The sequence below is a fragment of the Streptomyces sp. NPDC002701 genome, assembly GCF_042889045.1.
Lineage (GTDB): Bacteria > Actinomycetota > Actinomycetes > Streptomycetales > Streptomycetaceae > Streptomyces.
This window is the reverse complement of sequence record NZ_JBIAQL010000005.1, coordinates 552694-609462: the sequence shown is the minus strand read 5'-3', so window position 1 is coordinate 609462 and position 56769 is coordinate 552694. Positions and strand designations below refer to the sequence as shown.

Below are 56769 nucleotides of genomic sequence, written 5' to 3'. Positions count from 1 at the left end.
ACTTCGCCGCGCCGCGGTTCTACGCGCGTTACGCCCCCATGGGGGCCGTGCGACGCGCCGATCGCCCGCGGGTACCTGGGCGGGGCCCGGCCGGGTCCGGGAATCAGCCCGCTATCAGGTGGTCGAACTCGCCGTCCTTGATGCCCAGGAGCATCGCCTCGATCTCCGCGCGCGTGTAGACGAGGGCCGGGCCGTCGGGGAAGCGCGAGTTGCGCACGGCCACCTCACCGCCCGGCAGCCGGGCGAACTCCACGCAGGAGCCCTGCGAGTTGCTGTGTCTGCTCTTCTGCCAGGCCGCCTCGTGCAGCTCCGTGGCAGCCATGCCGTTGTACACGTCGTGGTCCACAGGTCGCTCCCCGGTGGTGCATTGGCGTCTGTTGCCGCTGTTGCCCTTGATGCAGTGGTCAACTGCCCCGGATCATAGCTGTCTTCACATGCAGATGCATGGGCAGATGCACGTGCACGGGGGGTGGTCTAGTGGTTACAACTTTGACGGTTGCGAAGCCCGAATCGTTCCAATGCCGCGCCCCGTCCACCTAGGAGGACGCACACCGGGCCCTTCCTGTTCCAGAACGGCCCCGTCCCGTCCGACGAATGAACGGGCGGGGCGGGGCCGTCGGGGAGACGGGGCTCTGTGGGGCGCGGGAGACGGGGGAGGCTCCGGGGACCTCGGTACACCTGGGGGAACCGTGAGCCACGGGGTCCCTGCCGGGGTTGCCGCGGCGGCGCGGGCCACCGCGGGTGTACGGCGGCGGGGCCGTCTCGCGGGCGTCCTCGACCGCGCGGGCCGGGCCGCGCCGCTGCCGGGCGGACGCCTCGGCGTCCCTGCGACTGCGAATCCTTCCCGGGCCGCGGGATCGTCGCCGCCGGCGAGGCGGGCACCGGCGCGGGGCCGGTCCCGGGGGTGAAGCCGCCGGGACGCGGGCCGCCGCCCGCGACCACCGCGGCCATCACCTTCGGCCCGACCGAGTCCCACGGCTCATCACCCCTCGGGGGTGGAGGCTGAGCGCGTAGCCCTACCGGGGGGCTGGGGACGAGTGCTTCGTCCTCGGGGCCGTGGGGGCTGGGCGCGCAGTTCCCCGCGCCCCTAAGGCGGGGTCAGGGCTGGGCACGTCGGAACTCGCGGGCCCCGGGGGTGGCCGGGGCGGGCGCGCGAGCACTTCGTCCTCAGGGCCGTGGGGGTTGAGCGCGCAGTTCCCCGCGCCCCTAGGGCGGGGTGAGGGCTGAGCACGTCGGAACTCGCGGGCCCCAGGGGTGGCCGGGGCGGGCGCGCGAGCACTTCGTCCTCAGGGCCGTGGGGGTTGAGCGCGCAGTTCCCCGCGCCCCTAAGGCGGGGTGAGGGCTGGACACGTCGGATCTTGCGCCCCCTGAGGGTAGCCGGGGGCGCAGCGCGTGCATGGGTGGCGCTGGTGTGCCCCTTTAGGGGCGCGGGGAACTGCGCGATCAGCCCGAGGCGGCCCGCACGGGCGGACGCGCGTCGCCCCGGGGTCGAGGTCACCGCCTCGGTACGCCGCCAGGGCGTACCGGAAGGCACGACTGGTAGCTTGCTGCGATCGTCCCGGTGGCACCCACGCCACCAGCGGTACCCGACCCTTGGGGGCTCCAGTGACTCCGGCGACCTTCTCCCGCAGGCAGGCCCGGCTCGCGACCACGGCGGCGGCGCTGACGGCCGCGCTCGCCCTGGCGACGGGCTGCAGCGGGGACGGCGGCGGGGACGGCGGCGGGGACGGCGACAAGGACCCGTCCCCCGAAGCGAGCGCATCCGCGACCGGGTCCGCGGACACCGGCGGCGGCTCCGGCGACAGCACGGCCACCGCCGGCGACCTGGAGGGCAACTGGCTGGCCACCAAGGACGGCAAGGCGGTCGCCCTGGTGATCACCGGCAAGGAGGCCGGGCTGTTCTCGACGAGCGGCTCCGTGTGCAGCGGCACCGCCGGCGAGACCTCCGGCACCCGGACGATCGCGCTGAAGTGCACCGACGGCAACACGGACCGGGCCGAGGGCAAGGTGGACTCCGTCGACTCCACGACCCTGAAGGTCACCTGGGAAGGCTTCGGCGAGGAGACGTACACCAAGTCCGAGGGCGCGGGCCTGCCGTCCGGCCTGCCTACGGCGAGTCTGGGTTCCTGACGCCACCGGCGTCCGGGCTCTTCGCGGCCGCCGCCGTCCCGTCGAGCGTCATGGGCGGCACGGCGGTGTCGAGGGCCTCGGACAACTCGGTGAGGGCGTCGAGGACGAGGCGCGCGGCAGCACGTACGAACGCGTCGTTGTCGCCGTCGTTGTCCTTGTCGCCATCGCCATCGCCGTCGAGGGCCGCGGGCTCGGCGTCGTCCCTGGAGGCGGCGGTCTCCCACGCCTCCACGGCGGCCCGTACGGCGTCCCAGGCAGGGACCCGTCGCTCCCGGACGGCCCTGGCGCCCTGCTGGATGGACTCGCGCAGGGCCTCGGCGAGGCCGGCCGCCGCCGGGACCGGAGCCGTGCCGCGCTCCGGGAGGTGGGCCTCCAGGAGCATGACGACCCGGCCCAGTTGGGCGAGCGCGTCCTCGGCGTCGTCGGCGGCGGTCCGGGAGAGCCCGCGGTGGCGGACCGGTTCGGCGGTGGCGCGGGCCACGGCGGTGTGCCAGGCGGCCCGCGCGGTGCGCGCGGTGAGCAGGGCCTCGCGGACGTCCGGGGCACTCCTGAGCGCCGGGTCGGCGTAGGAGCCGAACACCACGGCGGCGTAACGGCCCTGGGCGGTCAGCCAGTCCGCGAGGCGGGTGCGCAGACGCGGGGTCTCCCACGCCGGATAGAGGGCGTACGCGAGCATCGCCAGCAGCCCGCCGAGCAGCGTGAGCAGGACGCGTTCGGGCACGGTCTGCGTCCACTGCTCACCGCCCATGCCGAGCAGGAAGACGACGTACGCGGCGATGCAGCCCTGGGCGGCGAACTGTCCCGTACGCATCAGTAGGTACATGAGCGCGGCACTCACCACGGCAAGGGTGCCGGAGAGGTACGTGCCGGGGTCGGCCAGCCGCACCACGCCCGTGGCCACGGCCACGCCGACGACTGTCCCGCCGAGACGGGCCACCGACCGGCTGTACGTCTGGGAGAAGTCCGGCCGCATGACCATGACCGAGGTCAGCGGCACCCAGTAGCCGTGGCCGAGAGGCAGCCAGGCGCCGAGGACGTATCCGGTGGCGGCGACCGCGGAGACGCGCGTGGCGTGGCGGGTCATGGGGGAGCCCCTGCGGAGTTCCTTGCGCATGGCTCTGAGCGCGGTCGGGAACAGGGCGAGGAACGTGGGACGGGCGCGGGCGGCCGGCAGCTGCTCGCGCGCCTCCGCGCGCCCCCTCCCACCTGCCGCCTTGCGGTCCGCCGTGCTGCCGCCCGCCGTTTCCAGCACGTCCTGGAGGAGGGTGTCGAGGCGGGTCGCCGCGCGGTAGGGGCGTCCGGTGAGGATGCTGCCGGTGTCCGGGGTACGGAAGGTGGACAGGGCCGCGGCCGGAACCGTCACGGGCTCGCCGCGGCGGATCGCGTGCGCGGCGGCGTCGAGGACGGCGCCGGCCGCGGCGAGCAGTTCACGGACCCGGTCACGGGCGGGGCCCTCCGCCGGGACGCCCGTCGCCGGGTCGGCGAGGGAGGCGAGGACCGGCCGGATGCGCTCGGCGACCCCGCGGGCGCCGTGCAGTTCGGCGGGACGGCGGCGGGCCTGGCGGGGCGTGACGGCGGCCGCGTCGCGGGCCTCCATCAGGGGCAGCGGGTCGAAGGACGCGAGAGGGTCGTGGCGCAGCCGCCGCGCGTAGTCGGCCTCGGCGGCGAGGGCGTCGGCGAGCGCGTCGCGATGGGCACCCCACCGTCGTACGGGGAACAGGACGATCAGCGCGGCCTGGACGACCCCGCCGACGACCATCATGGCGGCGTGGCCCGCGGCCTGGGCGACGGAGGTCGGCAGGGTGACCGTCACCAGCATGATCGCCACGTTCGAGGACGCGATCAGTCCGATGGTCGGGCCCGCGGCCCAGCTCAGCCCCGCCGCGAACGTCCACAGCACCAGCAGCGCGAGGAAGAGCGGCTCCTGGGAGACCGTCAGGTAGCCGAGGAACGTGGAGACGGCGAGGCTCGTACCGGAGGCGAGGGCCAGTTCGGGGCGGGGGCGCCAACTGCGCTGGAACGTCGCGATCGCCGCCTGGAACGCGCCGAACGCCGAACTCGCGGCGACGACGGGCCCGAAGGCCCACAGGCTCACCGCGATCACGAGCGCGAGCCCCAGCGCTCCGCGCACCGCGACGAGGGGTTCGAGCCGCTTCTTCTCCACGGCGAGGCCCGAGCGCGCGGTGTCCTTGAGCGCTCGTCGCCAACTCACTGCGCCAGGGTACGGGAGGGTACGGGAGGGCGCTGAGCAGGTGAAGCACGTGCGGCCCGCCCCGGCCCACTCCGGCTTGCAACGGGCGGCGTACGCGCGGCCTGGCCCGGCCCCGAACGGGCATGCGTTCGAGCGGCGGTGGAATCCGGGCACGCGGAACCGCATGATGATCTACAAGCACGGCCACCCCTTCGGACGGCACCGCGTCCGACATCCCGTTCGCCCGGTTCAGCCCAGCTCAGCCCGGCTCAGCCCGACCCGGTTCACCCAGAGGCCAGAGGAAACCCATGCGCACCCTGCCGATCGCCGTCACCGCTCTCGCGGCGACGCTCACCCTGACCCTGACCGCCTGCGGAGGCGACGACGGTGGCGGCGGTGACAAGAAGACCGGCGGCAAGAAGTCCGGTTCCTCGGCCCCGGCCGCCTGCGCGGCCGACAAGCTCGGCCAGGAGGTCGCGGCCAGCGAGGCACCGGCGGCGGGCGACACGGGGACCGTCTCGGTGACCCTCACCAACGGCTCCGGCGCCGACTGCATCCTGGAGGGCTTCCCCTCCGTGACGCTGAAGGCCGGCAGCAGCAGCTTGTCCGTCCCTTCGGAGGAGTCCGCGAAACCGGAGAAGCTGACCGTGCAGCAGGACGAGACGGTCGGCTTCACGATCACGTACGTACGAGGCCCCGCCGGCGACCCGGCGAAGGCCGCTGCCGTGAAGACCACGCAGTACGTACTGCCCGGCACGGACACCGAGTTGTCGTTCCCGTGGGAGTACAGCGAGGTCGCCCTCCGAAGCGGGACCGAGCCGAACGCCTCGGTGACCCCGCTCCAGCGGACGGGCGACTGAGCCCGCCTTCGCGTCGCCGACGGAGAAGGAGGACGGTCTGAGCGCTCGCCCCCCCGTGCCGCTTCACGCCACCCAGCGTCACGCCACCCCGCGTTACGCCACTCGGCGCCACCCAGCCTCACCCCACGCCGACGCGACGGTCCCCCGCGAGGACGCCGGGCCGACGGCCGCACACCTGAGCGTGCCCGCCGGCCCCGCCTCACGGACGCGTGAGGGCTACTACGCGGCGGAGGGAGCCGCGACCCGCGCCGCCGAACGCGGGCAGCGGATGCCCCTGGCGGGCTGGCAACCGCGGTCGGCGACCGCGACGGCGAAGCCACCGCCGGACGGCAGACGTACGCGGTTGCACCAGCACCAACGGCGGGGGCCGGGTGCTCGGCACCAACGGCGGGGGGACCGGATGTTCGGCGCCAACGCCCCGGGGCCCGGTGCTCGGCACCAACGACCGGGGGCCCGGGTGCTCGGCACCATCAGCCGGGGGCCGAGTGCTCGGCACCAACGGCCGTCGGACGGGCCTCCGTCCGACGGTCCCCGGCCGACGGTCTCCCGCCCGACGTCCCTCCGCCCGACGGACGCGAGCCCCCGCTCAGCCCCGCCCCGCTCAACCCCGCCCCAGCCGCGGCCGCCCCCCGACCTGGGCGCGGTCCGCCGCCGCGGCTCCCTCCTCCCAGCCGGCCACGTCGTTCACCCCGCGCATGCGGGTCGTGACGGTGTCAGGGAACATGCGCTCCGTGTGGTCCGCGACCGCGACATCGCGCGCGGCGAGGACCGGCAGCAACGCCCCGTCCGTGGCGGTCACCTGCCCCTCGGCCTCATCGGCCACCGCGGCCAGCCGGTCGCCGATGCGATGCGCGTACGCGGCGAGGAAGGACTGCCGGAAGGACTTCGTACGCTTCCTGCCGCCCGCGCGCTGGGCCGCCTCCGCCTTCGTCATCGCGGCCGTCGCCTGCACCAGGAGCGAGGTGTAGAGGAGTTCGACCGCCTCCAGGTCCGGTTCGAAGCCCACGACGGTGGAGAAGCCGAACGCCCCGTTCCACACCGCGCGGCAGCGGTTCGCCCCGGCCACCGCGTCGAGGAGGACCGCCTTGGCGGTCTCGTACGGCGGGTCGACGCCGATCCGGCAGGCACCGGGCGCGTCCTTCGCGTGCGTCCGCGCCGCCAGCAGCGCCTCGTCGATGCTGTGCCGCGCCATCAGTTCCTGCGCCTTGGCGCTCAGCGCCTCCGCCTCCTCCGGGAACCCGGTCGCCTCCGCCTTGGCGAGGAGTGCGCGGATACGGGCGAGCATGCGGGTGTCCCGCGAAGCAGCGGATCCCCCGAAGGACGAGGCCGAGCCCGAGGACGCTGACGCGGAGGGAGTCGCGGACGCCCCGGACACCCGCCCGCGCGGCGCGTGCGGCGACGTGGGCGGCTCCGGCGACTCCAACGGCTCCAGCGAAGGCAGCCGGAGCAGCAGCCGGTACAGCTCCAGGACGGCGGTCGCGTACGAGAAACGGTCCGTACGGAGTGCTCCGGGCGCGGACCCGGCACCGCCGGCGCCCGCACCATCACGCAGCACGTCGAGTTGCGCAGCCCAGCGCGCGCCGCGCGGAACGCGGTCCCGGTCGGCCTCGGCGAGGACCAGCTCCGACACGAGCCGCTCGTGCACCTCGTCCAGTTCGCGCCGCACGAGCCGTACGACGTCGGCGGGCTGCCAGCCGCGCCGCCAGGCCGCCGCGACGAACTCCTCGCCGCGGCGGGCGAGTTCGGCGTCGGAGCCGGGGTCGGCGGCGAGCAGGGAGGCGCCGGTGTCGAGGGCCGCGTCGGAGTCGGCGTAGAGGGCGGCGGCGAAGGCGCGCTCCACCGTGGTGGACGTACTACTCATCCCCCGATCGTGTCACGGGGTGCCACAGCGATGACATGTCAACCCAGGGTTGACGTCTCTGCGGTGTCAACCTACGGTTGACACATGACCACGAATCCCCGCGCCACCACATCCGTACGCCTCGACGACCTCATCGAGGCCATCAAGAAGGTCCACGAGGACGCCCTCGACCAACTCCAGGACGCGGTGATCGCCGCGGACCACCTCGGCGACGTGGCCGACCACCTGATCGGCCACTTCGTGGACCAGGCCCGGCGTTCGGGCGCGTCCTGGACGGACATCGGCAGGAGCATGGGCGTCACCCGGCAGGCGGCCCAGAAGCGGTTCGTACCGAAGGCGGAGTCGGACCTCGACCCGAGCCAGGGCTTCAGCCGCTACACGCCACGCGCCAGGAACGTGGTGGTGGCCTCCCAGGAGGAGGCCAGGACCGCGTCCAACGACCAGATCCGCACCGAGCACCTGCTCCTCGGCCTCATCGCCGAACCGGACGGCCTGGGGGCCAAGGCGATCACCGCGCAGGGCGTCACCCTGGACGCCGTGCGCACGGCCGCGAGCGCCGTCCTCCCGCCGCGGGCGGAGACCATGCCCGCACTCGTGCCCTTCGACGGCGGCGCCAAGAAGGTCCTCGAACTCACGTTCCGCGAAGCCCTGCGCCTGGGCCACAACTACATCGGTACGGAGCACATCCTGCTCGCGCTGCTGGAGCACGAGGCCGGAACGGGCGTACTGAGCGGACTCGGCGTCGACAAGACGGCGACCGAGGCGGAGGTCGCCAAGGCGCTGGCGGAGCTGACGAAGCCCCTCCAGAGGCCGGCCGAACAGGAGTGACCCGCGCGGGCTGAGCAGGGCGGTTGTCAGACCCTCCTGCGAGACTCACGTCATGACCGACCGGTGGGCTCTCGCGCCGGCCGAGGACGGCGGCGCCGAGCTCGCCCCCCTCGGCCCCGACGGGCTGCCCGCCGGCCCCCTGCTGCGGGAGCCGGACCTCGCCGAGTCCGTACGCTCCCGGCCGGACGTCACCCGCTGGGTGTGGCGGGCGACGGCGGAGGTCTACCCACGGCTGCGCGCCGAGGGCGTCCGCGTGGAGCGGTGCTACGACCTGGAAGCCGCCGAGACCCTCCTGCTCGGCCACCAGGGACGGCTCGGCGAACCCCGCTCGGCCGCCGCCGCCCTGGCGAGACTGCGCGGCGGGCCCGTACCGCCCGACCCGCCGCAGCGTTCCGCCGAGCCCGGCTCGCAGTCCTCCCTCTTCGAGCCGCGCCCCGTCCACGTACCCCTGGCCCAGCTCATCGAGGTGTACGAGGACCAGCAGCGACGACACGACGCGACCGCGCACCCCGAGCGGATGCGGCTGCTCACGGCCTCCGAGTCGGCGGGCATGCTCGTGGCCACCGAGATGAACGCGACCGGGCTGCCGTGGAGCACGGACGTGCACCGCGAGGTGCTGCACGAACTGCTCGGCGAGCGGTACGCGGGCGGCGGTGAGCCCCGCCGGCTGGCCGAGCTGACCGAGGAGGTGTCGGCCGCCTTCGGCCGCCGGGTCCGGCCCGACCTGCCCGCGGACGTCGTCAAGGCGTTCGCGCAGGCCGGGATCAAGGTGCGGTCCACACGGCGCTGGGAGATCGAGAGCATCGACCATCCGGCGGTGAAGCCGCTGCTCGAGTACAAGAAGCTGTACCGGATCTGGGTCGCCCACGGCTGGTCGTGGCTGCAGGACTGGGTGCGGGACGGGCGGTTCAGACCGGAGTACCTGCCGGGCGGCACCGTCACCGGCCGCTGGGTGACCAACGGCGGCGGCGCCCTGCAGATCCCCAAGGTCATCCGCAGGGCCGCGGTCGCCGACCCCGGCTGGCGGCTCGTCGTGGCGGACGCCGACCAGATGGAACCGCGCGTACTGGCCGCGATCTCCCGCGATCCCGGCCTGATGGAGGTGGCCGGCCGCGAGAGCGACCTCTACCAGTCCGTCTCCGACCGGGCGTTCTCCGGCGACCGCGCGCAGGCGAAGATCGCCGTCCTCGGCGCGATCTACGGCCAGACGTCGGGCGACGGCCTCAAGAACCTCGCACTGCTGCGCCGCCGCTTCCCCAGAGCGGTGGCGTACGTGGACGACGCGGCGCGGGAGGGCGAGGAGGGCCGTCTCGTCCGGACCTGGCTAGGCCGCACCTGCCCGCCGGCGGCCGGCTCGGACTCCTCGGGGGAGGAGGCCGGAATCCCGGACAGCGAGCAGGCCGGTGGGCCGGACGGTCCGGGCGGCCCGGGCGGCCCCGGTGTGGGGGCCGACTTCGGCGACGCCCAGAACTGGGTGCCGGGGTACGCGTCCAGCAACTCCCGTGCCCGCGGCCGCTTCGCCCGCAACTTCGTCGTGCAGGGCAGCGCCGCCGACTGGACCCTGCTGGTACTCGCCGGCCTCCGGCGCGCCTGCCGGGACATGGCGGCCGAGCTGGTCTTCTTCCAGCACGACGAGGTGATGGTGCACTGCCCGGAGGAGGAGGCCGACACCGTGGTCGAGGCGATCCGGGAGGCGGCGGAGCAGGCGGGCCGGCTGACGTTCGGGGAGACGCCGGTACGGTTCCGGTTCACGACGGCGGTGGTCCAGTGCTACGCGGACGCGAAGTGACGCACGCTCCCGGTGGCGCCGCGCGCCGCGAGGGACCCGCAAGACCCGCGGGACAGCGCCCGGTCGATTGACCGTGACCGGTCGGTTGACGTGACCGGTCGGTTGACCGGTCAAATGATTGGCGGCCGCCCCAGCCGGGTGAGCCGCCACACGGTCCCCCAGCGCATCGGCCGACGCTCCCCGGCCGACACCCGCAGCCCCTCCACGAACCCGCCGAACCACGCCCGCAACCCACCGACCGACCGCGTCCGTACGAGGGTCAGCGCGATCCAGACCGCCAGGTGGACGGGGATGAGCGGAAGGGGCAGCCGGCGCCTGACCAGCCAGACACGGTTGCGGGCGGTGACACGGTGGTAGATGGCGTGCCGGGCGGGTGACGTCTTCGGATGCTGGAGCAGCAGCCCGGGCTCGTACCGGATGGTCCAGCCGGCGTCGGCGGCCCGCCAGGCCAGGTCGGTCTCCTCGTGCGCGAAGAAGAACTCGGCGGGCCAGTCCCCGGTCTGCGCGAGCATCTCCATGGACAGGGCGTGGCCGCCGCCGAGGAAACAGGTCACCTCGCCGCCCCGCATGGGGTCCTTGGCACCGAGCCTGGGTACGTGCCGCCGCTGGGTCTCGCCGTTCTCGTCGGCGATACGGAAACCGACGATGCCCAGTCGCGGGTCGGCGGCGTACAGGTCCCGTACCGTCCGCAGGACATCGGGGTCGATGAGCAGCCCGTCGTCGTCCAGTTCGACGACGACGTCCACGTCCCCGAACTCCCGCAGCCGCCGCAGGGCGACGTTGCGGCCGCCCGGGCAGCCGAGGTTCTCGTCGACCTCGATGACGGTGACCTCACCGGGCAGGTCCAGCCGCTCGGCGAACTCCGGCAGCGGGCTCCCGTTCCCGACGATCACGATCCGCTCGGGTGCGACGTCCTGCTTGGCCACCGACGCGAGCAGCGCGTCGACCTCCTGGGGCCGCGTCCCCATCGTCACCACGGCCACCGCGATCCGCGGTCCCACCGACACGGCGCCCACCCCAGCTCTCGTTCTCGTCGGACAATCAGGGAGCGATGCTATCCGTTAACGGTAAGGACTCCTTGAGTACGCGTATTCGTAAGAGTGTCGCGCACCCGCCCCTCCGTTCGTTACGGCCGCGGGCCCGCCGACGGGTAGCGTGTCCATGCCCCACTCCCCCACCGCCGAGAACGACAGACCCAAGACCAAGGCGGAGGAATCGGGCGCAACAACCAGACCCAAGACCGAAACCCGAAACCCAAGACCCGAGACCCGAGACCCGATAGCAAGATCAAGACCGCGAACCTACGGAACCGGACCGAGAGGAAGGGGCCACGACATGACCGTATCCATCTCCCTCCTGCTGATGGCGGCCGTCGCGCTGACCGCCGCGGTCGTGGCTCCCCGCGTCCTGACCCGCGCCTCCTGGCCCGAGCGGGAGCCCGTGCTCGCGCTGTGGGTGTGGCAGTGCCTGGTCGCCACGGTCCTGCTCTGCTGTCTGACGTCGCTCGTGCTGAGCGCCTCCGCCGTCTTCCACACCGTCCGCGCGCACGTCTTCGCGCCGGCGCCGGCCGCCGTGACGGAGGCGTACGACCTGGCCGCCGCGCCGCCCTGGACGACGGCGCTGACGTTGCTGCTGGCCGGCGGGGCCGCCTGGACCACGGCCATGCTCGCCCGTGAGGTGGTGGAGGCCCGCAGGCGCAGCCGGCTGCGCCGAGCGCATCTGCGTGAACGCGCCCCCGAGCTGCCGGCCGGCCTCCCGGCCTCGCGCGGACCGCTCCTCGTACTCGAGGACGAGTACCCGGACGCGTGGTGGATGCCGGGCAGCCCGGCGCAACTCGTCGTCACCACGGGCGCCCTGCACCGCCTGACCACGCACCAGCTGGACGCCATCCAGGCCCACGAACTCGGCCACGCGCGGGCCCGCCACGACTGGCTCCTGCACCTCTCCCAGGCACTGGCCGGCGGCTTCCCGGGCATCCCCCTCTTCAGCCACTTCCGCGACCAGACCCACCGCCTGGTCGAGCTCTCCGCCGACGACACGGCCTCCCGGCGCTGCGGCCACCTGACCACGGCCCTGGCCCTGATCGAGCTGAACCAGCACCGAGGCGTCCTGTCCTGCGCCACCCCGAGGCCCCTCCTCCACCAACGAGTGGAACGCCTCCTGGACCCCCCACCCCGCCTCCCCCGAACCCACCGCAGAAGCACAACAACGGCAGCAGCCCTGGCCCCCTTGGTCCCCCTCCTGATCGCCTTCGCCCCGGCCCTGACGACGCTGACGCCCTGAGACCCCGCCGAAGGGCCTTCTTCCCAGGGCTGCCGCACGTCATCGACTGGGAAGCGATCCTCGCGTCCCTCGCCGCGGGCGGACTCGCCCGATGGACCTGCCAGTCGTGGATCACAAGAACGGCGAAAGAAAAGGACAACGCCGAACACACGTGACGCAGCCACCGCGAATAACAACAGTTTTGTTAAAGTAGCTTGATGGCCGCCACCCCCGAACCCGCTCCCGGCGAGGGCCCCGTCCGCCCGGTCTCCGTCTCCCTCCACGAAGGCACCATCGCCGCCCTCAAGGCTCGTACCGGCAAACGAGGCATGTCCGCCTACGTCGAAGCCCTCATCCAGCGCCAGCTCGAACGCGACCGGCTACGCGAACTCATCGAAGACGCCGAAGCCGAACACGGATCGGTCGACCAGGCCGCGGTCGAGGCCAAGCGAGCCATCCTGCGCGCCGACGCGGCCGGCTCAGCGGACGCGGCGTGAGCGGCACCCTCATCCTCGACTGTGAGGGCCTGTCCAAACTCGTACACCGCACGCCCGAGCTCACCGAGTGGCTGGCCGCCGCCGAGGCCGAGGACATCCGCGTCGCCACCAGCTCGGTCACCCTCGTCGAAGCCCGCGACCCCAAGACCGACCAAGCCCGCTTCGACTACGCCGTCTGCCGCGTCAACATCGTCCCGCCCACCGAAGCCATCGCCCGCCACGCGAGCAAACTCCTCGCCGCAGCCGGCCTGCACGGCCACAAGTACGCCCTCGACGCGATCGTGGCCGCCACCGCACTCGCTTCCCCCGCCCCCGTGACGGTCCTGACATCAAACCCCGAAGACCTCGGCATGCTGTGCGGCCCTGGCATCCGCGTGATCAAAGTCTGAACCGCACCACACCTTCGCACCCAAAGGGTCTACCCCGAGCAGGGAGGGCGCCGCGTCGCCGTATCCGTCAAAAGCAAAAGCCCCAGGTCACGGCGAGTGAGTCCTGGGGCTTCCACAGAGCCGCCTTCGGGATTCGAACCCGAGACCTACGCATTACGAGGGCCCTCAAGATCATCCCGGGTGGTGCCGGACGGTGCCGCAGAATCCCGTCTTCCCAGGTCAGAGACCTAGGCCCCGCAACCCACGTGCTGCCCAATCCACCCTGTCCCACCCAGTCCGCTCACGCACCGCTCACGCAATTCCGTCGTCCCGGGCAGTCGGGCTGAGCTGCTTCTGGAGCTCCTCGATCCGGCTGCTCGTAGCAGCGGCACGCTGCTGCTGGCGGCGGAGCTGCTCCTTCGCCTTGGTCAGCTCGGCAACGACACGTGCCTGCTCCACCTCACTCCGGGCTGCCTCCACGCCATCGCCGGTATATGCGGGTCCGAGCCGCTTGCTCTCCACAACCCCGCGCCGCGTCTGACACTCCGGGCAGTCAACCACTCGCCGGACGTAGGTGTTCTCCCGGTGCTGGATGAAGGTGGTCACGTGATCGCAGGTGAGGATCAGCTCCCAGGCGTCCAGGTCCTTCTTGCGTTCCTCGGCAGAGGGGAAGGTCTGAAAGAGTCGAGTGAGCTTCTCGATCTGCGCCGGCCCCATCGGTGGCGGCGGACAGCACTGACAGCAGTGCCTGACGCGCGACCCGGCTGTGCCCCAGCGGCCGCTCTTGCAGTCTGGGTGCAGCTCCCGGAACCGCTCTTCCATGACCTCGTAGTCGCGCTTCTCCTCTGCGGTGAGGTACATGAGCCCCGGCCAGCTCCCCAAGCCGTCAAACATGGGTTCGCCGCATCCCCGACATGGCACTCCGGCCTTGTACTCGTCCCAGGTGAGCCGTGTACCTTCACGTGCCCATGCTTCACGCCGCTCCGTGTCCCGGCGATCCTCCTCCTCGGCAGCAAGAGCCTTGCGGCGCGCTCGCGCAGCCGCACGCTTCGCCTTCTGCTCATCAGTGAGCTTGGCCATCGATTCCCCTCGGAGGACCTGACGCGTACGGAGCCTACAAAGCTAGTGCGCCTGCGCGGCCGACGGGGAAGTTACAGGACCGAAGGCTCAACCCGGGACGCGACGGTTGGCCCTTCACCCTAAAGCGTGCTCTGACTGCCCATCGGGCCCGGCCAGCGACCTCGCAGAGAACCATCCACCAGAGAACATCGGTGAAGGAGGCCCAACGGTGGACCCCACGGAACGCTCGCTTCGCAGTCGCCTCGCTGCCCACCTCAGCTGGGCAAACACGGCGGACCGTCCCGCCCGTACCGAAGCAGCACGCAAAGCGAGCGAGTCCCGCTTTCTGAGCGAGGCTCGGAAACTCCACCCCTCGGGTACGTCAAAGCAGATCGAGGACGCCGCCCAGTCGCTACGCAAGGCGCACTACGCGAAGCTCGCCCTCCTGTCCGCGCAGGCCAGGCGTGCCAGGAAGGCGACCAATGGGAAGTGAAACGGAAACGGACGTGCCGGAACGCGGCCCGAAGCGGCGCTACACCTATCCCGAGGCTGCCGAGGTCCTCCGCGTCAGGGAACGGTGGCTCCACGACAACATCAGGCGCCTGCCTCACTCGAGGAAGGGCGTCACTGTGACCTTCTCTGAGGCCGATCTGGACGCGATCGACACCATGTTCCACCACCCCGTCACACCCCTTACCCCGGCCCACGCGTATGGCACCAACCCACTGGCTGCCATCAAGCCCAGCGGGCCCCGAAGACGCAAGCCATAGCTGCGTCTTCGATGCTGACCGCCCACGACTCCATGCGTGCTTCGTCTCCCAGGAGCGACCACCCGTACGAGTCATTGCACCTAGCTAAATCCCGGGGTGAGCTGTCGCCATGCATCGTTGGTCTCCCCTGAACGAACGACAGCTCGCCCTGCTCGGCCGGCTCGCAAGCGCCAAGGATTCCCAGCCTTGGGACCCCGGTGAGTTCCGCACGGCCTACGCGCTACGCGACCGAGGGCTGGTGACGATCAAACGCAGCGGGAGCAAGGTGGATGCCCAGGTCACCGAGGAAGGCACCTTCTACATCCAGCACGGCCACCACCCGGACGATCCCGCGCACGCCAGGGACGAAGAGGCCGCCAAAGGGAAGGCGACAGGCGGCACCCGCTCCGCGTCCTACGCAGACAGGCCAGTGGCACTCGCCCGTCGGGCCAAGGCGAAGGAGCTCATCGAACGACTCGTCACGGACAGGCGGGCCACCTTCACCAAGCCCGACGACGCCACGGTGACGGAGTGGCGACGCGTGATCGACTACGCGAAACGCCACAGCCTCGTCCCTGAGGGCAGACGCATCGAGAGTCGCCGCATGTGGAATCGCGACCTGCAGATCTCTCTGGTCGAGGGGGCACACCCCAACTCACTGAGGCAGCGGCCGAATGAGGCGCCGCCCGTCCACGTACCCACTCAGTTGCGCTCTCCGCATCCGGTCGTGGCCGCGCTGAGAGACGACGAGGGCCGACTCGTCATGCCCGCCCCGCTGCGCCGCCGATCGTTGCTGCTTCTCCAGGGCCTCGCTGCCGAGGCAGTACGTCGAGGGCACAAGGTGAAAGAGCATGAAGTCCCCTCCCGCCGACACAGCCATGCCTACACGTACAACGGGCGGCACTACCCTTCCAGCTACTCCCTCCGTGAGGGCGAACTGGACTTGGTCGTGGACGACTTCACCTACACCGTCACGATCCAGCAGGAGTTTCCCCAGTCCACCGATTCAGAGCGCTCCAAGAGCCTCCTCATCGAACTCGGCTACAGCCGATCCAGCCGGCAGTTCCGCTGGGCCGATCGCAAGCGCTGGGTGCTGGAGGACATCCTGGGCGCTGTGCTCCGGGAGATCGAGACCCGCGCCGTAGAGGACGCCCAACGGAAGGTGGAGGAGGAGCGGGCGAAGGCCGAGCGCGAGGTCCGCTGGCGAGCGGCCATGGAGAAGGGGAAGGAGTTGGCCGCGCAAAAACAGTATGCCGAGGCACTCCGTGCGCAGGCCGGCCAGTGGCAGGAAGCCGCGAGCCTGACCGCGTACTGCAACGCCCTGGAGCGTCGGCTGGAAGAGGTGGCCGGGGAAGATGAGGCGGCGGTGGCCTCGACACGCGGATGGCTAGCCTGGGCACGCCGTTACGTTCGGAGCCTCGACCCACTGACCCGTCTACCCGCGATGCCCACCGCCCGCGAACCGAAGTCCGAGGAGCTGGCGGCCTACCTGAACGGCTGGAGCCCGCACGGCCCTGAAGCACACCGCGGCTGGAGAGCCCGCTGAGGAGACTGGAACCGGCCGGGTCAGTCATCGGCTGTGGGACTCCACGAGCCGTATGTCCACAGGCGAACTCCTATATGGCCATAGTGGCGCTGTCAGCTCGGTGGCCTTCTCTCCTTACGGCAGCCTGATCGCCACAGCTGGCCACGACCATTGGGACTGCCGCACGATCGGGTGACCCAGCAGCCTGGTCAGGAGCTACCCCATAGGCGCCGCACTCAGCCCGACCGGTCCACACATGCTCTCCAGCCCTTCACAGCGAGCCGTTCTGTAGAAGGTCGCGGATGGCGTCCTCGTGCCGTCTCACAACGATGCGTCCGTCCCCGTCGCTGTGGATGAGGACGGCGGTCCCTGGAGACAGGCCAGCCTCGGCAAGCACTCCCAGCGGGATGTTCACGACTCCGGCCTCAGACACGATGGCCTCGGCGGGTTCCCTAATCATGTCGCCAGTGTGTCACCGACTGGCACCGCCAGTCCGACTGACCGCGACGGACCCGCACGGCGACCATCTCCGCAAGGTCTGCGTCGTTGACGGCGACCCCCTTGGTCTTACCAAACGTCGGAGCGGTGCCACCGGCTCAGATCATTCGCCCAGATCTGACGGATCGCCTTCGACATCTCCGGCCGGTTCAGCCTCCGGAACGGCGCCGATCGGCTGGCCATTCCGGTAGTACCGCCATGCACTCTTGTACTCAATCGGACTGTCGTCGTACATGATCACGTAACCCATCAGGGCGGTGACCTGCCACTTCGTCGGTATCTCGGCGGAAATCAGGCGGAAAACCTCATCAGCGGTCATCCCATCCGCTGGCACGTGAACTCGCCGGGTCTTGAACTCCGCCGCCTTTCCGTACCTGAAGTTGTACGGGAGCCCCGTCTTGATCGCTTCCAGGAGGGTATGGAGCGTGGTTTCGCCCGCCTGCACGCCCTCAACAGGTCGGTCTAGGTCGATGGGAAACAGGACGTCGAAATGGTTCCGCTTCAGCACGGTGCTGTCCCGCTGGCGACCGGGATCCTTGTTACCGAAGCCGTTGTTGTTCCAGGGGATGTCGCCCTGGCCCTTGTGGTGCGTGATGAGCAGCTGCTCCGGCGCGAGGGCGGAGAAGTCCTCCGCTACGTACAGGCACGAGAAGGCCATCTCCTCCAGGGAGATGTTGCGGCGCCCCGAGATCTTGCGCAGGTGGTTACGGAGGCGGGCCGGCAACGACTTGTCCGCCTTGCCGACGTAGACGAACTTGTCGTTCAAGTAGAGCTGGTAGACCCCAGGCTTCTCCTTGAGCCGCGCCAGATTCTCCTCGGCGAGGGGAGCCCGGTCCAGCCCCTCCAGGGCCTTCGCCAGTTGGTCACCGAGCGCCTTGGTGATGCTCAGGGTGAAGTCCTTGTGGTACTGCGTCCCGTCGTCGGAGCCCACCACCGGCGCCATCTGTCCACTCCCTCGGTCGACATGATCCCCGAGACCCTATCGGTGACCTGTGCACGCGAACGAACCTTCCGATCGAAACGGCTTGAAGATCCACAACTCCGCGGTATGCTTTTGGAATGGCTGAACTGCAAGAAGGATCAAAGAAGGACCGCACGGGCGTCGAACTCTTCGCCGGCGCTGGTGGGCTGGCTATGGCCGTCCACCGTGCCGGCTTCCGCCCTCTGCTCTTCAATGAGTTCGCCAAGCGGGCATGTGAGACCCTCGAAGCGAACGGGGCTCAGCGACTCCCCGCCAACCAGAAGCCGACCCGAGCCCCCCGGCCCGACGAGAAGGTGCCCTTGGTCGCGGGCGACGTCCAAGAGCTCGACATGGACTACCTGGCTGGCAAGGTGGATGTGCTCGCCGGCGGTCCTCCCTGCCAGCCGTTCAGCCTCGGCGGCGTCGCCAAGGGCGACGAGGATAAGCGGAACATGTTCCCGCAGATGTTCAAGGCCGTCCGGCAGATCCAGCCGAAGGCCGTAATCTGCGAAAACGTTCGCGGCCTGCTCAGGCCCTCATTTCGCCGCTACTTCGACTACATCCAGCGCGAGCTGGAACTGCCCTTCGAGGAACGAGTCAAGGACACTAATTGGGAGCAGCATTACCAGCACCTGTTGGATCGGCGCCAGCAGGAGCCGGACGATCCCACGAAGCGGTACGACACTGTCATGATGCCGGTGAACGCCGCCGACTACGGGGTGCCGCAAATCCGCAACCGTGTGATCATCGTCGCCTTTCGTCGCGACCTTAACGTGGACATCGAGCTGTTCAAAAAGCTCGTTCAGCCGACGCACTCCGAAACCGCCCTCATCCGTTCCATGGTGGAAAACGGGGACTACTGGAAGCGGCACTCGAATGTGCCCGACCATGTACGCGAATGGGTCACGGCCCGGCTCCCAAAGAGCGTGCCGATGGACGATGGCCTGCTTCCTTGGCACACCCTGCGCGACGCGCTCGCCGGTATCGGCGACAACAAACCGCTGCCGGAGGTGCCGGACGAGTGGCTGGACCGCACCGAGCACTTCCTCGGCGGGTTCACGGAACACATCGGCTGGCCCGGTGCCCGAATCTACGACGGCCATACCCCCAATGAGCTCGACCGCCCAGCGAAGACCGTGAAGGCTGGAGTGCACGGTGTCCCCGGCGGGGAGTCGGTCATGCTCCTGGACGAGTTGGTGACCGACAGGGCCGCTCAAGGCGGCGTCCGGTACAAGCACCGGTACATGACGGTCCGCGAGACCGCTCGCGTCATGACGTTCCCTGACACGTGGGAACTCAAAGGGCCCCGAGGGGAGAAGATGCGTCAGTTGGGCAACGCAGTGCCAGTTGCCCTTGGCGAGGTCTTCGCCAAGGCGGTCGCCACCGTCCTGGATGAGGCGGAGGGGCGTCAGAAGTGACCGGGCCCACCAGCAGGGCGCAGAGCGGTTGGAAGCACGACTCGCCGCCGGACCGAGCGTGGAAAGGGCGGCCCGGTAGAACCCGGGCCACCATCGCGGCCGAACAGGACCGAGCCGCTGGTGGTCGCCACAGGCGCTCGGTGGCTCTTGGCGAGGGACGGTTCGCCCGGGCGTCGGTGGAGCTGAAGGTACTTCCCGACACACGACGCATTCGCGCGTACCTGCGTTGGTCCGACAGGGGCAAGTCCCCGGCTCGCTACCTGGGGCAGGTCGAATGTGAGACGCGTGCCGCAAACCTTGCCGAGGGTTGGAAGATGGCCTGGGAGAAGGGCCTTGTCACCGAGGAACCGCCGGCAGAAGGATCCTGGGCTTCGTCGCCGTCGGTTCGCGCCGTCATGCGGGCAAACCGCAGCAGAGATACCCGACCCGAGGTGAGGCTTCGATCCTTGCTGCACAAGCAGGGACTTCGCTACCGCGTGGCGGCTCGCCCCCTCCCTGAACTGCGTCGCACAGCTGACCTGGTCTTCACCAAACCCAAGGTTGCGGTTTTCGTCGACGGTTGCTTCTGGCACGGCTGCTCGGAGCACCTTCGGGCGTCACACAAGAACGTCGAGTTCTGGCGAAACAAGATCGAAGGCAACCAGGCCCGGGACGCGGACACAGATCGCCTCTTGCGAGAGGCTGGCTGGCGGGTCGTTCGCGTCTGGGAGCACGAGGCCCCCGACGTAGCTGCGGCGCGGGTGATGTCAGTCGTGCGAGCCTCGCCACCAGACCGGCATGAATCCGAACAATCGGCGTAAATCATGGAGAGATAGCTACACTCGCCGACTCTCGGCACATGCACCCGGGACTGATTAGCACATCGGGCTGAAGGTCGGCACCGGTGTCGGTAGGTAGGATCCCGCCCATGCCTACCAGCCCTGATGACGCGACATCTTCGTTGTTTGACCCGTTGGGCCTTGACTTGCTCGGCCGTAATCTCCGAGAGGAGATGAACGGGCGTCCACGTGTTCCCCTGGACGAGGTGAAGCCGTTTCCGGGCGCAGGACTATATGCGCTCTACTACAAAGGCGACCTTTCGGTTTACAAGGACCTGAAGGGTCTCGATACCCCTATCTATGTAGGGAAGGCGTCGGCCAGCGACAGCAGCTACGGAGACCCGCCGAACATGACGGAGCGAAAGCTGTTCGGCCGAATAAGAGACCACCGCAACAGCATCAAGCAGGCGGACAATCTCGACCCCACCCATTTCGACGTAAGATTTCTAAACCTAGACGACATCTGGATCGTTTTGGGCGAACGGGCTCTTCTGCGGGCTTATAGTCCAGTTCTCTGGAATACCGTGATGACTGGATTCGGCGGCAACTCGCCGGGCAGAGGGAGGAGGAACGCCCGCTCAGTTTGGGATTCAATCCATCCGGGACGGACGCGAGCTGCATCCCTGCTCTGCAACCGCAATTACAGTTACACAGAGATGAAAAAACTCATCTCGGACGGTATCGAAATTTCACTAATGAAAGCGGGAGCGGAACGCAACAAGAAGTTGAAGGAGTTTCGCAATCGGCCTGCGCAAATCATTTGGGAGGAAGCGCAAGGTTCCGGGCCAGGACCTAAACCAGTCCTCGTCTTCCGAGAGAATGTGTTCGTAGAGGAGAACAGTCGATTCGGATTCGACTTGAGCACTCTCGAATGGAAATTGACTGACGCTCCAAAACAGACAACAGCGGAAGCGGCCGCACTCGACGCAGCCGAGGCATAGGAAATCGGCGAGACCGCTTTACCGACACTCGGAGGGTCGGCGGTTCCCCCGACAACGGGACTGACGGGCTGAGGCGCTTTCCCGACGGGCGGACCATGATCCAAAGCTGAGGTCGGCTCAGTTGTCTGAAACCGGTGCCCGACGTCGGTACCCTGGAGCGCATGTCTACTGCCCCGGTTCGCGTTCGTTTCGCCCCGTCCCCGACCGGCATGTTCCATGTCGGTGGTGCACGGTCCGCTCTCTACAACTGGGCCGTGGCACGACAGTCCGGCGGTACGTTCGTCCTGCGGATTGAGGACACAGACGCGGCCCGAAACAAGCCGGAGTGGATCGACGGGATCATCAACGCGCTCGCGGCAATCGGCATCCACAGTGAGAACGCAGCCTTCGAGGGGCCCTACTTCCAGTCGCACAACGCAGACCGGCACCGGGAAGCGGGTCTGCAGCTCTTCGCGGCCGGTCGGGCGTACTACTGCGACTGCAGCCGGGAGCAGCTGAAGGAGCGCACGGGCTCGGATCACCTGGGTTACGACGGGTTCTGCCGGGACCGGGGACTGGCTTTCGAGGAGGGACGGGCGCTGCGGTTCCGGACGCCTGACGAGGGCGAGACCGTCGTGGTCGACCTGGTCCGCGGGGAGCCAGCGTTCCCGAACAACGCGATCGAGGACTTCGTCATTGCCCGGGGTGACGGGTCCCCGGTCTTCCTGATCGCCAACGTGGTCGACGACCTGGACGAGGGCATCACGCAGGTCATCCGCGGTGAGGAGCACCTGTCGAACACGCCGAAGCAGCAGTTGCTGTGGGAGGCGCTCGGCGCCAAGCCGCCGGTGTGGGCGCACCTGCCGGTGATCGTGAACGAGAAGCGGCAGAAGCTGTCCAAGCGCCGTGACAAGGTCGCGCTGGAGGACTACCTCGCCGAGGGCTTCCTCCCCGAGGCGATGGTGAACTACCTCATGCTCCTGGGCTGGGGGCCCGGTGACGACCGGGAGATCATGCCGCACGAAGAGCTGGAGCAGCTCTTCCGGATCGAGGACGTCAACACCGCGCCGGCCTTCTTCGACGTGAAGAAGCTGACTGCGTTCAACGGCGACTACATCCGCGCGCTCTCGCCGGAGCAGTTCGCCAACGCCTGCGCGCCGTGGCTCGTCGCCCCGTACGCGCCGTGGGCCCCGGAGGCGTTCGACAGGAACTTCTTCGAGGCGGCGGCCCCGCTGGCCCAGACCCGACTGGCGCTTCTGTCAGAGATCACCAGCTATGTGGACTTCCTGTTCCTCGACGAGCCGGTCGAGGACGAGGCGTCGTGGAACAAGGCCATGAAGGCCGGCGCCAGCGACATCCTGTCCGACACCCGTGCCGAACTGGCCTCTGTCGCGGACTGGAAGGCGGACGACCTGAAGGCCGTCCTGCTCGCCGTCGGCGAGAAGCACGGCCTCAAGCTGGGCAAGGCCCAGGCGCCCATCAGGGTAGCGGTCACCGGCCGGACAATCGGACTCCCTCTGTTCGAGTCCATGGAGCTGCTCGGCCGGGACCGCGTGCTTGCCCGTCTGGACGCCGCGGCCAAGAAGCTGACCGCTACGCAGGCATAGCCGTTGGTCAGGCGACCTGCGCCAGCAGGTCGCCCCAGGCGTTGTCGAAGTAGTTCAGATCGAACCGGGCCAGGGCCTCGTATGCGGCCTTGGCCTCGCTCTGGCGCGCCGCCACGCGTTCCCGGACCTGCGTCGGCAGGCGGTCGAGGACCGGGGCTGGCTGACCGGTCAGGGTAGCGAGGTCGCCCAGGCCGGCCACCGGGCGGATCAGGCAGGGCAGGCCGAGCAGCAGGGCCTCGGCCGCGCAGCGACTCCAGCCCTCCCGCATCCGGGGAAGGAAGACACCGACGTCGCACGCACACAGAAGCCGCAGGTAACGCTCGCGTTCCACGTCGTAGTGGGCACCGTCGAAGCCGATGGTGTTGCTGCCGCTGGTGATCACCCGCAGCCTGGGGTCGCCGGCCAGAGCCGCCGAGACCTCCTCGATGCCCTTCCAGTGCACGGCCTTGCCCGCGTACACGCCTATCGCGTCCGGGGGCAGGTCGAACTCGGCGCGGCATTCGGCGCGGTCGAAGCCGCGTGCCCTCTCGATCTCCGTCATGTCGAAGGCGTTGTAGATCACACGCACGTTGCGGATGCCTCGGGCCCGGAGGAATTCCGCCCAGTACGGGGCGACGCAGACCACGGCGGCGCATTGCGGCAGCATCCGGAACAGGTGCTCCCAGAGCATGGCCTCGACGGGTGCGGAGTCGTGCTGCAGCGGCTCGTAGTGGTGGAGGAGGAACACCGTGCGGGCCCTCATCTCCGGGGTGAAGAGCAGCAGGCTCAGGTCGTCCCATACGAAGGCGCCCGTGGTGCCGTGCAGCGCCCGTATGGAAGGGGCCAGGCGGGCAAGGTGGCGGAGCTTGCGCCAGCGGCGGACGCGGTAGGTGCGCTTGTGGTCCGGGACCGTGCGCCACTCCACATCGTCGGCCGTCGCCTCGTGGAGCATCCGCAGGTAGACCCGGCCGCCGGTCCGGCCGACCGGCTCCATCGAGTAGACGATCCGCTTCACGGACGTACCTCCTGTTGGTGTCGGTCGTACTCGGCGTGGAGCAGCGCGTGCATGGCCGCCAGGTGGGGGCTGAGGCTGCGGGCGGCGTCGGCAATCGGGAGGTAGAAGTCCTCCAGGCTCCGGAGGAACCGTTGGCGCCGGTCAAGGTTGGGCGAGAGGGCAAGGTCGCGCAGGTTGTGAAGGCGGTCGGCGAACCGGACGAGGAGGTCCTCGGATGGGAGCACGGCCTGCTTGAAGCGCCAGTTGGTTTCATCGCCGGCGGCCTTGGGGCGCTGTTCGAGGCGGTGGTCGGCGGTCATGGCACGCAGGCGGGCGGTGAACCGGGCTCCGAGGTGCTGGACGAGCAGCGCCTCCGCTTCGGGAGCCACTTCCAGGGCGTCGTGGAGAAGGGCGAGGACGAGGGTCTCGGGGTGGCTGACCCTGATTTCGGTGCGCAAGAGCGTGACGACGGCCAACGGGTGCTCCAGGTACGGGGCGCCCTGGTCGCGGGTGTGGCCGTCGTAGATGGTGAGGGCCAGGGTGCCGGCGACTTCGGCGAAGGACTGCTCGTCTGTGCTCCACAGGACGGTGCCGAGCACGGTGAGGACGTGGTCCAGGTCGGTGGGGTTCATCCGCCTCACCTCGTGAGGAGAGCCGTGGCACGGGGGTCGGACACGTGGTCGGCGAGCAGGAGAGTGTCCCCGACAGCCAGGGCGTCGAGGCCGAGGCCAGCCGCCGCTGCCACGGCCTGCTCGGCGGTCCGCAGGATCGGGGTGCCCTTTCGGTTGAACGAGGTATTCAGCAGCAGCGGTAGTCCGGTGCGCTCGTGGAACTGCTCCAGGAGTTCGCGCAGGCCCTGATGGTGGGGGGCGACGGCCTGGACGCGAGCGGTGCCGTCATGGTGGGTGACTGCGGGGATGCGGGCGACCTGGCACCGTCGGACGTGAGCGACCCGGTTCATGAAAGGGTCGCCCTCCGACATGAACCACTCCGTGGCGTGTTCGGCCAGGACAGCCGGGGCGAAGGGACGGTACGTCGCTCGCTTCTTGATCGCGTTGAGTCGATCACGCGTGGCGGTGTGGCCGGGGTGGGCGAGGATTGAGCGATGACCGAGGGCACGCGGCCCAAATTCGAGCGGCCCCCGCACCCAGCCGACGATGTGTTGCTCCGCGAGCAGCGCGGCCACGGTTGGTTCCAGTCCCCGTCCGAGGCCGGTCAGGGCGCGGTACCCACTCGGCACCGCCAGCGTTGGCACGGCACCCGGGTGCGGGCCCCAGGCCGCGTCTGTTGGCACTGGGAGGCGCTCCTGCCCGAGCTGGTAGTGCCAGCCGTAGAGCGCGGCACCCACGGCAGTGCCCGCGTCGTGCGGGGCCGGTGCCACGAAGAGGGTGTCGAAGCCGCTGTCGGCGGCCAGCTGACCGTTGAGGTGGGAGTTCAGTGCGCACCCACCCGAGAACACCAACGTCGAGGATCCGGTGAGACGTTGCAGGTGTCGGGCGACGTGGACGACCGATTCGGCGAAGACCTCTTGAACGGCGGCGGCCAGGTCGGCCCGTTCGTGTTCTGGCTGCTCCGCGACATTGTCGGCGGTCCAGGCCCGGCCACCGAGCAGCAGCGGGGTGCCGCTGTCCGCCGATCCCCAGGGGTACTCGATGCGCACCTCGCCGTCGTCTCCGAGCCGTACGAGATCCCGGAGCTGAGTTGCGTAGCGCTGGGGGTCGCCGAAGGCCGCGAGCGCCATCATGCTGCCCTCGGGTTCGTCGCCGGGTGGGATCACTCGTCGGGCGAGGTTCCGGTAGAAGTGCCCGAGGGAGGAGTGGATGCGCCGGGGCCCGGCCGGGCTGGGGACAACGGTCGGCATGCCCTGGTGGAGGCGGTCGATGCGATCGGGTCGCAGGCCGTACCCGGTGATGCGCTCCCGGCCCGGACCGAAGTCGGACCCGAGAGAGGAGCCGCCGGCGTCGATGACCAGGCCCGCTGCGTACTCGTGGCCGGAGAGCAGGTAGCCGGAGAGCACGTGGGCCGTGTGGTGGGAGAGGAGGCGGAGGTGTTCGCCGAGCGGGGCGGGCAGGAGGGCGGCGAGTTCGTCGCGCTCCTCGGCCAGCCACCAGCCGCCGGCGGGGTTGGGGCGCATGGAGGCGGTCCAGACGACGTCGATGTCCTGCGGTTCGAGGTCGGCGGCCTCCAGGCACCACTGGAGCGCGCGGGTTGGGGTGGTGAGAGTGCCCTTGCGGGTGGGGTGGTTGTGCTTGACGCCGCTCCAGCGTTCCTCTTCGGCCGCGTAGAGGCGGCCGTCGACGACTAAGGCGGCGCTGGTGTCGTGGTGGAAGTTCAGTCCGAGGACTGCGGGCATGGTCGTGTACCTCCGGTGTGCGGTCAGACAGTGAGGGCCGGGGCGGGGAGGAGGGCGGCGCCGGAGTCGGTGTACTCGTGGCAGCGCAGGCAGAATCGGAAGTGGTGGCCTCGGGGCGCGAAGACCTTCGCCGCGAAGTCCTCGTCCCAGATGCTGAACTCGCTGTCGTCCTTCGCCATAGCGTTGAAGCAGCGGTAACAGGACCCGTCCATCTCGATCATCAGGTGCTGGTCGAGATAGCGGTCGCAGAGGCCACGCAGCTCGTTCGCCGGCTGGCCGACGTCGACGTGGTGCACGTGGTTGGTGACGTGGATGGCGCTGTACGAGTCGCAGAGCCTCGCGAGATGCGTGAGGCGGGCGGCACTGATGCCTTCCAAGACGCTGTTGATGACCACGGTCTTGCCCGCCTCGCGGAGGCGGGGCACTACAGCGTGGACCTCGTCGTAGTTCTCGTGCTCGTCGTCGCAGCCGATGAGGACCTGGTCGTACGAGCGGAGAGTGGCGTCCATGATCCGCTTGTTGCGGGCCAGAGTGATGGCGTTCGTGCCGAGGACCATGACTTTGTCGGGCAGGCGGGCGCGGGCCGCGTCGCTGAGGGCGGGGAAGTCCCGGTGCACCGTGGGCTCGCCGCCGTTGATGTGCAGCTGCTGGAACGGGATGGTCTCCAGCCTGGCCAGGATGGTGGAGAACAGCTCCATGGGCATGTTCTCGCCCTGGGCGCCGTCGGCGAAGATGCAGAAGTCGCAGGACCGGTTGCACTTGGTCGTGATCTTGACCTTGGCCGTCTTGAGGGTGCGGGGCAGGGGTGCACGCGCGGGCATGACGGGACTCCTCGTGTCAGGGGTGGACGTCACCGGGGGTGTGGCTGAGGAAGTCCTGCACGGTGGACCTCTGCTGGTGCCAGAGCGCGAGGGTCGCGCGCAGGGCACCGGCGGTGGTCGGGCCGGTGGGGATCAGCCTCGCCATTCGGGCGGCCAGCCGCTGGGCGGGAGTGGTCTCGTCGGCCGCGAGCTCGTTCAAGGTCCCTGCGGCGGATCGGAGTTCCTTCGCTTCGCGCCGGATCAGATACTCGGTCGCGACACCGGGCGGCGGGTCGAGGTAGTACAACCAGCGGGCGACGCGTACGCGGAGCATCCCGGTTGTCATCACCCAGTCGGTGTCGGCGTGAAGGTCGCACTCGCCGACGGTGCTGGGCGCGTCGGGAACGCGGCGCATCGCCGCCTCCAGCGCGACATGGGCCGTGCGAAGCAGGTGACGCGGGCCCCGAGGGCGAGCGTCGGACCGGTCGTCGGCGTGCCCGAGAAACAGTTCGGCGTACCCGTCCAGCCCGTCCGGCCGCCACTGCGTGAGGGCGGCCGTCTTGCCGGGGCAGCGGGTCCGTGTCGCGAGAGCGGCTGCGGCGAACCAGCACGGGGCGAGGTAGTGCCAGGCCACGCAGTGGCGCCGGTACGCGGCAACGTCCTCCACCACGTTGTCGGTGCTGTCCGCCGCCAGCTGGTACCGGCCGCCCAGCCGGGCTTGGAGGATTCCCCGGTAGAACCGCTCGTCGACCTCGCGCCACGGCGCCATCTGGGCCCGTGACTTCCAGCGTTGGAAGTCACGGACGCTCCCGCTGATCAGCGACCAGGTCGCCAGCTCGGGCGCGGAGACAAACCGTCCGTCGGCCTCGACCATGGTGAACGCGAAGCCGGGCGGGTGCTCCAAGAGACGCTTGTGAGAGATGTCCCTGCCGACCGCGGCCGTGTGAGCGGCGGCCAGGCGGTGGTTCCACTCCTCCCAGTCCGTCGGTGCCTCTGGGATGAGGATCCGCACGTCGATGTCGGAGTGGGGAGCCAGCAGGTCGGCCGACTGCCACTTGTGGGTGAGCATCGCCGCGCCGACCCCGTGAGCGTCCAGCTCGCGCTCGTACAGCGCCCCGAGCCCCGGGTACAGGGGCGCCTCAACCATGACCATCACCCCTCCTCGGTGAATGCGCGGGCGCAGGAGGGCCGGGCCGCTTCCGTGGTCAGGAGAGGGAGAAGCGGCAGGACCGGGGTGCCTTCGGGACGCTCCATCCGGTCCCAGCGCAGGTCGTAGTCGACGTAGTGGAAGCCCTGCCAGGCGTCGTTGGCGTTGCGGTCGAGCATGGCCTGGAAGAGGTGGGCGAAGGCGTTGCCGAGGGTGCCGTCGGCGAGATGGGGCTTCAGAGGGATGTCGCGGTTGTGGAGGATGCAGGGGCGGGCCACGCCCGTGGGCGTGATCTTGATGCGGTTGGCGTCGGAGCAGGTGGCACAGCTGGAGTTCGAGATGAAGCCGATCGAGCCCGCCCAGCCGTCCGGGCGAAGATACTGCCCGGGGCTGCGGACCCCGAGCTCGTCCCTGCGCACCTCGCCGGCGTTCGCGAACCACTCGTGGAGACGGTCTCGAACCTCCGCCTCGCTGATGAACTCGGTGTCGAAGAGCTCTTGGGCGGGGCCAATGTTCTGGAGTTCGATCAGCCTGACGGCGATGGGCAGGTCGCGGGCAAGCTCGGCGACGGCGAAGGCGTCATCCAGGTAGGTGCGCTGCAGAACGCAGTTGATCTTCACGCGCAGGCCGAGGGCGAGAGCGGTGTCGAGGGTGCGCCGGGTGACGCGCGGGTCACCGCCGCCCATGATCTCGGCGGACCGGGCGGGGTCGAGGCTGTGGAGGCTGAGATTGAGGTACGTCAGGCCGGCGCGGTGGAGCTTCTCGACGCTCAGGCCGCGGCGCAGGTTGCCGTGGCTGGTCATGCCGATCGCGGCATCGGACCCGAGGCCGTCCGCCAGTCCCGCGATCACGTCGAGGATGTCCGCCCGGAGGGTCGGCTCGCCGCCGGAGCAGTGCGCCTTCTTGATCTTCCAAGCGCCGGCCTCGGCGGCAATGGCCGCGTAGTCGGATGCGGTCAGGGGGCGGTCCTTGTGCCCGTAGTCCGGCATGCAGCGAGGCTTGCAGAACACGCAGTCCAGGTTGCAGAGCGAGTTCAGGGTGAAGGCCAGGTAGGGGTGGTTGCGGCCGGTCGTCGCGAAAGCGGCAACCAGGTCGCGGTGGCGTGTGGTCGGCATCGGTCAGCCTCCTACGAGGGGAGAGCGAGCAGCGGGCACCTCGGCCAGGCCGTTGAGCGGCTGGTCGGTGAGGTAGCGGCGCAGGTTGTCGGCGAAGAACGCGACCGCCTCGTCCATGTACGTGCGGCTGAGCGTGGAGCTCTTCGGCGTAAGGACGACCCGCGGGTGAAGCCGCAGTGGATGGCGGACCGGCAGCGGTTTCGGGGCGAAGACGTCCAAGGCTGCGCCGCGAAGGTGGTCAGCGTTGAGAGCGGCCAGCAGGGCCGACTGGTCGACGGTCGTCGCACGGCCGAGATTGAGGAAAAGGGACTTCGGCTTGAACGTCGTGAAGAGGTCGTGGTCGAAGAAGCGGTCAGTGGCCCGGGTGGCGGGCAGCAGATCGACCACCACGTCGGCGACGGCGACCGCCTGGTGCACTGCCGACGCGTGCATCCACGTGATCCGGCTCTCGACGGCCACCGGCGGGGTGCGCCGTACGCCGACGACGTCCATTCCGAAGGAGCGGGCCGCGCGAGCGAGGTGCTCGCCAATGCTGCCACAGCCGACGATGGTCATCGTCGCGCCCGCCAGGTCGAAGAACTCCTCCGCCAGGTCGTCCTTCCACCAGGAACGGTTCCGCTGGACCCGCTGGCTCTTGAACAGGCCACGTGAGAATCCCAGGAGCATCCCCATGGCGTGCTCCGCCATGGGCCTGCCGTGGAACCCGTACGAGCGGGTCAGAGCGACTCCGACGGAGTGGGCCTCGGCAACAGGCAGATGGTCGGTGCCGGCTGCCGGGGAGGCGATCCACTTCAGGTGCGGGGCGCCGAACAGCCACGACGGCTTGAACGTCCAGCCGAAATAGACGTGCGCTTCGGCCAACTGGTGCGGCACGGTCTCCTCAGTCGCCGTACGGAACTCCACTCCGGGGAAGGCGGCTGACAGCGCCCGCTCGTGCTCGACGGACAGCCGCCAGAAGCGGTGCGGGGACTCCAGGCTGACCAACACAACCGGCCGGTTCATCGTGATCGTCCTTCCGCGCTTGACGCGGGTTCCAGGGCCCAAGGGGCGATGCGCCCGATGACGGAAGCGATGCTGGCTTCGTAGTCGTGACGCGAGCGCACCAAGGCCGCCCCGGCGCTCCGGAGCCGGTCACGTTCCCTGGGCAGGACGGTCAAGGCGCGATGGATCGCGGAGGCCAGAGACTTGGCGTCCCGTGGTGCGGCGGTGAAGCCGGTCTCGCCTTCGACGACCGTCTGGGCGAGTCCGCCGGCCGTGGTCGCCACCACTGGGCCGGCTCCGGCCGCGAACGCCTCCAGGGGGATGCGCCCGAAGGGCTCCTCGCGTGAGGGAGCGATGACTGCGCGCAGGGCCGGGTTGTACAGCCATGCGCGGATCGCCGGGGTGAAGCGCGTGATCAGGGTCGCGTCCAGGCCGTGTGCGTGGATGTGCGCCGCCAGGTCCTCCTGGTATGAGGTGGGGCGCTCGTGTTCGTCCGAGGTCACGGCCGCCAGGACCAAGTGCGGAGCGCGAACCCCACGCTGCTTGAGGAGGAGCAGCGCCTCCAGAAGGTCATCGAAGCCCTTGGTCGGCACGGCACGGCCCATGGCGAGAAGGAATCCGGCGCGGGCCTTGAAGGGCAGAGGCAGCACGATGGTCGGCCTGGCCATCTCCTCCCGTATCAGCCCGTTCGGGATGCTCACGATGCTTCCCCGAGGGACGGCGTAGTTGACGAGGAGATGGCCCCTCATGTGGGAGGAGATGGCGCCGATGCGCCCGCCACGGACCGTTGCCGCCCGCAGGGCGCCCCGTTCCCAGCGAACGCGGGACACATCCTTGGGCCGCGTCAGCGCCGTCGTGGAACGGGGAACGAGTAGCAGGTCCGTGGTCGGCGACGTGTAGGGCGCCAGCCCGAGGAACGGGATGTCGAGGCCGATGAGGAGGCACCGGTTCGCTCGCTCAGCGATGCGTACGGCCGCCTCGCCCGCCAAGTCGCACAGCTGCACGGAACCGTGGATCGACTCCGGCGCCGCCTGGACCTCCGGGGTCGTGATGACGTCGGCCTCGGCCTGACGAAGCATCTGCTGGACCTCGCCGGCCCACCGCCGGTCGTGCGCTCCCTCTGTCTCCGGCACGTGCGGGGTGATGACACAGAGGCGGCCTGGCGGCAGGATGCGGGCGAGCGCCGTAAGGAAGGAACGGTTACTGAATCCAGTGCCCGACGCTGCGCCGTAGAAGCCCTCGTGGAGGGCGACGATGACGCGGGGCCGCCGGACAGCCTCCGACACGACCGTGGGCGGGGGTGGTGAAGTTGCATGGTGCATGCGCACTGGGTGGTGCCTCCTTCGAAGAGGGGTGTCACGGGCGAGGGCATCAGGCGCTGGCAGTCGAGGACCGAACCTCACGGGTGAGCCGACACCAGGCGCGGGTGCCGCAGGTGCCGGTCGTCAGCGACCAGGCGTCGGCTAGGGCCTCGACGATGACCAGACCTCGTCCCGATTCGGCCTCCTTGCCCGGAGCCTGAGGGGAAGACGGCGCCCGTTGAGAGCAGCCGCCGTCGGTGACGGTGATCTCGACCTCCAGACCGCCGGTGGTCGGGTTTGCGCGATCGACGCACAGGACCAGGGGCGGGCTGCCCGAGGCGAAAGCGTTCGTCGCGAGCTCCGACGTGATGAGACGTGCGTCATCGAGGAGGGTCTCCTCGGCTCCGTGGAGCGCAACGGCCACAGCCTCCCTGGCGACTTCGGCCGCCTTCGGCCCGTACGGCAGATCCGTGATCAGCGTGGTCCCGCCGGCGCCGTCGGTATGTCCGGACGCCGGGCCGCACGCCGGACGCTCGGTGTCGTGGTCCAGCACACCGCCGAGACGGCTTCGCGCGGTGCTCGTGCGGTATCTCAAGGCCCACCTCTTTCCGTCGGCACCGAGGGCGGCGCCTTCCGCCGGGGTCCAAGAACACCGGAGGAGCGGGGTCGTGCAGGACCCGATCAACGGGTCAACTCGGTCAACTTCGTTAAGCGGCAGGTGAACCAGCGGCCCGAGGGCGGCACCATGAGGGAGCGCGAGAAGTGATGGACGAACCACTGGGGCAAGAGGTGGTCGCACGTGGCACCGCAGGCAGGGGAACCCAACGCCGTACTGGCGGGGTGCCTCGACGAACTCGGGTGGAGCCCGAAGGCTCTCGCTCGCAAGCTCAACAGGGTGTTCGGAGCTGGGACGGTTGCTGAGTCGGCGCCTTACCACTGGCGGGACGCCGGCTCGTTGCCGCGCTCGCCGTTGCCGATGATGGCCGCCTACGTGCTCTCCCAGGAGCTGGGTAGACCTGTGTCGGTGGCCGAACTCTGGCAGGGCCGCGTGGGCGACTCTTCGACGCTCGTTCCGGCCGACACGGATCTCGCACGGCCCTGGACCGTGCAGGGGATGGAGGCGACCGTGGAGGATTGGGTGATGGGAGGGCTCGTCGACCGACGCCGGTTCCTCGCGATCTCAGGTGCGGGGCTCCTCGCGATCGTCGCCCAGTACCTCGACGGCACCGCGGGGCGCGGCCAGTACACGCATCGGATCTCACCGTCCGTGGGTGCCGATCCGCTCGTAGACCAAGTCGATCAGCACCTGCCTATGCTCTCCGCGCTCGATGACGAGCACGGTGGGGCACGGCATCTCCCTTACGTAGGTGCCCAGTTCCGTGCGGTCGGCCTTCTGATCCGCGAGGGCGGTCACGCTCCCGCCGTCGCGAGCCGTCTCATTCGCGCGCTCGCGGAGATCGGCCAGCTGGCCGGCTGGATGGCGTTCGACGCTGCCGATCACGGTCTGGCGCAGCGCTACTTCGCCACGGCGCTACGCGCGGCGCATCAGGTCAACGACCTTCCCCTGTGCGCCCACATCCTTGGCGACCTCTCGTTCCAGGCCGCGAGCCGGGGCCACCCGGCCGACGCCATCGCACTCGGCGAAGCCGCCCGCCGCGCCAGCGACGCCGCACCGCCGGCCGTACGGGCATCCGTCCTGTCCCGGCTCGCGTACGCGTACGCCACCGCCGACCGTGACAACGACTTCGCCCACACCCGTGGGGCCGCACGCGAACTGATCACTAGCCGGGACGGCGCCCAGGAGGAACCCCGCTGGATGTACTTCCTCACCGACAACCACCTCGACTGCCAGGCCGGCTACGGCCTTGTCCAGATGGGCCGCGCCCAGCTGAAGACGGACGGTGGTACGCGGGGACGACGCTTCCTCGCCCAGGGTGCGGAGATGCTCCGGTCCGGGGCGTACGACGTCCCGCGCGGTGACCCCAGCCAGCGCAGGGCCATGTTCGAAGGGGCCTGGCTGGCCCTGGGCTACAGCGCCCGTGGTGATCTGGAGGCCGCCTGCGAGGCCGGCCAGATCGTCACCGACCGCCTCGACGTCGTGCGCTCACCACGCAGCGCGGCCCTGCTCCACCAGCTCGCCGCAGACCTGCGCCGCCGACAGCGCAACGCCCACGTTCGCAGCTTCCTGCCGACCCTGGAGCACGCCCTCGCTCAACATGCCCCGTCGACACCACCCGGCCGTTAGGGTCAGGATCATGGCCGCAGGGGAGCGTGTTGTCGTTGTCGGGGCTGGGGTGGCAGGGCTCACCACCGCTGTCATTCTCGCCGAGGCCGGCGTCTCGGTGCATGTCATCGCTGAGGAGGTGCCAGGCGTCACCTCGCTGGCGGCCGGGGCGATGTGGGGTCCGTACTTGGTCGAACCGAAGGACAAGGTTGACCAGTGGGGACAACGGTCTCTGGAAATCTTCCGTAGGCTGGCCGAGGATCCGGCCACGGGCGTCCGGCTCACCAGCGGCATCGAGGCATCCCGCACAGCCAAGGCGCCACCGGCCTGGGCAACCGCCCTACCCGGCTTCCGGCCGTGCGGGCCGGCTGAACTACCGGCCGAATTCTCGGCCGGCTACCGGTTCACCGTGCCGCTGATCGACATGCCCACCTACCTCAACTACCTCCTGCATCGGCTTGATGCCGCTGGTGGAACAGTCGAGCGGCGACGCCTGGCGTCACTCTCGGACGCCGGCCCGTCCACCGTGATCGTCAACTGCACGGGCCTCGGTGCCAAGGATCTACTCCCTGACCCTGACCTGCGGCCCATCCGCGGCCAACACGTCGTCGTCACCAACCCAGGGTTGACCGAGTTCTTTTCCGAGGACACCGGCCTCTCACCGGACCTGCTGTGCTTCTACCCACACGGCGACACTGTCGTCCTGGGCGGCACGGCCATCGACGGTGAGGGTGGCCTAGCCTCCGACGGCACGGCGGCGGCCAACATCCTGGCCCGCTGCGCCGAGGTCGAACCCCGTCTCGCCACAGCCCGCGTTCTGGAGCATCGGATCGGTGCCCGGCCCACCCGGGCTACGGTCCGGGTGGGCGCTGATCGGCAGGAGGACGGCACCATGGTCGTGCACAACTATGGGCACGGAGGCGCTGGCGTCACGCTGTCATGGGGTTGTGCCGGAGAAGCTTATGAGCTGCTCGCAAGCGAGTGAGGCAAAGCTTCCAGGACCCAAGTCTGAATCGCTGCCCTTGGATACTCCCAACCGGGCTGCGATAGGAGCCCGCTCCTTCTGAAGTGGGTTCGCTTTCAGTTGGCGCCTTCGAGCGCAGACGCTCGTTCTCCATCTCCGCAACGGCCACCCGTTTGCCCAGCTCACGGCCAGGTTCGGCATCGGGGCCATATCCTCGTACCGGTACATCACCGCAGCCGTCGAGATTCTGGCCGCCCTCGGCCGCAACTTCCCTCGACGACTCGATGACCACAGGGGGGGTGACGTCTCGCCTGAGACGTAAGCGACCCCGGTCGCTCCTGCGAGGCCCTGGCCAAGGAGGTACCCAGTGGGTCACCCCGCCAGGTGAAAGGGCGCATTCTACGCACCAATTACGCGAAGAGGACCTAGTCCGGCCTGGTCCCCTCGAACGGGACAACTCCCTCGACCACCGTTCGGCAGGGCGCGTATCACCAAAGCAAGGGTCCCGGCCGGCGGGTTCAGCACCGGAGGTGGGGCCATAGCCCGACTCCCGTAACGGAGGAGACAAAGCATGCAAGACACGCCAACGGCCACCAGTGGCAACGGCCACGAGGGCCACACCAGCCAGCCTCTCGGGAGTGCTGGCCAGGCTGCCCGGCTCCAGCCCGTCCCCGCAGCCCCGTCCGACAGCGAGCCCGCCGGGGGAGGGTCCCCTGTCCAGCGGACATTCACCTTCACCAGCACCGTCACGGGCGAAAGAGTGACCGTGACCTGCATGCCCGGCTGCACGGTCGACCACAAGGCAGACAGCGACACGCCCACGCACCCGCACGACATCTACTGCGATATACCCGGCACAGCCGACGAACTGCCCCTCTACGGCCCGCTGTGCACCACGCGAGGCCCGGAGGACTTCCGCTTCCTCAGCTGGCAGATCCAGTCCCACCCCTTCTCGGGTCGGCCAGCGGAGAGGCTGCCCTTCGTGGCCATTGAGGTCTTCGATGACCACTACATCGAATACCTCGAACCGGACACACTGCAGGTGATCATCGGCTGCCTGCAGAAGCGGGTCGATTCCCTGCGCGAGGCCCACGCCCAGCTCGTCAACCTCCGCACCGAGTACGTCAACCTTCCGGGGGTGGCAGCATGAAGGCCACGTCCGTCACCGAACGCGCCATCGCCGAGGTGGAAGCGTTCCGTACCAAGATGCGGGAAATCGGCTCGTGCTCCCCTGCCGTGGAGAAGTTCGCCGACGACGTGATCGTCCGCATCATCGTCTGCGGATCCCCGAGGGCCGCCGTCGAAGCGGCGATGCGTAACGTCCTCAGCGAGTCGACGGAGGTGACGGTATGACGACGTTGACCACACGTGCTGGCTACGACGCCTTCCGTGACCGCATGTGCGACCACTTCGGACGGCTGCCCAACGGGCTTGGCAGCCAGCACCTCCACATCGAGCAGGCCCCGCTCGGCCCGGATGAGTACTTCACTCACCGGCTCGACAACGACGGCCACCACATCGTCTACGACCCGCGGCAGACCAGCGGGCTCATGACGCGCCAGTTCCTCGGTATTTACGCGACCTTCACCGAGGACTCGATCCGCGAGGGCGTCCGCGACGCCTACTACAAGGAAGATGTGGCGGGCGTTCGGGAAATTTGGGAGATCGTCCTCAGCGAAATCGACCGCACCCAGAATTCTGCGGGTGTGATGGGCTGGCTACGGGAGCTGCTGCAACAGGCCCGCACGAAAACCAAGCCAACGGCCGCGTGAGCGCGACCGCGAAGACCGCGGTGGTCGGGGGTGTGCAGTTCCTGGACAGCCCCGGCCGCGTCGCCCAGCCCGCACCGGACAGCAAGCCTCTCAGAGAAAAGTGCGCGGACTGGGCTTGATGGCTGAGCCCGCGCCCTCACCGCCGTGGACGGTTGTTCGGATGCACGGACACCAATGGCGAGGCGGGCTGTGCCCCATCCAGTGCGGGTCCAAGCGCGGATTGCCGCATGGTGGTCCGTCGGCGGGCGGCTTCGGCTCGGAGGTTCGGCGCCGGGTTGCGGCTCGTGTGCTGGATGCGTGTGATCAGGACCCGTGCGGGTTGGCGGGCGGTGGTGAGTTCACGTTGGGCAGCGGCTTCCTTGATGAGCTGGTGGGGCTTGTGGCCGCCGGCTTCGGCATCGGCGAGGACGGCGGCGAGGGCGGGCCAGGCGGGATCGCTGAGAATGCGGTCGGCGTGGTTGGGGATGGCGGCGCGGACGTCGTGGACGAGGGTCCGGCGAGCCTGCTCGCTCGGTTGACGGGTGGCGAGGCCGTCGAGAACGGGTGTAAGGGCCTGATCGGCTGCCACCTGAAGGTGGTGAAGGGCCTGGCGGGCGGATTCGGTCTGGTGGGCGTGGTCCTTCGCGTTGTGCCATTGGGCGGCAAGCACCGTAGCCCATACGAGGGCGGCGAGCAGGGTGGCCAGGGCGCTTGAATCGGGACCGGTGGTGCCGTGGGCGATGTCGCGGGCGGCGGTGCGCAGGGTGTGGGCGGCCTGGTTCTCGGCGCGGATCTGGGAGCGCTGGGCGCGAGCGAAAGCTCGAGATGCGGCTCGGAGTTCAGCCTGGAGGTGAGTGGGGACTTTCTGGGCGGCCGCCTCGATGAGTTCGCCAAGCGCGGTGATGCGGGCCTGGGCATGAGTGTCGTCGGCCATGTCGGTGCGGAGGCCGTCAAGGGCGTCGGTTGCCTGGTGCCAGGGGGTAGCAGGTTGGTTGCGGCGGGCGGTGGGGTGCTCCTCCAGCGCGGTGGTTTCGAGGCGGGCCTTCAGTTTGGGGAGCGTGAGGTCGGGGGCGATCTTTCCGCCGGGGTGGAAGATCTGTTCGCCGTCGCTATTGAGGTCGCCGGGGCGGCCGGCGGCGTAGCCGAGGAGGTCTCCGGACGGTCCGCGGCGGGGTTTGACCGCGATGCCGTCTGCTTCGAGGTAGGCGAGGAGTTCCTCTGCGCTGCCGGCGTGAGGGATGGCAGCGCGGATGTGGTCCTGGAGCCAGTCGCGGCTGGTCTGCTCCCAGCCGAGCCGTTCGGCCCTGTGCATCTCGGCTTGGGTGGGCCGGCGTCCGGCGGTGCGGTCGCCCTTCTTCAGCTGGCGTAGGCCGTAGTCCTTCTCGATCTGACGGCAGGCGTCGCCGACACGGACGCCGCTGTCGTGGAGCCTGGGGCGGCGGCCGTCTTCGCGAACGGTGGTGGCGAGGATGTGGATGTGGTCGTCGGCGTGGCGTACGGCGATCCAACGGCAGCCGAGGTCGTCTCCGGCAGGCGCTATGTCAGCGGCTTCGACGATCCGCTGGGCAATCTCGGCCCACTCGGCGTCGGAGAGGCTGCGGTCTTCGGGGGCTGCGCGGACAGGGCAGTGCCAGACATGGTCGGTGACCTTCTTGCCGAACTCGCTGTTCCGAAGCAGGACAGGCTCGTCGAGGTGGCGGGCGAGCTGAGTAAGGGTGGCGTCTTGGTCACGGCCGGGGTCTGGCATGCCGAGCATGGCGAAGCCGGCGACGATGTGCGGGTCGGTGTGCTCGTCGTGGCGGCCGGGGCCGTAGAGGTAGGCGAGTAGGCCACGGGTGTTGGACCCGGCCGGTTTGATGGCGGCGATCACGCGGCCTGGTCCTTCCTGGTGCCGTCGGGTTCACGCAGGGCCTCGGCGATCAGCTCCAGCAGGCAGTCCAGCTCGCCGAGACGGTGACGGATGTCGGGCGGAGTCAGGTCGCTGTTGAGGGCACGGGCGATCTGGTTGACGTTGACGCCGATGCGGTTGAGCTCGCGCAGCACCTGGGCACGGAACACATGAGTGCGGCGGCGGTCCTCGGACAGCGGCAGATTCGCCGTGAACCGGCCGCTGATGAAGGCGAGGACGATGTCGGCGGCGAAACCGGACTCCCCCTTGTAGCCGTGCTCGGCGGCGGCCTCCTGGAGCCTGACGTGCTCGTCGCTGGTGAACCGCATCGGACCGACACGGAGGGCCCGCTTCGTGCCGCTGAAACGACGGATCGCCGGCTGAACGCTCTGCACGTCTCCCTGAACGGCCGCCGGGGTGGCTGCGGACTCGGGGCGGAGAATCTGCTGCTGGACAGCGTGCAGAGTGTCCAGATCGGGGCTGCCCTCGGCCCCGACCTCCTGGTTCGGCGCCCCCTGGCGTTGGGCCGTCTCCGCCGCCCCCGGGGCGGAGACCCCCGAAGACCGGCCTTGAGTCGGACTCGGGGTACTACTGGCTCCGCCAGGGGCCGTCCGTCCGAACGCCCGCCGCAGACGTCCCAGCAGCGTTGGGGAGTGCGACGACCCAGGTGTCTCAGCGTCGGTGTCTTCAGGCGGGTGCTCGTCGTGCGTCAAGGAAGCTGCTCCAGGTACGGCCGGCAGGCGGAGCGGAGATGCCTGCCCGGCATGGTCGTCGTGCTGTCCACAGGGTGTGGAGATTGGCTGAGCGGTTGGCCGTCTGCTCGGGCGACCGGAAGGGTTCCGGTCACCCGAGCAGGCGGCGGTCAGCGCTTGGAGACCTCGATCCCGGCGGCTTCTAGTTCCGGCCGAAGCAGTTCCATCACCTCGGTCTGCCGCTCACTGCCGATCGTCAGGTCCCGGTCCTTCACTGCCGCTCGGAGCAGGCCGCGCGTGAGTTTGCCGTGCTGGCGACCGGCGGCCCGACCGATATCCGCCAGCTCCGCGATGGTCGCCTTCGCCGGACGGCCACCGCTCGGTTTGCCCTCCGGAGCCTGTGCTGCGGGTTCCGTCCGCTCGCCACCGGAGGCTCGTGAACCGGCAGGAGCGGCGTCTGGCAGGTGGCTGTGGCTGAAGTCGCCGACCGCTTGCTCCGGCGTCTGTACGGAACCGGTGTTCGGGGAGTCGTCGGACGGTGCGACGAGCTGGTGGATCTGTCGCATGAGGACGCCGAAAGCGACCATCGCGGCGGCCGGAGGGACGGCGGCGACCACGTAGTCGAGGAACGGGGCGGTGCGTGCGTTGCCCGTGCCGCTGACCCCGGCGACGTTCAGCGCTATGGAGCCGACCGATCCGACGGCGGTCACGGCGATCGCCCACGGGTCAGTGACTCGGCGCAGTGCCGCGCGCAGCATGAGCAGTTCGCCCGCGATGATGAACGCGTCCAGGGTGGCGGGCCAGGCCCAGCGGCGAATGGGCGACGCTCCGAGCCCGTGCTGGCCGGCGACGTCAGCCAGGTGCGCGTAGGAGAGCCAGAACGCTCCGGCGGTCAGGGCGACGATGACGATGCCGGCCGCGCCGAGCGCGAACTGCTCGACGTCAGCCTTCCTTTTCGGACGCCCTTCGCTGGGGACGTCATCGTGCGGCTGTGGGGCTTGCGTGAGGGGAGGAGTGGTCAAGCGGAAGGCTCCTGGGGGTAGCGGTGTGCGGCGTCTTTGCCGTCTCGGCCGTTGCACGTGCAGGTCAGGGCGGGACGGCAGCTCTCCTGATGCGCCCGTCCCGGCGGGTGCTGGCGTCTTGTCCCGAGTCGGGACAGGTGGGCGGCGTTCTTGTCCCGACTCGGGACAAGAACGCGGTGCCTTCGGGACGGGCCTTGCTTGGGTCGCTGTGTCCCCTGAAGGGACGGCTGCACAGCACCGTCCGTCCCAGTAAGCAGGGCTGTGAGCTGCGGCGATACGGCATGGACGCCTGGGACGTGGCGAGACGGATTTCGGCAACGTCTCCGACGGGCATCACGCCTGGAAACGCCTGCGTTGCCGTCTTGCCCCTGGCTGACGTCTTGCCGGCGTGCTGTCTGACCTGCGAGATCACGGCAGGGACGGCAAGTACGGCAACCAGGAGCCGCGGATCAGCTATCGCCGCCGCGGGCCTCGACTGGGTGGACGGCCGGACAGTACCGCCGCCACGCGTCGAGGAACTTGTGGCGCATGTAGCCCTTGCGCTGACTCCGGTCGGCCATGCGTACATTGCCGGGCCGGATGTCGTAGTCGCGCAGCATCGCGCCAAGTTCGCGGGCGGTCAGGCCGTAGCGGCCTCGCTCTCCCCACGGGGCTTCGGCGTCCGCGTTCAGGTAGTGCAGAAGATCCTCGGTGGAGAGGCTGTCCGCTTCCCTCTGGGCGAAGAAGACCCGACGGATGTCGGCGAGGATGCGCGCCCCGCTGGGGTGGTCCTCTTCTGCCGCCACCTCGGCAGCGACCATCCGCGCGCAGGCGATGCGCGCCAGCCGGGGCCAGCGACCACCCGCCAGGTCAGCGACGATCACCAAGGGCTCCCACGTGTCGGCGGCGCGGTCTTCGACCGGCATGTCCGGCTCCAGGTTCGCGGCGTCTTCCAGCAGCGGCCTGGCCAGTGCGTGGATGCGGTCGCGCAGCTCGTGCAGGGCCGGGATGTCCCGGCGGGAGCGGAAGGGCTTGACCTTCTCACCCTCGGCCCGGCGCCGCATTCGGATGACCACCGACCGGTCCATGACCGTGTCCGGCAGGTCCCCGATTCCCGCGATGGCCGCCATCGCGAAGGTGGCGAACTTGTGCGGGGTGTGATCATTGCCGACGACCCGGGTGACGTACCGCCCGCGCTGATGGCCGGCGTTGAGCAGGCCGCGCGTCTCCTCGTTCTTCTCCGCGACCTTGGGACCGAAGATGGTGTCGGCCTCGTCCACCAGCAACGTCGGCGGCTCGTCCTCGTGGATCGAGCGGAAGATGGCCGCCGGTGTGGTGTTGATGGTGAGCATGGGCTCGTGGACCGTCTCGGTCAGCACGTCCAGCAACCGCGACTTGCCGCAGCGCTTCGCCGGCCCCACCACTGCCAACCGAGGGGCGTGCTGCCACGCCGGCTGGAGATGTGTCGCTGCCACCCACAGAGTGATCGCGTCCAGTGCCTCAGAGGAGGGCGGGATCACGAACCGGGCTATCTGCGAGCGCAGCTCGTCCAGAGCCTTCGAGCCGACCGTCGGCTCCGCGTCGGGCATGGCATCCAGGCCGATCGCCGGGTCCGCCTCGTTGGTGCTGTCATCGGCCGTACCGTCGCTCGGGTCCACCCTGCCGTCGGCCTGCGCGGGACGCAGGTGGGCTCCGGGCCGGCCGGGGATGGCTGTGGCGGGCCAGGCCGCTCGTGCGGGGACGGAATAGGTCTCGGGGTTCTCGGGTTGCACTGGGCGGCTCCTCGTCTGGCGGTTTCGGGTTTGCACACCCCTGCCGCCGGGTCGGTTCTCACGGGATTGCTGGGGAGTCTCGGAGCCTCCGGCGTTGCACCGCCGGAGGCTCCCCTTCTTCTCGCGGGCCTCTCGGCACCGCGAGCGACCACGGACAGTACGTCCACGCCGTGCCACAGTCCAGCGTTTCTGTGTCAGCTCAGCGCAGAACCATCTGCTACGCGTCAGGCGCTTCACGCTGCCAGCCCCAACAGGGCCAACAAGTCTGCGGTCACCACCCGGTAGGCGTTTCCGAGACGGAGCACCTTGCACGGATACTGGCCGCGCTTGGCGAGCTCGTACCCCTTGCTCCGTCCCAGTCCCAGCGCCCGGTTGCCCGTCTCCAGGTCAACGGCTGCGGGGAGCTCAAGGAGCTCCTCGCGGCTCATCCCCTTCACTCGGCCGGCCTCTTCGTTCTCGCGCATGCGCGCTCCATCCAAGACTGAGCCCACGGCGAACGCGCCTATCGCGCCCGTCTCCAGGTCTTGGAATCAACGCTAAGCGAGCTACTGTGTCTAAATGACACAGCGCCGTAGCGATCCTGGATCCAGGAAGGTCGATGACGAGGACGGCGTCCCGGAGTGGGTGGATCAGGTCATGGCCACCGTGGCCGCCGAAGTCCGCAGACGACGGAAGGAACTGGGTTGGAGTGCACAGGACTTGGCGGACAAGTGCGACGAGATCGGCCACCCGATCCCCCGCAACGTCATCGCCAACATGGAGTCCGGACGCCGCTCCAACCTGCCCTTGGTCGACGTCATCGTCTTGGCCGAAGCCCTGAACACCCCGCCCATCTGCCTCGTCTACCCGGTCGGCTACGTCGACGACGTGCAGCGACTCCCGCTTCAGCACCCCACCACTTCGCTGGACGCGCTGCGCCGCTTCACCGGGGAGGAGACCGACCTCGGCACGGACGACGACATGCTCCGCTACTTCCGCGCCCACCACGCCGCCGAGGAGCAACTACGGAAGGCGCGCCGCGACGAGGACCACGCGCGCTACCACGCCGAGACCGCCCCGAATGCCGACCGTAAAGCCGAGGCCCTCCGCTCTCAGGCCCGTGCCGCCGAGGCGGCCGACGACGCCGCCAGCCACCTGCGCAGAATCCGCGCGTTCATCCGGGAAGAGGGCGTCACTCCCCCGTCCCTGCGGCCAGACGTGGCCACCGCGATCGACTCATCCGGGAGCGATCCCGAGACCACCGAGGAGAATGATCTTTGAAGGGCTCCACCTACCGCCGCTGCTCCTGCCGCGACCCGAAGACCGGCAAGGAACTCGGCACCTCCTGCCCCAAGCGCAACAGCAGGAACCACTGCACCTACTCCGTACGCCAGGAGCTCTCGCCCCGCGAGGAGGGCAGTCGGCGCTCCTTCGCCCGAGGCGGGTACAGCAGCCTCAAGGCGGCCCAGGCCGACCTCGACCACGTGCGCGCCCTCCTCGGGCTGGCCGAATCGGACGACCCCGAGGGCACCGAACTCATCGCCGAGATGCTGGCCGAGGTCAGCCGCGAACGGTCGCCTCTGCCCGAGGTCGAGGAGACGAGGCGGCGTCTCAACTCCGGCCAGGACCTCATCGGCAGCTTGACCGTGGCCGAGTGGCTCGACCGGTGGCTGGCCGGCAAGCGCATACGCAAGTCCGGCCTCAACCGCTACGAGACCGACATCCGCGTGCACCTGAAGCCTCGCATCGGGACCCGCCGCCTGGACCGGCTCCGCGTGAGCCACCTCAGCGAGATGTTCACCGACATCCGCGACGCGAACGCCCAGATCCTGGAGGACAACGCTCAACGGCGCGCCGCACTCGACGAGCTGGCGACCATACCGTGGAAGGGCGGGGAGAATCGCGCCCGCCGGAAGACGATGAAGACCGCGATCGATGAGATGCCGCCCTTCCGCCGCGTCACCGGCCCCGCCACGCGCCAGCACGTCAAGGCCACCCTCCGCGCGGCCCTGAACGACGCGATCGGGCAGCAGATCATCACCTTCAACCCCGCCGCCCACGTCGAGATCGATCCCGTGCGCAAGCCGAAGGCGCTCGTGTGGACGGACGAGCGGGTCGCCAAGTGGGAGCAAACGGGCGAGAAGCCGTCGCCGGTGATGGTCTGGACGCCGCAGCAGACAGGAGCGTTCCTCGACTTCGTCGCCGAAGACCGGCTGTACGCGATGTGGCACCTGATCGCCTTCCGTGGCCTTCGCCGTGGCGAGGCGTGCGGGCTGCCGTGGTCGGAGACGAACCTCGACACGCACGCCCTGACCGTCTCCTCCCAACTCGTGCAGGACGGCTGGGGGGTCGAGGCGTCCGATCCCAAGACGGACAGCGGGTATCGCGTGGTCGCCCTCGACGACGACACCGTGGACGTCCTGAAGCGGCACCGTGCGCGGCAGGAGGCTGACCGCCAGGAGTGGGGCACCGCTTGGGTCGAGACGGGGAACGTCTTCACCCAGGAGGACGGGTCCTGGCTCCACCCGGGCAAGGTGACCGATCTCTTCGAGCGCCTCGTCGCCGCATCCGGACTTCCGCCGATCCGTCTGCACGACCTCCGTCACGGCGCTGCCACCCTCATGCTCGCCGCTGACATCGACATCAAGATCGTGTCGGACACCCTCGGTCACAGTGATACCCGGATCACGCGGGACATCTACCAGAGCGTCCTGCCCCAGGTCGGCAAGAGCGCCGCCGAGGCGACCGCGAAGCTGGTCCCCCTTCAGCGCAAGGCCAAGGAAGAGAAGGCGGCTCGCAAGGCCGCGAAGGCGGCCAAGAAGGGCAAGCGAAAGAAGAAGGGCAAGGTGAAGAAGCCCAAGAAAGAAGGGTTCTCTGTAGCGAGAGCCGTCTCCGGCATGCCCGCGAGCCACGGCCCTGGACAGACCTCATCAGGTCTCAGCGGAGCTGAGGTTAACTAGCACCGCACCTGCAACTCGCTCATCGGTCGGTTCCCCCTCAGCACCACGGATCATGGCTCGCACGCGCCACGGAAGCCGGCCCACTGGACGATCCGTCATTTCCCGTAGTTGTCCGCGAAGGTCACCTTCAGTTGAACTAAGCGGCGCTGCACCACGAGTCGTCTCATAATCGGCCCGCCTACGGTCATCCTCGCCGTCGTGCTGATGACGATCAACTCGGCTGGACTTTTTTGACATGGCAGACCGGATCGGACGCCTAGCCACTGCTGAAGGAGCTTCCGAAAGTTCCGCCTCCCCCTCAAGCTCCGCAAGAGCTGCCTGGTGCAGACTCAGCACCCTCCCGTAAGCAATTTCCAAGCTTGGCGCACTGGATTCACTCCCATCACAAAGGATGCGATTCCAAGGACGGCTGCGATGCTTCACATATCGCGAGCTCACGCGCGCTCCGCGAAGGGCCTGCTTGACAACCAGGGCCGACGCTATGGTGCATCCCAGCTGCCCCTCGGTGAAGGGACCGTGGTCGCAGCCCAACCACGGCTTGCCTGGCCGAATTTGTGGCCAGTTGAGGTGGTTGTAGAAGACGTATGCGGGGATGCAGCCCTCCTTCATGGCGTCTTCGATCAAAAGATCATTCTGATACCTATCGCCGTCGGGTCGATACCGCAGGTCGTATCCGCCATTCCGATTGGCACGCTTCGCTTGGACTCGCATGCCAAACCCCACGACCCCAGAATAAAACCACCACTCCCAGTCCGCCCCATTCGAGCGCTCGTCATCGCTCGTGAATGGACGGATCGCCACCCGGTCTCCATGTGCCCGATCGATGGCCCGGAGGTTTTCCTCGGTGTGCGTCACTTCGCTCGATGGCCAGCCCTTACGGTGTTCGGCAGCCAGAGCTTCGAAGGTCAGCTCGGCCCGCCGGGCAAGCGTTCCGCACAGTGAGCCGACCATAGATGTGCGTACACCACAGGCCCGACAAAAAGTGTCATTCTCACCTACCTGCTCCCCGCAAACGCAACGCACCAATGCGCCTTCACTCCTCAACGTTTCATCTACCCAGCTTCGCCACTCTAGGCTGCTGCGGCCTTGCGTGAGCTGCGATCAGAGAACTGCAGATTGGATCTTCGAGCACCCGATCGCGCCCCTTAACGCCCGGCGGCACTCGTCGCCCTAGGAATTCTCACCACAGGCGTCCACCTCGAGCGTGAGGCGTGCGACCGAAGACTCTTACGGATCGAAAGCGTGATGCATCGCTGCTCAGCAGGTCCCACTGTTTGCCTGCCGCCGGCGTGCTGCAGCCGGCCCCTACTGGGCCGGTCCGCTCACGCATCGCTCACGCAACCACTCCCGCGGCACCGAAGCCGCGTGATGTCGCATGCCACGAAAAACGAAAACCCCAGGTCACGGGCCATGTGACCTGGGGTTTGATGGAGCCGCCTTCGGGATTCGAACCCGAGACCTACGCATTACGAGTGCGTTGCTCTGGCCATCTGAGCTAAGGCGGCGTGCTGCCGGAACTATGGTGCGATCGGCAACGTCAGCAAGTCTACACAGTTTCCAGGGGTGCTCCGTACCGCCCCCGGGCCTGCCCGGCAGCGGTCTCGGAGCGGCTTCGCGCATGTCGTGTGCCGGGTCCTCGCGGACCCCTGCCGCCGGGCAGGGGTCCGGAGCGGCGGCTCGCGATCACGGCATCTAGCAGCGCTTTCCGTCCTTCGGAGGCACCCCTTCGACGAGGTAGCGGTTGATCGCCGTGTCGATGCACTCGCTGCCGCGCCCGTACGCCGTGTGGCCGTCGCCGTCGTAGGTCAGGAGCGTCCCGGAGGCAAGCTGGGTGGCGAGGGCCTGGGCCCAGCGGTAAGGGGTCGCGGGGTCCCGGGTGGTGCCGACCACGACGATGGGGGCGGAGCCCTTCGCCTCGATGCGGCGCGGCTCACCGGTCGGTCCGACCGGCCAGTAGGCGCAGTTCAGGGAGGCCCAGGCGAGGCCCTCACCGAAGACCGGGGACGCCTTCTCGAAGGCGGGGATGCCCTTCTCGACCTCCTCGGGCGAGGCGAAGGCGGCGGGCAGGTCCAGGCAGTTGACCGCCGCGTTGGCGGACATCAGGTTCGCGTACCGGCCGTCCGCGTCCCGCTCGTAGTAGCTGTCGGACAGAGCGAGCAGCCCCGCTCCGTCCTTGTCCCGCATCGCCGCGGCGAGGGCCTCGCGCAGTTGCGGCCAGGCCCCCTCGTCGTACATCGCGGCGATGACGCCCGTCGTGGCCAGCGCCTCGCCCAGCTTGCGGCCGTCCGCGTCGCCCGCGTCGATGGGGGTGGAGTCCAGCTTCCGGAAGAACGCCTTCAGGTTCTTGCCGACCTGCTCCGGTGACGTGCCCGCCCCTCCCAGCGGGCACCCGGACGCGCCCACGCAGTCCTTCGCGAAGGACCGGAAGGCCGTCTCGAAGCCAGCCGTCTGGTCCTGGTTCATCCGCCGCGCGGGCAGGGACGGGTCCATCGCGCCGTCCAGGACCAGCCTGCCGACGCGCTCCGGGTACAGGCCCGCGTAGGTCGCCCCGAGGAACGTGCCGTACGAAGCACCCACGTACGTCAGTTTCTCGTCGCCCAGCGCGGCCCGCACGAGGTCCATGTCACGGGCCGCCTCGACCGTGGACACATGGCGCAGCAGCTTGGCCGAGCGCTTTCCGCAGCTCTCCGCGAACCCCTTGAGCGCGTCGACCAGTTCGCCGGTCTCGCGCGCGTCGTCGGGGGTCGTGTCCGTCTGCGTGTACGCGTCCATCCGCCGCCCGTCCAGACATTCGACGGGCTCGCTGCGGGCGACGCCCCGCGGGTCCACCGCCACCATGTCGTAGCGGGCGCGCACCGTCGCCGGGTAGCCGATCCCGGCGTACGCCTGGAGGTAGTCGACCGCCGATCCGCCCGGCCCACCCGGGTTGACCAGCAGCGAGCCGAGCCGCTTGCCCGGGCCGGTGGCCTTCTTGCGGGCCACGGCCAGCCGGATGTCACCCTCGGCCGGCTCGGCGTAGTCGAGCGGCGCCTTCAGCGTGGCGCACTCGAAGCCGGCGACTCCGCACTCCCGCCAGTTCGGCCGCTGCCCGTAGTACGGGGCCAGCGCGGACGGAGTGGCCTCGGGCAGCGCGCGCAGCGCCACCGATCCCGCCGGGCTCGCGGAACTCGTCGAACCCCCCGTGGAACACGCGGAGACGAGGAGTCCGGCGGCAGCGATCACGGTGCCGTACACGCGGAGGGATCGATGGGCCCGCAATGACCTGGGCCGGCGCCTGGTGTCCATCAACCGAGCGTAACCCTGAGCCACGGATTGATTGCACAGAGTGTCCTACATGCCTCGTACGAGTGACGGAGTCAACCCGGCTCGGCGCCGCGTCCCGGGTCAGCCCGCCCGCAACGCCATCGTCATGGCTTCCACCGCCAGCAGCGGTGCCACATTGCGGTCCAGCGCCTCGCGGCACGCGGCGATCGCCTCTATCCGCCGCAGGGTCGCCTCGGGCGACGAGCCGCGGGCCAGCCGGTCCAGGGTGTCCCCCATCTCCGTGTTGGAGAGGGCGAGGTTCGTGCCGAACTGGAGCGCGAGCACGTCCCGGTAGAAGGCCGTGAGGTCGGTCAGGGCCAGGTCCAGGCTGTCGCGCTGCGTACGTGTCCTGCGGCGCTTCTGCTTGTCCTCGAGCTCCTTCATGACGCCCGCGGTGCCACGCGGCATCCGCCCGCCCTGCCCCGCGCCGAGGGCCGCCTTCATGTCCTCGGTCTCCTTGACGTCGGTCTCCTCGGCGACCTGCTTGGCGTCCTCGGAGGCGGCGTCGATCAGTTCCTGGGCGGCTCTCAGGCAGCCGCCCACGTCATCGACCCGTAGCGGCAGCTTGAGGACGGCGGAGCGGCGCGCGCGGGCCCGCTCGTCCGTGGCGAGGCGCCGGGCGCGCCCGATGTGGCCCTGCGTGGCCCGCGCCACGAACGCCGCGATCTCCGGCTCGATGCCGTCGCGGCGGACGAGGACGTCGGCGACGGCGGCCACCGGGGGCGTGCGGAGCGTGAGGTGGCGGCACCGGGAGCGGATCGTCGGCAGCACGTCCTCCAGGGAGGGCGCGCACAGGAGCCAGACCGTACGGGGGGCGGGCTCCTCGACGGCCTTCAGCAGCACGTTGCCCGCACCCTCGGTGAGACGGTCGGCGTCCTCCAGGACGATGACCTGCCAACGGCCCACCGCCGGGGACAGCTGGGCACGGCGGACCAGGTCGCGGGTCTCCTTCACGCCGATGGAGAGCAGGTCGGTGCGGATGATCTGCACGTCCGCGTGCGTGCCGATCAGGCTCGTGTGGCAGCCGTCGCAGAATCCGCAGCCGGGGATCCCGCCGAGGGCACGGTCGGGGCTCGTGCACTGCAGAGCCGCCGCGAAGGCGCGCGCCGTGGTGGAACGGCCCGAACCCGGCGGTCCCGTGAAGAGCCAGGCGTGCGTCATCTTCGAGGCGTCGGGCAGCGGGGTGTCGGCGGCGACCGCGGTGACCAGGGCGTCGGCGTCCCGCGCGGCGGCCTCGAGCTGCTCGCTCACCTTCTCCTGGCCCACCAGGTCGTCCCAAACGGTCATGGGGTGCCCGCCCTTTCGTCGCACCTGTGCCCTGCCGCGTCCCATTGTGCGGGAGGGGACTGACAACGAGGTCCGCGGTACGTGGTGCCCGGGCTCCGGGGGCCCGCACCGCGAGGCCCCGCATGCCGAGGCCCCGGCATGTGGGAGCCCTCACATCTCGGAGTCCCACATGTCGGAGCCTGTCAGGCAGGGGCCCCGCCTGACAGGGCTCCGGCGTCGGCGTCGGCGTCGGCGTCGGCCTCAGCGTCGCCGGCGCCCGCGCCCCTCGTCCCGCTCGTCGTCGTCACGCGGACCCAGCAGCTCGTCCGCCAGCGTCGGCAGATCGTCCAGCGGAGTCTCCTCCGCCCAGTCCGAACGGGGGCGCCGTCGGGGCCTGCCCTCGGCGTCGACCTGGGGCAGCTCCCGCGTGCCGCCGTCGGAGGCACCGGTTCCCGGTCGGTCGTCCGGACGCTCGGCGGGCCGTTCTCCCGGCCGTTCCTCGCGGAAGTACCCCGGGGGCACCCGGTCCGCCGGCCCACTCCCGTGCTCACCGCCACGGTCGCCCCGTACCGGGGGCAGTACCGCGGTCTCGTCCACCGCCGGACCACGCTTCACCGGCGGCAGCACAGCGGTCTCGTCGGCCGCACCCTGCGGAGCCTGCGAACCCGGCGGGACCGGAGGCTGCGGCAGCACCGTCGTCTCCTCGGCGTCCGGCCCGGCACCCCGTCCGGCGTCCGGTCCGGCGCCTCCTCCGGCGCCCGGCCCACCGTCCCTCGGCGGCACCGGCGGCACCGGCGGCAGCACGGCCGTCTCGTCGACCGGGCCACCGGACGCGTTCGTGGGCGTCACGACGGGGGTCTGCACCGTGCTCTCGTCGTCACGGGCGCCCGCCGACCGACCGGCACCGGCCCCTCCTGACGTCCCAGCAATCCCAGGAGCTCCGGCAGCCCCACCGTCAGCCGCCGTCTCGGAAACCGAGGCGGCCGAGGCGGCCGAGGCTGCCGAAGCCGCCGTAGCCGCTGCGGCGGCCGCCGCAGCGGCGGCCCGTCGCGCCTCCTCCGCCCGGATCAGCGCCTCCTCGGCCTTCCGCTGCTTCTCCACCCGCCGTTCCTCGGCCTCGGCCCGGAGCCGTGCCTCCTCCTCGGCCTGCCTGCGCCGGCGCTCCTCCTCGGCCGCGCGGACCTTCTCCTCCGCGAGCTGCCGCGCCTGTTCCTGTTCGGCACGCACGCGTGCGGCCTCGGCACGTTCGCGGGCCTCCTCGGCCTGCCGTTCGGCCTCGCGCCGCTGGGCCTCCTCCAGCTCGCGCTGCTTGCGCTCTTCCTCCTCCGCGCGCAGCCGGGCCAGCTGCTCCTGGCGCTCGCGCTCCAGTCGCTCCTCCTCGGCCTTGCGAGCGGCCTCCTCCTCGGCCCGTCGGCGTGCCTCTTCCTCGGCCGCCCTGCGGGCCTCCTCCTTGCCCTTGATCTCGGCCTCGGAGAGCGGCAGCACCACGTCGAGCCGGTGCCTGATCACGGTCGTGACGGCTTCGGGCTCCTGCCCGGCGTCGACGACCAGATAGCGGCCGGGGTCGGCGGCGGCCAGCGTCAGGAAACCGGACCGCACGCGCGCGTGGAACTCGGCCGGCTCCGACTCCAGTCGGTCCGGCGCCTCCGTGAACCGCTCGCGCGCGGTCTCCGGCGCCACGTCCAGCAGAACCGTCAGGTGCGGTACGAGCCCGTCCGTGGCCCAGCGATTGATCCGCGAGACCTCGGTCGGGGACAGGTCGCGGCCGGCCCCCTGGTAGGCCACCGACGAGTCGATGTACCGGTCGGAGATCACGACCGCGCCCCGCTCCAGCGCGGGCCGCACCACGGTGTCCACGTGCTCCGCGCGGTCGGCGGCGTACAGCAGCGCCTCCGCGCGGTGCGAGAGTCCGGCGGACGACACGTCGAGCAGGATCGATCTCAGCCGCTTCCCCACGGGTGTGGCGCCCGGCTCGCGGGTCACCACGACCTCGTGCCCCTTGGCGCGGATCCACTCCGCGAGCGCCTCGGCCTGGGTCGACTTGCCGGCGCCGTCGCCGCCCTCCAGGGCGATGAAGAACCCGGAGTCGGTGGGCGCCTGCGCCGGATCGTCCCCGCCGCGCAGCGCGTCCCGCAGGTCGTGCCGCAGGGGCACGCCGGAACGGTCGTCGGCCTTGGCCAGGACCAGTGCGGCGACCGGCAGCAGCAGCGCGCCGACCAGCATCAGCGTGAAGGCGGCGCCTCCGTGCGCGAACACGAACTTGCCGTTCTCCAGGCGGTGCGGCCCTATGGCGGCGGCCACCAGCGGGGCCACCAGGACGCCCAGGGCCACGAAGACCCGTACGACCGCGTGCAGGTGTTCCGTCGTACGCGAACGGCGGTAGTCCTCGGCCTCCTGGTCGAGCAGCGCGTGCCCGGTGTTCGCGGCGACGCCCGCGCCGATGCCCGCCAGGGCGACGATCAGCAGCACGGTGGTGACGTCCGGGACGAGCCCGGCGGCGAGGAGCGCGATCCCGGTGAAGGCGATCGCCAGGGCGAGCAGGCGGCGGCGCGACAGGGACGGCAGCAGCTTGGCGGCGCTGCGGATGCCGATCACGACACCCCCGGTCAGCGCGATCACCAGCAGCCCGTAGGTGACGGGGCCGCCGCCCAGGTCCTTGGCGTGCAGCACGGCCACGGCGACGGCGGCCGCGATCGCCCCGGCGACGGCCGCGCAGGCGAGCACCAGGAGCGGGATGGCCCCCGTACGGCCCTTGTCGATGCCCGTGCCCGTCTTGGGGCGGCGCAGCCCTTCGAGGGGCGAGCGCGCGCGGGGGGTCCGCGCGCCGGGCAGTTCGAGGAACGTGAGCACGGACAGGGACGCGGCGAACAGGCCCGCGGCGACGTACGAGGCGAGCGCCGCCTGGTGCTGTTCGAACCACGCGACTCCGGCGCCCAGCAGGTTGTTGACGAGCCCGGCGACGACGAGGGTCACCGCCGCGAGGGGCGCCGCGACGAAGCCCGTACGCAGCGCGAGGCGCCGCAGGGCGTCCATGTGGTCCGGCAGCGGCCGTACCGTCGCGCCCTCCAGCGGGGGCGCGGGCAGGAGCCCGGGCGCCGCGCTCTCGCGGCACACCGTCCAGAAGCGTTCGGCGACGCCGATCACGAACGCCGTCACCAGGAGCACGGCCAGCGCGTTCTCGGGGGTCCAGTCGATCCACAGGGGCGCGATGATCAGCAGCACGGCCCGCACGCCGTCCGCGCCGACCATGGTCCAGCGGCGGTCGAGCGGGCCCTCCTGGGAGGTGAGAGAGGTGAGGGGGCCGAGCAGCACCGCTCCGAAGAGGAGCGTGGCGAGGATCCGGGCCCCGAAGACGGCCGACACGGCGAGCGCCACTCCGCGGTAGCCGCCGCCGAAGGAGCCGTCCGACACGGCGGCCTGGAGGGCGAGCAGGACCAGGACGAGCAGCGCGAGTGCGTCGCCGACGCCGCCCACCAGTTGGGCGCTCCACAACCGCCTCAGTTGGGGTACACGCAGCAGCGCCCGGACGGCGCGCTCCCGGGAGTCGGCGACCAGGGCGTCGTCGGGGGCCGAAGGGTGGGCCGTTGGCTGCTCGGCTCGCGTCATCCCGTCAGCCTATCGGCAGGGGTCCGGTACCCGAAGAGGCCCCCGAACATGCGAACACCCTGGACACCTTGTGGTGCCAGGGCGTTCGTCCGGCGAACCGGAGGTGACCGAAGGCGAAGGATCCGGTCCGCCCACGGACCGGCCCCCGGACGGAGCGCGACTCAGTCCTCGGCCGTCGCCTTGACGGCGGCCGCCTTCTTCGCTGTCGTCTTCTTGGCGGTGGTCTTCTTTGCCGCCGTTTTCGTGGCAGCTGTCTTCTTTGCCGCCGTTTTCTTCGCCGGCGCCTTCTTGGCCGGGGCCTTCTTGGCGGGCGCCTTCTTCGCCGTCTTCTTGACCGGCCCCTTCGCGCGCTTCTCCGCGAGCAGTTCGAAGCCCCGCTCCGGAGTGATCTCCTCGACGCTGTCGCCGGACCGCAGGGTCGCGTTGGTCTCGCCGTCGGTGACGTACGGACCGAAGCGGCCGTCCTTGACGACGACCGGCTGCCCGCTGACCGGGTCGGCGCCGAGCTCCTTCAGCGGCGGCTTGGCGGCGGCGCGGCCGCGCTGCTTGGGCTGCGCGTAGATCGCGAGGGCCTCGTCGAGGGTGATCGTGAAGAGCTGGTCCTCGCTCGTCAGGGAGCGCGAGTCGGTGCCCTTCTTCAGGTACGGGCCGTAGCGGCCGTTCTGCGCGGTGATCTCCACGCCCTCGGCGTCCTTGCCGACGACGCGCGGCAGCGACATCAGCTTGAGCGCGTCCTGCAGCGTCACCGTGTCCAGGGTCATCGTCTTGAAGAGCGAGGCCGTACGCGGCTTCACTGCGTTCTTGCCGGTCCTCGGGGTGCCCTCGGGGAGCACCTCGGTGACGTACGGGCCGTAGCGGCCGTCCCTGGCGATGATCTGGTGGCCCGACTCGGGGTCGGCGCCCAGCTCGAAGTCGCCGCTCGGCTTGGCGAGCAGTTCCTCCGCGAGGTCGACGGTCAGCTCGTCGGGTGCCAGGTCCTCGGGCACGTCGGCGCGCTGGTGGTTCTCGGAGTCCTTCTCGCCGCGCTCGACGTACGGGCCGTAGCGGCCGACGCGCAGCATGATGTCGCTGCCGTCCACGGCGAACGACGAGACTTCGCGGGCGTCGATGGCGCCGAGGTCGGTGACGAGCTCCTTGAGGCCGCCGAGGTGGTCCCCGTCGCCGTTGCCGGCCTCGGCGGCGCCCGCCGCGTCGCCCTCGCCGAAGTAGAAGCGCCTGAGCCACGGCACGGACCGGGCCTCGCCCCGCGCGATGCGGTCGAGGTCGTCCTCCATCTTGGCGGTGAAGTCGTAGTCGACGAGCCGCCCGAAGTGCTTCTCCAGGAGGTTGACCACGGCGAAGGACAGGAAGGAGGGCACGAGGGCCGTCCCCTTCTTGAACACGTAACCCCGGTCGAGGATCGTGCCGATGATCGACGCGTACGTCGACGGGCGGCCGATCTCGCGCTCCTCCAGCTCCTTGACGAGGCTGGCCTCGGTGTAACGGGCGGGGGGCTTGGTCGCGTGGCCGTCGACCGAGATCTCCTCGGCGGACAGCGGATCGCCCTCGTTCACCTGCGGCAGGCGGCGCTCACGGTCGTCCAGCTCGGCGTTCGGGTCGTCCGCGCCCTCGACGTACGCCTTCAGGAAGCCGTGGAAGGTGATGGTCTTGCCGGAGGCGCTGAACTCGGCGTCCCGGCCGTCGGAAGCCGTGCCCGCGATCTTCACGGTGACGGAGTTCCCGACCGCGTCCTTCATCTGAGAGGCGACGGTCCGCTTCCAGATCAGCTCGTACAGCTTGAACTGGTCGCCGGTCAGACCCGTCTCGGCCGGGGTGCGGAAACGGTCCCCCGAGGGGCGGATCGCCTCGTGCGCCTCCTGCGCGTTCTTGACCTTCCCGGCATACGTACGCGGCTTGTCCGGCAGGTAGCTCGCACCGTAGAGCTGCGTGACCTGCGCCCGGGCCGCGGCGATCGCGGTGTCCGAGAGGGTCGTGGAGTCCGTACGCATGTAGGTGATGAAGCCGTTCTCGTACAGCTTCTGCGCCACCTGCATGGTGGCCTTCGCGCCGAAGCCGAGCTTGCGGCTGGCCTCCTGCTGGAGGGTCGTCGTACGGAACGGCGCGTACGGCGAGCGTCGGTACGGCTTCGACTCGACGGACCGCACGGAGAAGTTCGTGTCCGCGAGGGCGGCGGCCAGCGCGCGGGCGTTCGCCTCGTCCAGGTGGAGCGTGTTCGCGCTCTTGATCTGTCCGAGCGAGTCGAAGTCGCGGCCCTGGGCGACGCGCTTGCCGTCGACCGTGGTCAGCCGGGCGACGAGGTTCGACGGGTCGCTCTGGTCGCCGGCGCGGCCGGTGCCGAAGGTGCCCGTCAGGTCCCAGTACTCGGCGGAGCGGAAGGCGATGCGCTCGCGCTCCCGCTCGACGACGAGGCGGGTCGCCACGGACTGGACACGGCCCGCCGACAGCCGCGGCATGACCTTCTTCCACAGGACCGGCGAGACCTCGTAGCCGTAGAGCCGGTCGAGGATGCGGCGGGTCTCCTGGGCGTCGACCATGCGCTGGTTGAGCTCGCGCGGGTTGGCGACGGCGCTGCGGATCGCGTCCTTGGTGATCTCGTGGAAGACCATCCGGTGGACGGGGACCTTGGGCTTGAGGACCTCCAGGAGGTGCCACGCGATGGCCTCGCCCTCGCGGTCCTCATCGGTGGCGAGGAAGAGCTCGTCGGAGTCCTTCAACAGGTCCTTGAGCTTCTTGACCTGCGACCTCTTGTCGGCGTTGACCACGTAGATCGGCTGGAAGTCGTTCTCGACGTCCACGCCGAGCCGGCGCACCTCGCCGGTGTACTTCTCGGGCACCTCCGCGGCGCCGTTGGGGAGGTCGCGGATGTGCCCGACACTCGCTTCGACGACGTATCCGGGGCCGAGATAGCCCTTGATCGTCTTCGCCTTGGCAGGCGACTCGACGATGACGAGTCGGCGGCCGCCGTGTGCGGTCTCGCTGGTCGGGGACAACTTCGCTCTTCTCTCCGGTCGACGCAGGGGATCTCGCCCCAGGCATGGAACCCGGGGGTCGGGTCATGCTGACGCTGCGGAGTGTGACGGTACCTCCCGCCCCCCTGTCAAACGGGAAAAGCCCGCAACGGCCACTCGAACGGTAACCCGACTCCCGCCATTCCTGCCGCCCGGAGTACCCACCTGCCGTTTCCGGGGCATCCGGAGCGCGGCCTCTCATTTACCGTGGGGGCGGAGTCCGACAAGTCTGGATCTTTGTCCGCGCCCGGTGGGCAACGGCGATTCCCGGACACCGGAAGAGGCGCCCCCCGGACACCGGAAGGGGCGCTCCCCGGACAGCGGACGGGGTGCTCCCGGACGGCGGGGAGGGGTCCCGGGGCCGTCGGCGGCCGGTGGTCAGACGCGGGTGAAGCACCACACGGCGAGCAGTACGGCGACCACTCCGGCGAAGCCGGCGACCGCCGCCGAGGCGACGGGGTGCACGCCGTGGGCGACGGGTGCGCGCTGCCTCAGCCGCACGGCGGTCCAGAGCAGCAGTCCGACTCCGAACAGGGCGAACACCGACCCTGTGAAGATCGCCGGTCCGCTCTCCATGACTGGTCCCTTCACCTCGCCCGCCCAGGGTCGGGACGCTGGCACCTCCGGGAGACCGGGAATCCAACCCCGGGTGAACGGAAGGCGGCCGGTTCCGTGCGCCCCGATGCGGGATAGCTCACACCGCGACGCCACCGCGGCCGCCCCGGAGCCGATGACCGCGCGGGGGAGCCGGTGCGGAAGATGGCCACCACGCGTGCGTGAAGCCGATCATGCCCCCGGGTGGAGTCCGTCACACCGCGCCGGGGGCCGGCGTCTTTCCGCTCGTCCGCGTGCCGTCGCCCCGGCCTGCTGATCACACCGCCCCGGTGGAGACGTCGCTCCGGTCGTCGTCCGGATACGCATCGGACGGGGCGCTCGGGCCCGGCCACCGACGGCGGGTTCTCGTCACCGGACGGGGTCGATGAACCCCTGTTCGATCAGCAGCCGGATCTGGGCGGGCGTCCGGTCGCGCAGCAGCACCGGATCCTCTCCGACCAGCTGGGCGATGGCGTCCAGGATGCGTCCCGCGCTCAGCGTGCCGTCACAGACGCCCGCGAAGCCCGCGCCGACCGTGTCCACCTTCGTGGCCCGGCGCATCCCGCGGTGCTGGCGCAGCACGACGTGCTCCGGGTCCTCGGCGCCGGGCAGCCCGACCTGCTCCTGCACGATCTCGGCGGCGAGCCTGAAATGCCCGGCGAGCAGGGCCGCGTCGTCGTGCGCCCGGAGATAGTCCACCCGTTCGAAGTGTGCGCGCACGGTGTCGCCGAGCGGCTGCTCGACGGAGTG

General features: G+C 69.8%; 48 protein-coding genes and 1 tRNA gene (1 of these 49 only partly in view). 20 read left to right on the top strand and 29 right to left on the bottom strand.

Going from position 1 to position 56769, the window contains the following annotated elements; translation table 11 throughout:
- Positions 1-103: 103 nt before the first annotated feature.
- A complete protein-coding gene (locus ACFYXC_RS18435) occupies positions 104-346 on the bottom strand; it encodes a DUF397 domain-containing protein (RefSeq protein ID WP_079103477.1) in 243 nt (80 codons plus the stop codon).
- Positions 347-1605: 1259 nt separating this feature from the next.
- Here ACFYXC_RS18435 and ACFYXC_RS18430 point away from each other — a divergent pair.
- A complete protein-coding gene (locus ACFYXC_RS18430; RefSeq protein WP_389552664.1) occupies positions 1606-2130 on the top strand; it encodes a hypothetical protein in 525 nt (174 codons plus the stop codon).
- Here ACFYXC_RS18430 and ACFYXC_RS18425 read toward each other — a convergent pair.
- The gene (locus tag ACFYXC_RS18425; protein ID WP_389552662.1) at positions 2108-4342 is read right to left on the bottom strand and encodes an FUSC family protein; all 2235 of its coding nucleotides are present in this window, start codon (positions 4340-4342) and stop codon (positions 2108-2110) included. The two genes, ACFYXC_RS18430 and ACFYXC_RS18425, sit on opposite strands and share 23 nt — an antisense overlap.
- A gap of 287 nt (positions 4343-4629) precedes the next feature.
- On the opposite strand from ACFYXC_RS18425, the gene ACFYXC_RS18420 reads away from it, so the two are divergent.
- Entirely contained in the window at positions 4630-5181 is a 552-nt protein-coding gene (locus ACFYXC_RS18420; RefSeq protein WP_389552659.1) for a DUF4232 domain-containing protein, read from the top strand.
- 601 nt (positions 5182-5782) lie between these two features.
- Here the strand turns inward: ACFYXC_RS18420 and ACFYXC_RS18415 are convergent.
- On the bottom strand, positions 5783-7042 hold the full coding sequence (locus ACFYXC_RS18415) for a DUF2786 domain-containing protein (RefSeq protein WP_389552656.1): 1260 nt from the start codon (positions 7040-7042) through the stop codon (positions 5783-5785).
- Between the two features lie 84 nt (positions 7043-7126).
- Between ACFYXC_RS18415 and ACFYXC_RS18410 the strand changes: the two genes are divergently transcribed.
- Positions 7127-7870, top strand: a complete 744-nt coding sequence (locus ACFYXC_RS18410; RefSeq protein ID WP_389552653.1) for a Clp protease N-terminal domain-containing protein — start codon at positions 7127-7129, stop codon at positions 7868-7870.
- Between the two features lie 52 nt (positions 7871-7922).
- Positions 7923-9659, top strand: coding sequence for a bifunctional 3'-5' exonuclease/DNA polymerase (locus ACFYXC_RS18405; protein ID WP_389552650.1), 1737 nt, complete (start codon positions 7923-7925; stop codon positions 9657-9659).
- 110 nt (positions 9660-9769) lie between these two features.
- Here ACFYXC_RS18405 and ACFYXC_RS18400 read toward each other — a convergent pair whose 3' ends face one another.
- Positions 9770-10660, bottom strand: a complete 891-nt coding sequence (locus ACFYXC_RS18400; protein ID WP_388912184.1) for a glycosyltransferase family 2 protein — start codon at positions 10658-10660, stop codon at positions 9770-9772.
- A gap of 334 nt (positions 10661-10994) precedes the next feature.
- On the opposite strand from ACFYXC_RS18400, the gene ACFYXC_RS18395 reads away from it, so the two are divergent.
- From ACFYXC_RS18395 to ACFYXC_RS18385, 3 genes are all read left to right on the top strand, one after another.
- The gene (locus tag ACFYXC_RS18395; RefSeq protein WP_388911743.1) at positions 10995-11942 is read left to right on the top strand and encodes a M56 family metallopeptidase; all 948 of its coding nucleotides are present in this window, start codon (positions 10995-10997) and stop codon (positions 11940-11942) included.
- Between the two features lie 197 nt (positions 11943-12139).
- Entirely contained in the window at positions 12140-12418 is a 279-nt protein-coding gene (locus ACFYXC_RS18390) for a hypothetical protein (RefSeq protein ID WP_389552647.1), read from the top strand.
- A complete protein-coding gene (locus tag ACFYXC_RS18385; RefSeq protein ID WP_389552644.1) occupies positions 12415-12807 on the top strand; it encodes a type II toxin-antitoxin system VapC family toxin in 393 nt (130 codons plus the stop codon). The genes ACFYXC_RS18390 and ACFYXC_RS18385 overlap by 4 nt, the downstream gene beginning before the upstream one ends.
- A 291-nt stretch (positions 12808-13098) precedes the next feature.
- Here ACFYXC_RS18385 and ACFYXC_RS18380 read toward each other — a convergent pair whose 3' ends face one another.
- Positions 13099-13866, bottom strand: coding sequence for a hypothetical protein (locus tag ACFYXC_RS18380; protein ID WP_389552641.1), 768 nt, complete (start codon positions 13864-13866; stop codon positions 13099-13101).
- A gap of 858 nt (positions 13867-14724) precedes the next feature.
- On the opposite strand from ACFYXC_RS18380, the gene ACFYXC_RS18375 reads away from it, so the two are divergent.
- Positions 14725-16140 (top strand): hypothetical protein, encoded by a 1416-nt coding sequence (locus ACFYXC_RS18375; RefSeq protein WP_389552639.1) that lies wholly within the window; start codon positions 14725-14727, stop codon positions 16138-16140.
- A 52-nt stretch (positions 16141-16192) separates the two neighbouring features.
- The gene (locus tag ACFYXC_RS18370) at positions 16193-16315 is read left to right on the top strand and encodes a hypothetical protein (protein ID WP_389552636.1); all 123 of its coding nucleotides are present in this window, start codon (positions 16193-16195) and stop codon (positions 16313-16315) included.
- A gap of 75 nt (positions 16316-16390) precedes the next feature.
- On the opposite strand, the gene ACFYXC_RS18365 is transcribed toward ACFYXC_RS18370, so the two are convergent.
- Both ACFYXC_RS18365 and ACFYXC_RS18360 read right to left on the bottom strand, forming a co-directional pair.
- The gene (locus ACFYXC_RS18365; RefSeq protein WP_389552634.1) at positions 16391-16579 is read right to left on the bottom strand and encodes an AbrB/MazE/SpoVT family DNA-binding domain-containing protein; all 189 of its coding nucleotides are present in this window, start codon (positions 16577-16579) and stop codon (positions 16391-16393) included.
- A gap of 141 nt (positions 16580-16720) precedes the next feature.
- The gene (locus ACFYXC_RS18360) at positions 16721-17560 is read right to left on the bottom strand and encodes a GIY-YIG nuclease family protein (RefSeq protein WP_389552632.1); all 840 of its coding nucleotides are present in this window, start codon (positions 17558-17560) and stop codon (positions 16721-16723) included.
- A 116-nt stretch (positions 17561-17676) separates the two neighbouring features.
- Between ACFYXC_RS18360 and ACFYXC_RS18355 the strand changes: the two genes are divergently transcribed.
- The 4 genes from ACFYXC_RS18355 (at position 17677) to gltX (ending at position 22341) form a co-directional block, all read left to right on the top strand.
- Positions 17677-18996, top strand: coding sequence for a DNA cytosine methyltransferase (locus ACFYXC_RS18355; protein ID WP_389552628.1), 1320 nt, complete (start codon positions 17677-17679; stop codon positions 18994-18996).
- 314 nt (positions 18997-19310) lie between these two features.
- On the top strand, positions 19311-19796 hold the full coding sequence (locus tag ACFYXC_RS18350; RefSeq protein ID WP_389552625.1) for a very short patch repair endonuclease: 486 nt from the start codon (positions 19311-19313) through the stop codon (positions 19794-19796).
- 107 nt (positions 19797-19903) lie between these two features.
- Positions 19904-20755: an Eco29kI family restriction endonuclease gene (locus tag ACFYXC_RS18345; RefSeq protein WP_389552623.1), complete on the top strand. Its 852-nt coding sequence runs from the start codon at positions 19904-19906 to the stop codon at positions 20753-20755.
- A gap of 209 nt (positions 20756-20964) precedes the next feature.
- Positions 20965-22341: a glutamate--tRNA ligase gene (gene gltX, locus ACFYXC_RS18340; RefSeq protein ID WP_389552852.1), complete on the top strand. Its 1377-nt coding sequence runs from the start codon at positions 20965-20967 to the stop codon at positions 22339-22341.
- Positions 22342-22348: 7 nt separating this feature from the next.
- Here gltX and ACFYXC_RS18335 read toward each other — a convergent pair whose 3' ends face one another.
- Genes ACFYXC_RS18335 through ACFYXC_RS18295 form a run of 9 tightly spaced genes read right to left on the bottom strand, consistent with a single transcriptional unit; the run spans position 22349 to position 31564 of the window.
- Positions 22349-23335 (bottom strand): glycosyltransferase, encoded by a 987-nt coding sequence (locus ACFYXC_RS18335; RefSeq protein ID WP_389552620.1) that lies wholly within the window; start codon positions 23333-23335, stop codon positions 22349-22351.
- Positions 23332-23946 carry an HD domain-containing protein gene (locus ACFYXC_RS18330; RefSeq protein WP_389552618.1) on the bottom strand — a complete coding sequence of 205 codons (615 nt, stop codon included), beginning with the start codon at positions 23944-23946 and terminating at the stop codon, positions 23332-23334. Before ACFYXC_RS18330 ends, ACFYXC_RS18335 begins: the two co-directional genes overlap by 4 nt.
- A 5-nt stretch (positions 23947-23951) precedes the next feature.
- The gene (locus ACFYXC_RS18325) at positions 23952-25667 is read right to left on the bottom strand and encodes a carbamoyltransferase C-terminal domain-containing protein (protein ID WP_389552616.1); all 1716 of its coding nucleotides are present in this window, start codon (positions 25665-25667) and stop codon (positions 23952-23954) included.
- A gap of 23 nt (positions 25668-25690) precedes the next feature.
- Positions 25691-26488: a radical SAM protein gene (locus ACFYXC_RS18320; RefSeq protein WP_389552613.1), complete on the bottom strand. Its 798-nt coding sequence runs from the start codon at positions 26486-26488 to the stop codon at positions 25691-25693.
- 16 nt (positions 26489-26504) lie between these two features.
- Positions 26505-27614, bottom strand: a complete 1110-nt coding sequence (locus ACFYXC_RS18315; RefSeq protein ID WP_389552610.1) for a hypothetical protein — start codon at positions 27612-27614, stop codon at positions 26505-26507.
- Positions 27615-27619: 5 nt separating this feature from the next.
- Entirely contained in the window at positions 27620-28729 is a 1110-nt protein-coding gene (locus tag ACFYXC_RS18310) for a radical SAM protein (protein ID WP_389552607.1), read from the bottom strand.
- 3 nt (positions 28730-28732) lie between these two features.
- Positions 28733-29731 carry a D-2-hydroxyacid dehydrogenase gene (locus tag ACFYXC_RS18305; protein ID WP_389552604.1) on the bottom strand — a complete coding sequence of 333 codons (999 nt, stop codon included), beginning with the start codon at positions 29729-29731 and terminating at the stop codon, positions 28733-28735.
- A complete protein-coding gene (locus ACFYXC_RS18300) occupies positions 29728-31038 on the bottom strand; it encodes a glycosyltransferase family 4 protein (RefSeq protein ID WP_389552601.1) in 1311 nt (436 codons plus the stop codon). The genes ACFYXC_RS18305 and ACFYXC_RS18300 overlap by 4 nt, the downstream gene beginning before the upstream one ends.
- 43 nt (positions 31039-31081) lie before the next feature.
- Positions 31082-31564: an ATP-binding protein gene (locus tag ACFYXC_RS18295; protein WP_389552598.1), complete on the bottom strand. Its 483-nt coding sequence runs from the start codon at positions 31562-31564 to the stop codon at positions 31082-31084.
- Between the two features lie 246 nt (positions 31565-31810).
- Between ACFYXC_RS18295 and ACFYXC_RS18290 the strand changes: the two genes are divergently transcribed.
- The 5 genes from ACFYXC_RS18290 to ACFYXC_RS18270 all read left to right on the top strand — a co-directional run bounded on the left by ACFYXC_RS18290 (position 31811) and on the right by ACFYXC_RS18270 (position 35971).
- Positions 31811-33256, top strand: a complete 1446-nt coding sequence (locus ACFYXC_RS18290) for a carph-isopro domain-containing protein (protein ID WP_389552596.1) — start codon at positions 31811-31813, stop codon at positions 33254-33256.
- Positions 33257-33266: 10 nt separating this feature from the next.
- A complete protein-coding gene (locus ACFYXC_RS18285; RefSeq protein ID WP_389552594.1) occupies positions 33267-34220 on the top strand; it encodes an FAD-dependent oxidoreductase in 954 nt (317 codons plus the stop codon).
- Between the two features lie 550 nt (positions 34221-34770).
- Positions 34771-35349, top strand: a complete 579-nt coding sequence (locus ACFYXC_RS18280; protein WP_389552591.1) for a DUF6907 domain-containing protein — start codon at positions 34771-34773, stop codon at positions 35347-35349.
- Positions 35346-35552, top strand: coding sequence for a hypothetical protein (locus ACFYXC_RS18275; protein WP_030404200.1), 207 nt, complete (start codon positions 35346-35348; stop codon positions 35550-35552). Before ACFYXC_RS18280 ends, ACFYXC_RS18275 begins: the two co-directional genes overlap by 4 nt.
- Positions 35549-35971: a hypothetical protein gene (locus tag ACFYXC_RS18270; protein WP_389552588.1), complete on the top strand. Its 423-nt coding sequence runs from the start codon at positions 35549-35551 to the stop codon at positions 35969-35971. The genes ACFYXC_RS18275 and ACFYXC_RS18270 overlap by 4 nt, the downstream gene beginning before the upstream one ends.
- Positions 35972-36107: 136 nt before the next feature.
- Here the strand turns inward: ACFYXC_RS18270 and ACFYXC_RS18265 are convergent, their stop codons facing one another.
- The 5 genes from ACFYXC_RS18265 to ACFYXC_RS18245 form a co-directional block, all read right to left on the bottom strand.
- Complete coding sequence (locus tag ACFYXC_RS18265; protein WP_389552585.1) at positions 36108-37820, bottom strand: relaxase/mobilization nuclease domain-containing protein; 1713 nt, start codon at positions 37818-37820, stop codon at positions 36108-36110.
- Positions 37817-38233: a MobC family plasmid mobilization relaxosome protein gene (locus tag ACFYXC_RS18260; RefSeq protein WP_389552582.1), complete on the bottom strand. Its 417-nt coding sequence runs from the start codon at positions 38231-38233 to the stop codon at positions 37817-37819. The genes ACFYXC_RS18265 and ACFYXC_RS18260 overlap by 4 nt, the downstream gene beginning before the upstream one ends.
- Positions 38234-38700: 467 nt before the next feature.
- Positions 38701-39552 (bottom strand): DUF2637 domain-containing protein, encoded by an 852-nt coding sequence (locus tag ACFYXC_RS18255; RefSeq protein WP_389552579.1) that lies wholly within the window; start codon positions 39550-39552, stop codon positions 38701-38703.
- 449 nt (positions 39553-40001) lie between these two features.
- The gene (locus ACFYXC_RS18250; RefSeq protein WP_389552576.1) at positions 40002-41303 is read right to left on the bottom strand and encodes a DUF3631 domain-containing protein; all 1302 of its coding nucleotides are present in this window, start codon (positions 41301-41303) and stop codon (positions 40002-40004) included.
- 233 nt (positions 41304-41536) lie between these two features.
- The gene (locus tag ACFYXC_RS18245) at positions 41537-41767 is read right to left on the bottom strand and encodes a hypothetical protein (RefSeq protein ID WP_161379343.1); all 231 of its coding nucleotides are present in this window, start codon (positions 41765-41767) and stop codon (positions 41537-41539) included.
- A gap of 94 nt (positions 41768-41861) precedes the next feature.
- Between ACFYXC_RS18245 and ACFYXC_RS18240 the strand changes: the two genes are divergently transcribed.
- Positions 41862-42563 (top strand): helix-turn-helix domain-containing protein, encoded by a 702-nt coding sequence (locus ACFYXC_RS18240; RefSeq protein ID WP_389552573.1) that lies wholly within the window; start codon positions 41862-41864, stop codon positions 42561-42563.
- Positions 42560-44242 (top strand): tyrosine-type recombinase/integrase, encoded by a 1683-nt coding sequence (locus tag ACFYXC_RS18235; RefSeq protein WP_389552570.1) that lies wholly within the window; start codon positions 42560-42562, stop codon positions 44240-44242. The genes ACFYXC_RS18240 and ACFYXC_RS18235 overlap by 4 nt, the downstream gene beginning before the upstream one ends.
- On the opposite strand, the gene ACFYXC_RS18230 is transcribed toward ACFYXC_RS18235, so the two are convergent.
- The 8 genes from ACFYXC_RS18230 to ACFYXC_RS18195 all read right to left on the bottom strand — a co-directional run.
- On the bottom strand, positions 44213-45193 hold the full coding sequence (locus tag ACFYXC_RS18230; RefSeq protein WP_389552567.1) for a DUF6615 family protein: 981 nt from the start codon (positions 45191-45193) through the stop codon (positions 44213-44215). The genes ACFYXC_RS18235 and ACFYXC_RS18230 overlap by 30 nt on opposite strands.
- A gap of 477 nt (positions 45194-45670) precedes the next feature.
- Positions 45671-45747 (bottom strand) — tRNA-Thr (locus ACFYXC_RS18225).
- A gap of 187 nt (positions 45748-45934) precedes the next feature.
- On the bottom strand, positions 45935-47527 hold the full coding sequence (locus ACFYXC_RS18220; RefSeq protein WP_389552566.1) for an alpha/beta hydrolase: 1593 nt from the start codon (positions 47525-47527) through the stop codon (positions 45935-45937).
- Positions 47528-47626: 99 nt separating this feature from the next.
- Positions 47627-48832: a DNA polymerase III subunit delta' gene (locus ACFYXC_RS18215; RefSeq protein ID WP_388911755.1), complete on the bottom strand. Its 1206-nt coding sequence runs from the start codon at positions 48830-48832 to the stop codon at positions 47627-47629.
- A gap of 240 nt (positions 48833-49072) precedes the next feature.
- Positions 49073-52417, bottom strand: coding sequence for a dTMP kinase (gene tmk / locus ACFYXC_RS18210; RefSeq protein ID WP_389552563.1), 3345 nt, complete (start codon positions 52415-52417; stop codon positions 49073-49075).
- 161 nt (positions 52418-52578) lie between these two features.
- On the bottom strand, positions 52579-55407 hold the full coding sequence (topA, locus tag ACFYXC_RS18205) for a type I DNA topoisomerase (RefSeq protein WP_389552561.1): 2829 nt from the start codon (positions 55405-55407) through the stop codon (positions 52579-52581).
- A 396-nt stretch (positions 55408-55803) separates the two neighbouring features.
- Complete coding sequence (locus ACFYXC_RS18200) at positions 55804-56001, bottom strand: hypothetical protein (RefSeq protein WP_389552559.1); 198 nt, start codon at positions 55999-56001, stop codon at positions 55804-55806.
- A 387-nt stretch (positions 56002-56388) separates the two neighbouring features.
- Positions 56389-56769: the final stretch of a methyltransferase gene (locus tag ACFYXC_RS18195; protein WP_389552556.1), read on the bottom strand. Its footprint extends 1137 nt past the window's final position; the window shows 381 of its 1518 coding nt (coding positions 1138-1518); its start codon lies off the right edge, out of view; it ends in the stop codon at positions 56389-56391.

What these genes read in the sequence shown, in the direction of transcription:
- tmk (WP_389552563.1), bottom strand. Translation starts at nt 52,417, where the DNA reads ATGACGCGAGCCGAGCAGCCAACGGCCCACCCTTCGGCCCCCGACGAC.
- ACFYXC_RS18285 (WP_389552594.1), top strand. Translation starts at nt 33,267, where the DNA reads ATGGCCGCAGGGGAGCGTGTTGTCGTTGTCGGGGCTGGGGTGGCAGGG.
- ACFYXC_RS18220 (WP_389552566.1), bottom strand. Translation starts at nt 47,527, where the DNA reads ATGGACACCAGGCGCCGGCCCAGGTCATTGCGGGCCCATCGATCCCTC.
- ACFYXC_RS18245 (WP_161379343.1), bottom strand. Translation starts at nt 41,767, where the DNA reads ATGCGCGAGAACGAAGAGGCCGGCCGAGTGAAGGGGATGAGCCGCGAG.
- ACFYXC_RS18350 (WP_389552625.1), top strand. Translation starts at nt 19,311, where the DNA reads ATGGCCTGGGAGAAGGGCCTTGTCACCGAGGAACCGCCGGCAGAAGGA.
- ACFYXC_RS18240 (WP_389552573.1), top strand. Translation starts at nt 41,862, where the DNA reads ATGACACAGCGCCGTAGCGATCCTGGATCCAGGAAGGTCGATGACGAG.
- ACFYXC_RS18395 (WP_388911743.1), top strand. Translation starts at nt 10,995, where the DNA reads ATGACCGTATCCATCTCCCTCCTGCTGATGGCGGCCGTCGCGCTGACC.
- ACFYXC_RS18375 (WP_389552639.1), top strand. Translation starts at nt 14,725, where the DNA reads ATGCATCGTTGGTCTCCCCTGAACGAACGACAGCTCGCCCTGCTCGGC.
- ACFYXC_RS18420 (WP_389552659.1), top strand. Translation starts at nt 4,630, where the DNA reads ATGCGCACCCTGCCGATCGCCGTCACCGCTCTCGCGGCGACGCTCACC.
- ACFYXC_RS18315 (WP_389552610.1), bottom strand. Translation starts at nt 27,614, where the DNA reads ATGGTTGAGGCGCCCCTGTACCCGGGGCTCGGGGCGCTGTACGAGCGC.
- ACFYXC_RS18280 (WP_389552591.1), top strand. Translation starts at nt 34,771, where the DNA reads ATGCAAGACACGCCAACGGCCACCAGTGGCAACGGCCACGAGGGCCAC.
- ACFYXC_RS18345 (WP_389552623.1), top strand. Translation starts at nt 19,904, where the DNA reads ATGCCTACCAGCCCTGATGACGCGACATCTTCGTTGTTTGACCCGTTG.
- ACFYXC_RS18365 (WP_389552634.1), bottom strand. Translation starts at nt 16,579, where the DNA reads ATGATTAGGGAACCCGCCGAGGCCATCGTGTCTGAGGCCGGAGTCGTG.
- ACFYXC_RS18200 (WP_389552559.1), bottom strand. Translation starts at nt 56,001, where the DNA reads ATGGAGAGCGGACCGGCGATCTTCACAGGGTCGGTGTTCGCCCTGTTC.
- ACFYXC_RS18310 (WP_389552607.1), bottom strand. Translation starts at nt 28,729, where the DNA reads ATGCCGACCACACGCCACCGCGACCTGGTTGCCGCTTTCGCGACGACC.
- ACFYXC_RS18380 (WP_389552641.1), bottom strand. Translation starts at nt 13,866, where the DNA reads ATGGCCAAGCTCACTGATGAGCAGAAGGCGAAGCGTGCGGCTGCGCGA.
- ACFYXC_RS18330 (WP_389552618.1), bottom strand. Translation starts at nt 23,946, where the DNA reads ATGAACCCCACCGACCTGGACCACGTCCTCACCGTGCTCGGCACCGTC.
- ACFYXC_RS18410 (WP_389552653.1), top strand. Translation starts at nt 7,127, where the DNA reads ATGACCACGAATCCCCGCGCCACCACATCCGTACGCCTCGACGACCTC.
- ACFYXC_RS18275 (WP_030404200.1), top strand. Translation starts at nt 35,346, where the DNA reads ATGAAGGCCACGTCCGTCACCGAACGCGCCATCGCCGAGGTGGAAGCG.
- ACFYXC_RS18415 (WP_389552656.1), bottom strand. Translation starts at nt 7,042, where the DNA reads ATGAGTAGTACGTCCACCACGGTGGAGCGCGCCTTCGCCGCCGCCCTC.
- ACFYXC_RS18405 (WP_389552650.1), top strand. Translation starts at nt 7,923, where the DNA reads ATGACCGACCGGTGGGCTCTCGCGCCGGCCGAGGACGGCGGCGCCGAG.
- ACFYXC_RS18305 (WP_389552604.1), bottom strand. Translation starts at nt 29,731, where the DNA reads ATGAACCGGCCGGTTGTGTTGGTCAGCCTGGAGTCCCCGCACCGCTTC.
- gltX (WP_389552852.1), top strand. Translation starts at nt 20,965, where the DNA reads ATGTTCCATGTCGGTGGTGCACGGTCCGCTCTCTACAACTGGGCCGTG.
- ACFYXC_RS18390 (WP_389552647.1), top strand. Translation starts at nt 12,140, where the DNA reads ATGGCCGCCACCCCCGAACCCGCTCCCGGCGAGGGCCCCGTCCGCCCG.
- ACFYXC_RS18270 (WP_389552588.1), top strand. Translation starts at nt 35,549, where the DNA reads ATGACGACGTTGACCACACGTGCTGGCTACGACGCCTTCCGTGACCGC.
- ACFYXC_RS18215 (WP_388911755.1), bottom strand. Translation starts at nt 48,832, where the DNA reads ATGACCGTTTGGGACGACCTGGTGGGCCAGGAGAAGGTGAGCGAGCAG.
- ACFYXC_RS18355 (WP_389552628.1), top strand. Translation starts at nt 17,677, where the DNA reads ATGGCTGAACTGCAAGAAGGATCAAAGAAGGACCGCACGGGCGTCGAA.
- ACFYXC_RS18230 (WP_389552567.1), bottom strand. Translation starts at nt 45,193, where the DNA reads ATGGTCGGCTCACTGTGCGGAACGCTTGCCCGGCGGGCCGAGCTGACC.
- ACFYXC_RS18325 (WP_389552616.1), bottom strand. Translation starts at nt 25,667, where the DNA reads ATGCCCGCAGTCCTCGGACTGAACTTCCACCACGACACCAGCGCCGCC.
- ACFYXC_RS18360 (WP_389552632.1), bottom strand. Translation starts at nt 17,560, where the DNA reads ATGGCGCCGGTGGTGGGCTCCGACGACGGGACGCAGTACCACAAGGAC.
- ACFYXC_RS18320 (WP_389552613.1), bottom strand. Translation starts at nt 26,488, where the DNA reads ATGCCCGCGCGTGCACCCCTGCCCCGCACCCTCAAGACGGCCAAGGTC.
- ACFYXC_RS18370 (WP_389552636.1), top strand. Translation starts at nt 16,193, where the DNA reads ATGTCCACAGGCGAACTCCTATATGGCCATAGTGGCGCTGTCAGCTCG.